62 protein-coding genes and 1 other annotated feature (1 of these 63 running past the window's edge) are annotated in these 57,671 nt (G+C 43.5%); of the genes, 22 read left to right on the top strand and 40 right to left on the bottom strand.

The features are described 5' to 3' along the window. The 3 genes from IEW67_RS06070 to acpS all read right to left on the bottom strand — a co-directional run. Positions 1 to 411, bottom strand: partial view of a LolA family protein gene (locus tag IEW67_RS06070; RefSeq protein WP_188632172.1) — the beginning only. 606 nt of this gene lie to the left of the window's left edge; only the first 411 of its 1,017 coding nucleotides appear in the window; the start codon lies at positions 409 to 411; its stop codon lies beyond the left edge, outside the window. A 67-nt stretch (positions 412 to 478) separates the two neighbouring features. Continuing rightward, complete coding sequence (locus tag IEW67_RS06065) at positions 479 to 2,002, bottom strand: NAD(P)H-hydrate dehydratase (RefSeq protein WP_188632171.1); 1,524 nt, start codon at positions 2,000 to 2,002, stop codon at positions 479 to 481. Between the two features lie 162 nt (positions 2,003 to 2,164). Continuing rightward, positions 2,165 to 2,527 carry a holo-ACP synthase gene (gene acpS / locus IEW67_RS06060; protein WP_188632170.1) on the bottom strand — a complete coding sequence of 121 codons (363 nt, stop codon included), beginning with the start codon at positions 2,525 to 2,527 and terminating at the stop codon, positions 2,165 to 2,167. 190 nt (positions 2,528 to 2,717) lie between these two features. On the opposite strand from acpS, the gene IEW67_RS06055 reads away from it, so the two are divergent. Beyond that, positions 2,718 to 3,476 carry a rhomboid family intramembrane serine protease gene (locus IEW67_RS06055; protein WP_188632169.1) on the top strand — a complete coding sequence of 253 codons (759 nt, stop codon included), beginning with the start codon at positions 2,718 to 2,720 and terminating at the stop codon, positions 3,474 to 3,476. A 29-nt stretch (positions 3,477 to 3,505) separates the two neighbouring features. On the opposite strand, the gene IEW67_RS06050 is transcribed toward IEW67_RS06055, so the two are convergent. The 3 genes from IEW67_RS06050 to cshA all read right to left on the bottom strand — a co-directional run bounded on the left by IEW67_RS06050 (position 3,506) and on the right by cshA (position 7,596). Continuing rightward, complete coding sequence (locus tag IEW67_RS06050) at positions 3,506 to 4,942, bottom strand: PH domain-containing protein (RefSeq protein WP_188632168.1); 1,437 nt, start codon at positions 4,940 to 4,942, stop codon at positions 3,506 to 3,508. Next, positions 4,935 to 5,414, bottom strand: coding sequence for a PH domain-containing protein (locus IEW67_RS06045; RefSeq protein ID WP_188632167.1), 480 nt, complete (start codon positions 5,412 to 5,414; stop codon positions 4,935 to 4,937). The genes IEW67_RS06050 and IEW67_RS06045 overlap by 8 nt, the downstream gene beginning before the upstream one ends. Before the next feature lie 691 nt (positions 5,415 to 6,105). After that, positions 6,106 to 7,596, bottom strand: coding sequence for a degradosome RNA helicase CshA (gene cshA, locus IEW67_RS06040; protein ID WP_188632166.1), 1,491 nt, complete (start codon positions 7,594 to 7,596; stop codon positions 6,106 to 6,108). 694 nt (positions 7,597 to 8,290) lie between these two features. Between cshA and IEW67_RS06035 the strand changes: the two genes are divergently transcribed. Beyond that, positions 8,291 to 9,196: a DMT family transporter gene (locus IEW67_RS06035; RefSeq protein ID WP_188632165.1), complete on the top strand. Its 906-nt coding sequence runs from the start codon at positions 8,291 to 8,293 to the stop codon at positions 9,194 to 9,196. 142 nt (positions 9,197 to 9,338) lie between these two features. Beyond that, a complete protein-coding gene (locus IEW67_RS06030) occupies positions 9,339 to 10,193 on the top strand; it encodes a DegV family protein (protein WP_188632191.1) in 855 nt (284 codons plus the stop codon). A 126-nt stretch (positions 10,194 to 10,319) separates the two neighbouring features. On the opposite strand, the gene IEW67_RS06025 is transcribed toward IEW67_RS06030, so the two are convergent. The 6 genes from IEW67_RS06025 to IEW67_RS06000 form a co-directional block, all read right to left on the bottom strand. After that, positions 10,320 to 11,033, bottom strand: coding sequence for an alpha/beta hydrolase (locus IEW67_RS06025; protein WP_188632164.1), 714 nt, complete (start codon positions 11,031 to 11,033; stop codon positions 10,320 to 10,322). 99 nt (positions 11,034 to 11,132) lie between these two features. Beyond that, positions 11,133 to 11,474, bottom strand: a complete 342-nt coding sequence (locus IEW67_RS06020) for a YppG family protein (RefSeq protein WP_188632163.1) — start codon at positions 11,472 to 11,474, stop codon at positions 11,133 to 11,135. 83 nt (positions 11,475 to 11,557) lie between these two features. After that, positions 11,558 to 11,830 (bottom strand): glutaredoxin family protein, encoded by a 273-nt coding sequence (locus IEW67_RS06015; RefSeq protein WP_188632162.1) that lies wholly within the window; start codon positions 11,828 to 11,830, stop codon positions 11,558 to 11,560. 546 nt (positions 11,831 to 12,376) lie between these two features. Continuing rightward, positions 12,377 to 13,147, bottom strand: a complete 771-nt coding sequence (locus IEW67_RS06010) for a PepSY domain-containing protein (RefSeq protein WP_188632161.1) — start codon at positions 13,145 to 13,147, stop codon at positions 12,377 to 12,379. Positions 13,148 to 13,240: 93 nt separating this feature from the next. Then, a complete protein-coding gene (locus tag IEW67_RS06005; protein WP_268238647.1) occupies positions 13,241 to 14,548 on the bottom strand; it encodes a HAMP domain-containing sensor histidine kinase in 1,308 nt (435 codons plus the stop codon). A gap of 41 nt (positions 14,549 to 14,589) precedes the next feature. After that, positions 14,590 to 15,279 (bottom strand): response regulator transcription factor, encoded by a 690-nt coding sequence (locus tag IEW67_RS06000; protein WP_188632159.1) that lies wholly within the window; start codon positions 15,277 to 15,279, stop codon positions 14,590 to 14,592. Between the two features lie 307 nt (positions 15,280 to 15,586). On the opposite strand from IEW67_RS06000, the gene IEW67_RS05995 reads away from it, so the two are divergent. Then, entirely contained in the window at positions 15,587 to 16,213 is a 627-nt protein-coding gene (locus tag IEW67_RS05995; RefSeq protein WP_188632158.1) for a VOC family protein, read from the top strand. Positions 16,214 to 16,401: 188 nt separating this feature from the next. On the opposite strand, the gene IEW67_RS05990 is transcribed toward IEW67_RS05995, so the two are convergent. The 7 genes from IEW67_RS05990 to IEW67_RS05960 form a co-directional block, all read right to left on the bottom strand. Further along, positions 16,402 to 16,722: a thioredoxin family protein gene (locus IEW67_RS05990; RefSeq protein WP_188632157.1), complete on the bottom strand. Its 321-nt coding sequence runs from the start codon at positions 16,720 to 16,722 to the stop codon at positions 16,402 to 16,404. A gap of 71 nt (positions 16,723 to 16,793) precedes the next feature. After that, positions 16,794 to 17,606, bottom strand: coding sequence for a DUF368 domain-containing protein (locus IEW67_RS05985; RefSeq protein ID WP_188632156.1), 813 nt, complete (start codon positions 17,604 to 17,606; stop codon positions 16,794 to 16,796). 133 nt (positions 17,607 to 17,739) lie between these two features. Beyond that, the gene (locus tag IEW67_RS05980; RefSeq protein WP_188632155.1) at positions 17,740 to 18,915 is read right to left on the bottom strand and encodes a CapA family protein; all 1,176 of its coding nucleotides are present in this window, start codon (positions 18,913 to 18,915) and stop codon (positions 17,740 to 17,742) included. A 251-nt stretch (positions 18,916 to 19,166) separates the two neighbouring features. Continuing rightward, positions 19,167 to 19,826 carry a class F sortase gene (locus IEW67_RS05975; protein ID WP_188632154.1) on the bottom strand — a complete coding sequence of 220 codons (660 nt, stop codon included), beginning with the start codon at positions 19,824 to 19,826 and terminating at the stop codon, positions 19,167 to 19,169. Between the two features lie 27 nt (positions 19,827 to 19,853). After that, positions 19,854 to 21,209, bottom strand: a complete 1,356-nt coding sequence (locus IEW67_RS05970) for a copper amine oxidase (RefSeq protein ID WP_188632190.1) — start codon at positions 21,207 to 21,209, stop codon at positions 19,854 to 19,856. A 143-nt stretch (positions 21,210 to 21,352) separates the two neighbouring features. Continuing rightward, positions 21,353 to 22,120: an anti-sigma factor gene (locus IEW67_RS05965; protein ID WP_188632153.1), complete on the bottom strand. Its 768-nt coding sequence runs from the start codon at positions 22,118 to 22,120 to the stop codon at positions 21,353 to 21,355. Continuing rightward, positions 22,110 to 22,676, bottom strand: coding sequence for an RNA polymerase sigma factor (locus IEW67_RS05960; RefSeq protein ID WP_188632152.1), 567 nt, complete (start codon positions 22,674 to 22,676; stop codon positions 22,110 to 22,112). Before IEW67_RS05960 ends, IEW67_RS05965 begins: the two co-directional genes overlap by 11 nt. Positions 22,677 to 22,853: 177 nt before the next feature. Between IEW67_RS05960 and IEW67_RS05955 the strand changes: the two genes are divergently transcribed. The 3 genes from IEW67_RS05955 to IEW67_RS05945 all read left to right on the top strand — a co-directional run bounded on the left by IEW67_RS05955 (position 22,854) and on the right by IEW67_RS05945 (position 25,239). Next, complete coding sequence (locus IEW67_RS05955; protein WP_188632151.1) at positions 22,854 to 23,012, top strand: YfhE family protein; 159 nt, start codon at positions 22,854 to 22,856, stop codon at positions 23,010 to 23,012. Between the two features lie 363 nt (positions 23,013 to 23,375). Continuing rightward, a complete protein-coding gene (locus tag IEW67_RS05950) occupies positions 23,376 to 24,296 on the top strand; it encodes an ABC transporter ATP-binding protein (RefSeq protein WP_188632150.1) in 921 nt (306 codons plus the stop codon). Next, positions 24,289 to 25,239 carry an ABC transporter permease gene (locus IEW67_RS05945; protein ID WP_188632149.1) on the top strand — a complete coding sequence of 317 codons (951 nt, stop codon included), beginning with the start codon at positions 24,289 to 24,291 and terminating at the stop codon, positions 25,237 to 25,239. Before IEW67_RS05950 ends, IEW67_RS05945 begins: the two co-directional genes overlap by 8 nt. Before the next feature lie 64 nt (positions 25,240 to 25,303). On the opposite strand, the gene arsC is transcribed toward IEW67_RS05945, so the two are convergent. The 8 genes from arsC to IEW67_RS05905 form a co-directional block, all read right to left on the bottom strand. Beyond that, entirely contained in the window at positions 25,304 to 25,723 is a 420-nt protein-coding gene (gene arsC, locus IEW67_RS05940) for an arsenate reductase (thioredoxin) (RefSeq protein ID WP_188632148.1), read from the bottom strand. Between the two features lie 26 nt (positions 25,724 to 25,749). Next, on the bottom strand, positions 25,750 to 27,048 hold the full coding sequence (locus IEW67_RS05935) for an arsenic transporter (RefSeq protein ID WP_188632147.1): 1,299 nt from the start codon (positions 27,046 to 27,048) through the stop codon (positions 25,750 to 25,752). 21 nt (positions 27,049 to 27,069) lie between these two features. Further along, positions 27,070 to 27,411: an ArsR/SmtB family transcription factor gene (locus tag IEW67_RS05930; RefSeq protein WP_188632146.1), complete on the bottom strand. Its 342-nt coding sequence runs from the start codon at positions 27,409 to 27,411 to the stop codon at positions 27,070 to 27,072. A gap of 71 nt (positions 27,412 to 27,482) precedes the next feature. After that, the gene (locus tag IEW67_RS05925) at positions 27,483 to 27,758 is read right to left on the bottom strand and encodes a YkvA family protein (protein WP_188632145.1); all 276 of its coding nucleotides are present in this window, start codon (positions 27,756 to 27,758) and stop codon (positions 27,483 to 27,485) included. Positions 27,759 to 27,886: 128 nt separating this feature from the next. Beyond that, entirely contained in the window at positions 27,887 to 28,519 is a 633-nt protein-coding gene (locus IEW67_RS05920; RefSeq protein ID WP_188632144.1) for a hypothetical protein, read from the bottom strand. A 3-nt stretch (positions 28,520 to 28,522) separates the two neighbouring features. Further along, entirely contained in the window at positions 28,523 to 30,352 is a 1,830-nt protein-coding gene (typA, locus tag IEW67_RS05915) for a translational GTPase TypA (protein ID WP_188632143.1), read from the bottom strand. Positions 30,353 to 30,412: 60 nt separating this feature from the next. Continuing rightward, complete coding sequence (locus IEW67_RS05910; protein WP_188632142.1) at positions 30,413 to 31,732, bottom strand: sensor histidine kinase; 1,320 nt, start codon at positions 31,730 to 31,732, stop codon at positions 30,413 to 30,415. Positions 31,733 to 31,734: 2 nt separating this feature from the next. Next, entirely contained in the window at positions 31,735 to 32,421 is a 687-nt protein-coding gene (locus tag IEW67_RS05905; protein ID WP_188632141.1) for a response regulator transcription factor, read from the bottom strand. Between the two features lie 164 nt (positions 32,422 to 32,585). Between IEW67_RS05905 and IEW67_RS05900 the strand changes: the two genes are divergently transcribed. Then, entirely contained in the window at positions 32,586 to 33,932 is a 1,347-nt protein-coding gene (locus IEW67_RS05900; RefSeq protein ID WP_188632140.1) for a S1C family serine protease, read from the top strand. 216 nt (positions 33,933 to 34,148) lie between these two features. Continuing rightward, complete coding sequence (locus IEW67_RS05895) at positions 34,149 to 34,946, top strand: hypothetical protein (protein ID WP_188632139.1); 798 nt, start codon at positions 34,149 to 34,151, stop codon at positions 34,944 to 34,946. Positions 34,947 to 35,049: 103 nt separating this feature from the next. On the opposite strand, the gene IEW67_RS05890 is transcribed toward IEW67_RS05895, so the two are convergent. From IEW67_RS05890 to IEW67_RS05870, 5 genes are all read right to left on the bottom strand, one after another. Beyond that, positions 35,050 to 35,256: a zinc ribbon domain-containing protein gene (locus tag IEW67_RS05890; protein ID WP_188632138.1), complete on the bottom strand. Its 207-nt coding sequence runs from the start codon at positions 35,254 to 35,256 to the stop codon at positions 35,050 to 35,052. Between the two features lie 86 nt (positions 35,257 to 35,342). Next, positions 35,343 to 36,011 (bottom strand): TraR/DksA C4-type zinc finger protein, encoded by a 669-nt coding sequence (locus IEW67_RS05885; RefSeq protein ID WP_188632137.1) that lies wholly within the window; start codon positions 36,009 to 36,011, stop codon positions 35,343 to 35,345. 69 nt (positions 36,012 to 36,080) lie between these two features. Beyond that, positions 36,081 to 36,527, bottom strand: a complete 447-nt coding sequence (locus IEW67_RS05880; protein WP_188632136.1) for a GNAT family N-acetyltransferase — start codon at positions 36,525 to 36,527, stop codon at positions 36,081 to 36,083. Between the two features lie 30 nt (positions 36,528 to 36,557). Next, positions 36,558 to 36,869: a protein YxiS gene (gene yxiS / locus IEW67_RS05875; protein ID WP_188632135.1), complete on the bottom strand. Its 312-nt coding sequence runs from the start codon at positions 36,867 to 36,869 to the stop codon at positions 36,558 to 36,560. A 391-nt stretch (positions 36,870 to 37,260) separates the two neighbouring features. Continuing rightward, entirely contained in the window at positions 37,261 to 37,461 is a 201-nt protein-coding gene (locus IEW67_RS05870) for a cold shock domain-containing protein (protein ID WP_188632134.1), read from the bottom strand. Positions 37,462 to 37,762: 301 nt separating this feature from the next. Between IEW67_RS05870 and trhO the strand changes: the two genes are divergently transcribed. Together trhO and IEW67_RS05860 are read left to right on the top strand one after the other, a co-directional pair. Then, positions 37,763 to 38,746 (top strand): oxygen-dependent tRNA uridine(34) hydroxylase TrhO, encoded by a 984-nt coding sequence (trhO, locus tag IEW67_RS05865; protein ID WP_188632133.1) that lies wholly within the window; start codon positions 37,763 to 37,765, stop codon positions 38,744 to 38,746. Between the two features lie 183 nt (positions 38,747 to 38,929). Further along, the gene (locus IEW67_RS05860) at positions 38,930 to 39,409 is read left to right on the top strand and encodes a glutathione peroxidase (RefSeq protein ID WP_188632189.1); all 480 of its coding nucleotides are present in this window, start codon (positions 38,930 to 38,932) and stop codon (positions 39,407 to 39,409) included. 111 nt (positions 39,410 to 39,520) lie between these two features. On the opposite strand, the gene proS is transcribed toward IEW67_RS05860, so the two are convergent. Then, positions 39,521 to 40,960 (bottom strand): proline--tRNA ligase, encoded by a 1,440-nt coding sequence (gene proS / locus IEW67_RS05855; protein ID WP_188632132.1) that lies wholly within the window; start codon positions 40,958 to 40,960, stop codon positions 39,521 to 39,523. 56 nt (positions 40,961 to 41,016) lie between these two features. Beyond that, positions 41,017 to 41,238: a binding site (T-box leader), on the bottom strand. Between the two features lie 167 nt (positions 41,239 to 41,405). Here proS and IEW67_RS05850 point away from each other — a divergent pair. After that, a complete protein-coding gene (locus IEW67_RS05850; RefSeq protein ID WP_188632188.1) occupies positions 41,406 to 42,683 on the top strand; it encodes an MFS transporter in 1,278 nt (425 codons plus the stop codon). A 67-nt stretch (positions 42,684 to 42,750) separates the two neighbouring features. Here IEW67_RS05850 and IEW67_RS05845 read toward each other — a convergent pair whose 3' ends face one another. Genes IEW67_RS05845 through IEW67_RS05830 form a run of 4 tightly spaced genes read right to left on the bottom strand, consistent with a single transcriptional unit; the run spans position 42,751 to position 45,329 of the window. After that, positions 42,751 to 43,302 (bottom strand): cysteine hydrolase family protein, encoded by a 552-nt coding sequence (locus IEW67_RS05845; RefSeq protein WP_188632131.1) that lies wholly within the window; start codon positions 43,300 to 43,302, stop codon positions 42,751 to 42,753. 53 nt (positions 43,303 to 43,355) lie between these two features. Then, positions 43,356 to 44,186 carry a bifunctional hydroxymethylpyrimidine kinase/phosphomethylpyrimidine kinase gene (gene thiD, locus IEW67_RS05840; RefSeq protein WP_188632130.1) on the bottom strand — a complete coding sequence of 277 codons (831 nt, stop codon included), beginning with the start codon at positions 44,184 to 44,186 and terminating at the stop codon, positions 43,356 to 43,358. A gap of 21 nt (positions 44,187 to 44,207) precedes the next feature. Further along, on the bottom strand, positions 44,208 to 44,693 hold the full coding sequence (locus IEW67_RS05835) for a DUF456 domain-containing protein (RefSeq protein ID WP_188632129.1): 486 nt from the start codon (positions 44,691 to 44,693) through the stop codon (positions 44,208 to 44,210). A 15-nt stretch (positions 44,694 to 44,708) separates the two neighbouring features. Then, a complete protein-coding gene (locus tag IEW67_RS05830; RefSeq protein WP_188632187.1) occupies positions 44,709 to 45,329 on the bottom strand; it encodes a glycerol-3-phosphate acyltransferase in 621 nt (206 codons plus the stop codon). Positions 45,330 to 45,539: 210 nt separating this feature from the next. Between IEW67_RS05830 and IEW67_RS05825 the strand changes: the two genes are divergently transcribed. From IEW67_RS05825 to ehuA, 6 genes are all read left to right on the top strand, one after another. Beyond that, positions 45,540 to 46,109: a M15 family metallopeptidase gene (locus tag IEW67_RS05825; protein ID WP_188632128.1), complete on the top strand. Its 570-nt coding sequence runs from the start codon at positions 45,540 to 45,542 to the stop codon at positions 46,107 to 46,109. Between the two features lie 105 nt (positions 46,110 to 46,214). Then, positions 46,215 to 47,192, top strand: a complete 978-nt coding sequence (locus IEW67_RS05820) for a ring-cleaving dioxygenase (protein WP_188632127.1) — start codon at positions 46,215 to 46,217, stop codon at positions 47,190 to 47,192. A 581-nt stretch (positions 47,193 to 47,773) separates the two neighbouring features. Next, entirely contained in the window at positions 47,774 to 48,688 is a 915-nt protein-coding gene (gene ehuB / locus IEW67_RS05815) for an ectoine/hydroxyectoine ABC transporter substrate-binding protein EhuB (protein ID WP_188632126.1), read from the top strand. A gap of 113 nt (positions 48,689 to 48,801) precedes the next feature. Beyond that, on the top strand, positions 48,802 to 49,467 hold the full coding sequence (gene ehuC, locus IEW67_RS05810; protein WP_188632125.1) for an ectoine/hydroxyectoine ABC transporter permease subunit EhuC: 666 nt from the start codon (positions 48,802 to 48,804) through the stop codon (positions 49,465 to 49,467). After that, a complete protein-coding gene (ehuD, locus tag IEW67_RS05805; protein WP_188632124.1) occupies positions 49,467 to 50,201 on the top strand; it encodes an ectoine/hydroxyectoine ABC transporter permease subunit EhuD in 735 nt (244 codons plus the stop codon). The genes ehuC and ehuD overlap by 1 nt, the downstream gene beginning before the upstream one ends. Next, entirely contained in the window at positions 50,201 to 50,971 is a 771-nt protein-coding gene (gene ehuA / locus IEW67_RS05800) for an ectoine/hydroxyectoine ABC transporter ATP-binding protein EhuA (RefSeq protein ID WP_308430711.1), read from the top strand. Before ehuD ends, ehuA begins: the two co-directional genes overlap by 1 nt. A 360-nt stretch (positions 50,972 to 51,331) precedes the next feature. On the opposite strand, the gene murB is transcribed toward ehuA, so the two are convergent. Genes murB through IEW67_RS05785 form a run of 3 tightly spaced genes read right to left on the bottom strand, consistent with a single transcriptional unit; the run spans position 51,332 to position 53,506 of the window. Continuing rightward, complete coding sequence (gene murB / locus IEW67_RS05795; RefSeq protein WP_373288494.1) at positions 51,332 to 52,258, bottom strand: UDP-N-acetylmuramate dehydrogenase; 927 nt, start codon at positions 52,256 to 52,258, stop codon at positions 51,332 to 51,334. Positions 52,259 to 52,265: 7 nt separating this feature from the next. Beyond that, positions 52,266 to 53,102, bottom strand: coding sequence for an alpha/beta hydrolase (locus IEW67_RS05790; protein WP_188632122.1), 837 nt, complete (start codon positions 53,100 to 53,102; stop codon positions 52,266 to 52,268). 26 nt (positions 53,103 to 53,128) lie between these two features. Continuing rightward, positions 53,129 to 53,506, bottom strand: coding sequence for a YbaN family protein (locus IEW67_RS05785; protein ID WP_188632121.1), 378 nt, complete (start codon positions 53,504 to 53,506; stop codon positions 53,129 to 53,131). Between the two features lie 284 nt (positions 53,507 to 53,790). Here IEW67_RS05785 and hisZ point away from each other — a divergent pair, with 284 nt between their 5' ends. The 4 genes from hisZ to hisB are packed head-to-tail and all read left to right on the top strand — an operon-like array spanning position 53,791 to position 57,520. Further along, a complete protein-coding gene (hisZ, locus tag IEW67_RS05780; RefSeq protein ID WP_188632120.1) occupies positions 53,791 to 55,026 on the top strand; it encodes an ATP phosphoribosyltransferase regulatory subunit in 1,236 nt (411 codons plus the stop codon). After that, positions 55,027 to 55,653, top strand: a complete 627-nt coding sequence (hisG, locus tag IEW67_RS05775) for an ATP phosphoribosyltransferase (protein ID WP_188632119.1) — start codon at positions 55,027 to 55,029, stop codon at positions 55,651 to 55,653. It abuts the gene before it with no gap. A 6-nt stretch (positions 55,654 to 55,659) separates the two neighbouring features. Further along, positions 55,660 to 56,943 (top strand): histidinol dehydrogenase, encoded by a 1,284-nt coding sequence (gene hisD, locus IEW67_RS05770; RefSeq protein WP_188632118.1) that lies wholly within the window; start codon positions 55,660 to 55,662, stop codon positions 56,941 to 56,943. Continuing rightward, the gene (gene hisB, locus IEW67_RS05765) at positions 56,936 to 57,520 is read left to right on the top strand and encodes an imidazoleglycerol-phosphate dehydratase HisB (protein WP_188632117.1); all 585 of its coding nucleotides are present in this window, start codon (positions 56,936 to 56,938) and stop codon (positions 57,518 to 57,520) included. Before hisD ends, hisB begins: the two co-directional genes overlap by 8 nt. Positions 57,521 to 57,671: the final 151 nt, after the last annotated feature.

Here is a 57,671-nt window from a genome sequence, read left to right as displayed (position 1 = left end):
TTTCGCTTCCTTATCTTTCAGAATGTCGTTTACAAGTGATTGATAAAGGTATGGCTGGCTGCCGTTTTCCGGCCACTCTTTCTGAAATTTGAAGCTTTTATTCAATGCCGGTGACAGAACAAAAACCCCATCTTTATTTTTCAAAATGATTTGACTTCCCTTATCATCCTGGTCATTGCTCAGTTCCACACGGTACAGATCTTTTTTCTTATGCCAGATGTCTATTTTATACTTCTGGCTCTCCTGCCCGGTGTTCATCGTCATTTCAGCTTTGGCTTTATATCCGTTCATGGATTCGAGATTTGACTCCAGTTTTTTCACAACGTCCTCCTGGGATTGCTCACCACAGGCAGAGAGCGCAAAGATTAAGCCAAAGACAATCACAACCCACATTCCAAACATTTTTCTCATGGACATATCTCCCTTGTCACATTCAAACATTTTGCGGGCTGTTTAACTGACAAAGGGAAGGCTATCATCACGATTTTGCAAGAAATGTACGATAGACACCATTGATTCCCTCAATGACATCAGAAGCCATCAGGTCATAGACCGAATGTGTCTCTTCAGTGAGCAGCTCAGCAGCCTTTCCATGTACGAAACAGGCATTACATAGCGCATCGGAAATAGTCTGGGGTTGCATGATCATGGCCAGAGTGATTCCTGAGAGAACATCGCCGCTTCCACCTTTTGCAAGCCCCTGATTACCGACGGTGCTGACGGTTTGTGAGCCTTCAGGTGTCGTGATGATCGTAAACATCCCCTTAAGAATCACGTAAACCTGATATTTTTTAGCAAACATTTTTGTATAGGCAAACGGTGATTGCAGCAGTTCCGGAACTGACATATCCAAAAGCATCGCCATTTCCCCCGGATGCGGTGTCAGAACAACAGGACCCGAGCGTTCTGTGAGGCTTTCCAACAGCCGTTTCAAATGATACAGACCATCCGCATCCACGATCAGGGAACACTGTGACGCAACTGCTTCTTTTATCAGCTTGCCTGCTCCTTCATGACGCCCAATCCCCATGCCTATGGCAACCGCATCAAACTGATCAAAAGGAATGGCTGTCTGACCGTTCAAAAAGCCTTCTGTATCACCCAGCGCCAAATAGGTTGCTTCCTGACAATGTGATGCGACTGTCGGAATCACATTATTGGCTGTAGCAACCGTTATCAGACCGGCGCCTGTTCGTAATGCAGCATTGGCTGTCATCGCAATTGATCCAGGCATCTCCGGATTGCCGCCGATAACCAGTCCGCGCCCATGATTGCCTTTATGGGCGTTACGCCTCCGTTTCGGCATCGTCGCCTGAAAATTTTCAGACGTCCATATCTGCCGTTGTATTTGATTGGCTGTCACGTTCTTCGGAAGCCCAAATGACACCGCCGACCACTCTCCGTAATAAGCTGATGTGGATTCCAAAAACGCACTTATTTTCGGGTATCCGGCAACAATTGTCTTACTGGCTTGTACCGCTTGAAACTCCCCGATACCTTCGTCAGCCGGCAGTCCTGATGGGATATCTGCCGAAATGATATAATCAGCCGACTCATTCATGATAGTGACGATCTCATCAAGCGGTTTGCGGAGCACTCCCCTTGTACCTATCCCCAATATGGCATCGACAATCACGTCCGCTTCCCGTATGATCACCCTGATTTCTGAGGGCTGACGGTTAACACAGATATCCCCGCCGCATCTGACAAATAATTCTTTGTGAAAAAGCGCATCACCTGAAATCTTCTCATCCGGGACAACCTGAACAATGGTTGCCTTGTACCCTTTATTCAGCAATGTTCTGGCAATTACGAACCCATCGCCGCCATTATTTCCACTCCCGGTCAAAATTCGGATACGATCCATTTTTCTGATGCACTCTTCCATTTTGTCTGCCATTGCCCTGCCTGCATTTTCCATTAACATTCTGCCATCAATGCCTATGTCATGAATAGCACCATGATCCATACCGTACATTTCTTCTGCGGTGACAATATACACGCTATTCCCTCCTGCCCGCACTAGAATATATGAGACAACCTTTTCAATTATGCAAATCCACTCGATTAGAAAAACTCGGCATTCGCCTCGCCTTATAGCAAATGCCGAAGCTTTCTTATAAGGTCATCCATCATTTATACTTTCTGACGTTACAAAGAAAATTCACTCTGTCACTTCTATAACAACCTGCGCAGCTGCATAGTCTCTGCTATGCGTAATGGATATGAAGATGTTCCAGTTTTCGCAGCCGGTAACATGCATTACCGGTGCACCATATGTATCTGTTGTCACGTCGATGTTTTTAAAACTCAATTTTCCGATACCCTGTCCGGCTGCCTTTGAAAACGCCTCTTTGGCAGCGAATCTGCCGGCAAGATATTCAATCTGTCTTCGATTATTCTTCAACGCATCATAAATTGCCTTCTCCGATTGTGTCAAAATTCTACCGGCAAATCGCCCGTTTCGTCGCACACTATGCTCTATCCGGTCCAGTTCAATCAAATCAATCCCTATACCCTTTATCATAAAATCGCTTCCCTCTCTGCGGAATATTGTATATCATTATGCTAAAAGCGCGTATTCTAGTAAGATTAAAATGGTCATACTATAGAATGCCATACTATTATAATACTACCCTGGAGCACCTGTTCATAAAACCTGGGTTTTGAAAGCCTTAAGAACAGAAGCATTTTCCGAAAAGGGAAGGAGAACCATCATGTTTATACGGAACGAACGCAGCGTTAAGGAATTTATACAATTATATCCGGCAGTCGCCTGGCTAGTCATTATTCAGTTAGTGCTTTGGCTTCTGACCGGTTTTTTGCAGACTCCGCTCGGAAACTGGATTAGAGAATGGGGGATGGGAGTCAACTTCTATATCAGCCAAGGTGAATACTGGCGGTTGATAACAGCGATCTTTTTCCATGCCGGTCTTATGCATGTTCTGTTTAATTCATTCGCACTTGTTCTATTCGGGCCTGCTCTGGAACAGATGCTCGGTAAAATGAAGTTCATCACCGCTTTCCTTGGAGCAGGTCTTATCGGTAATCTCGCAACGTTTCTGCTTGGCCCGACACTTTACTCACACGTAGGTGCATCGGGAGCCATTTACGGGTTGTTTGGTATTTATGCATTCATGATCGCTTTTCGCAAGCATTTAATCGATCCTTCAAGTACTCAGATTGTCACTATCATTTTAGTGATTGGTCTGATCATGACATTTTTACGATCAGGCATTAATATTTATGCTCATGTATTTGGCTTTATCGGCGGCTTTGCGCTCGCCCCGCTTCTATTGAATAATGTCCGACCGTATTCGCCAAGGCTAGGGCGGCAATACGTTGACGACGGATCCATTCAGTTTGATCCTGATCGCTGGCAAAAAAAACAGCGCAATAAAAAAGTGTTCCAAAGAGGTCTCTGGATTATCCTGGGGATCCTCGTCATACTTGGACTATTCAGCAGAATATTGTAAAGGAATCGGCTATAAAAGCCGATTCCTTTTTAATTTCTCCGAGAGTACCAATCCGATAATTCATCGGTATGTGTTTCCTCAAGATCTTTAATGGTAAAGTGTGTACCCGTCCCCATTGTTCCGACTATTGAGAGTGTCATACTGGCAAGCCTCTGCAAACGCTGCACTTTATGCTGTTTTTTCTCAAATGCCTGAATCCGTTTATGATACAGCATGATGGTATTTCTGCTGAACACACGATGCCTTATTGTCAGCCTTTGGCCCTCTACATTAAAACCGCCATCCCTATGACGGAGCCATCCCAGGAATATGCCACCAACCATTAGCAGAAGAATCGGCACCCAGACAAACGATGGAAGGAAAGTGGCTACTACTGCAACAATCAACAGAAACAATACTGAGGAACGCAAAATATAAAATTTCCGTGCCCGCCTCGGCAATGGTGTCAGCTCATGCTGAATACCTGCATAATCCGGCAGGAAGGTTTCCAGAAACAGTTCCACCTCATCCCGCTTCATAATTGGAAAAAGAATCGATGAAAAATCTTCCCCTTTATCCATGGAACCGCCAGCGATTTCTGCAAACACTGTCACATAGCCGAGCGGCTGTCTGATCACGCTTTCCTGAATACCTACAGCCTGGATCCGTTTTAACGGTATGGTCGATTGCTTTTTTTCCAAAAGACCGCGCGTGATAAACAGCTCATTTTCAGTTTTCGTAATCGTAAATTTGCCATATTTAATCATCGTTCCGGCAATTCCCAATAGCCAAAGAAGTAATAAGATAAATATGGCCATCGCCATTACAATGATGATTCCTAATCCGATGACCCATTCCAGTGTCTCATCATAAAAGGACTCCGGAATAAATTGTTCAAGTTCGGAAAAACCGGCTGCTGCCAGGGCCATAATGACTCCGATACTCCCTGATGTCGTCCCTGCGATAAATAACCGCTTAAAGCTGATTGTAGAGGACGGGTTCAATTCCTCAGCTATTTCTTCAGGGAACTCCCCTTCTGCAGCCTGCCGGGATGCGGATGTTTTTAATTCTGTCCTGAGAGCTTCCCCTTCTGCCAATTTAACCGCACTGAGCGAGGCTTCAGCACTCGTTCCGGACCCTGCCGTTTCAATCTGCACCTTTGTCAATTTAAAAATACGGTGAATGATGCCTGATGTCAGATCGATCGATTGAATACGGTTTTTGGATATGTAACGTTTCTTTCGGATAAAAACGCCATATTCAATCCGCAGTTCATCATCTTCAATCCGGTACGTGTAGCGATACCATGTCAATACACTGGACACGATAAAAATAATCACGAGACCTGCTAAAATCAGACCGAAATACAACAATGATTCATCCCTGAATGTAATAAAACCAAGGATAATGGCAAATAAAAACTCCCTTATCGTTTTAATCAAATTAAAAATAATAGCTGCCGGGTGTAGTCGTTTCGCTTCAAACATCGTCTTCATCCACTCTCGCCAGCGCTGAAATCCTGTCTCTTAACTCTGATGCGTCCTCTTCAAGCAGGGCCGGAATTTCATGCGTGGTGGCAGCAGTCGAAATCTCCACACTTGCCAGGCTATATTTTTTCAGAATCGGTCCCTGCTTTGTATCGACGTGCTGTACACGGATCATCGGTACAAGCGTGCGAGACACAATCAGGATTCCGTGCTGAATATAAATCTCCTGCTCGAACACTTCATAGCGCCATCTCTTCCAGTGCAGCTTAGGTAGAATAAACACAAATAAAACAGTCGTTATCACACTGATTAAAACGGCTCCGGCGGTATACCAATAAGAAAATTCAAATATAAATGTCAATACGAAGAGTGCAATCGTTATTAGCCAGATTACCCCTTCAGCGATTGCAGCCGCTATTTTCCATGCTTTGATGGCATCGGGCGCAATCCGGTTGACCGGTGGCTGTCGCATACTTATCGTTTCCCCCATTTAAAATTAGTTCCTATATCCTATACGGATTTATATTATCAAAGTTCCGACACTTTTAACAGATAATATCTGTTGTTCCAAGCAAGAAAACCAGGATCTTCTCTTGGCGCATCATTAGAAAAACCGATAGTTCGTATTCCTGTCCATGTGCGGGATACCACCTCTCCCAACACGTTTCACAGCTGAACCCTGCCTCGGGAATATCTCCCCAGCCCAGGCTTGCGTTTCCAGGAAGCAAATAACGGAAGGAAGAATCCGCCGAGGCCGGATTTTCTGTACTAAACGGATCCTCGTTCCGCTAAATAGACATAAATCACCCTTTTTAGTGCCATAATGAATCCTCATTCCGCTATTCAGGTAAAAACTCGGCAAAACGGGAACAAAAAGACAAAATAACGGAATGAGGATCCGCTAACATGCTTAAATTGACTTAATTGATGCAAATAGCGGAAGGGAGGATCCGCCAAGCTGGATGATTCAAACCACCTGGCCTGTCCAATAGTGAGGTACGCTAAAATACCATCGTCTTGGGTATTGTGGTAAAATCAAATTTTATTCTTATTTTCTAAGAAAAACGCGGCATTCGCCTCGTCCTTATAGCGAATTCCGAAGTTTTTCTTCTTTCTGACGTTATAAAAAGACCCGGAATATCCCCCGGGTCTTTAATCACCATTTAATTATTCGAATGACGGTTGCGGTGCTTCTGATAATTTCCTTTACGATTTCGTCCGCCTTGTTTGCGCCCGCCTTGTTTGCGCCTTCCCTGATCACGTTTGCCATAAAATTTCTTGTTCTGTGGTCCGCCTTTATTGTTCTTGCCACCACGCTGCTGTGGTTTTTTTACGCTGATTGGCTGAACAGACGAAATCTTGACAGGAGCATTTCGGCGCTCTTTCGTCATCATTTTCAGAGCCGCAGCCACAACTGTCATGGAATCATAATCCTGGAGCAGCTCGCTGGCGGTTTCCTGATAGTCCTGCAAATCCTGCTGGCTGATTTTTTTCCGCAGTTTGTCTGCTGCGGCTTGCTGCTGCCCACGTCTGGCCTCTTGATAAGTCGGGGGTGCCATCCGCTTCATTTTGCTTTTTGTCACTTTTTCAATCACGTTTAAATGTGCGACTTCCCTGGGCGTAATAAACGAAATGGCTTCCCCTGTGCGGCCTGCCCTGCCGGTACGTCCAATCCGGTGTACATAGCTTTCAGGGTCCTGTGGAATATCAAAGTTGTACACGTGGGTCACTCCTGAAATGTCCAGGCCACGTGCAGCCACATCTGTAGCCACCAATACATCAACACGGTTATTTTTAAATTTATTCAAGACGGACATCCGTTTTCCTTGTGTCAGATCTCCGTGAATCCCCTCTGCACGGAACCCGCGTGCCTGGAGTCCGTCGGTGATTTCATCCACACGTTTTTTTGTCCGGCTGAAGACAATGGCAAGTTTTGGTGCATAGAAATCTAGATGATTTGTTAATGTATCAAATTTCTGCTTCTCGGGAATTTCAATAAAATACTGATCGATGTTTTCAACCGTCATTTCTTTCGCTTTCACTTTGATTTCTTTAGGGTTTTTCATCAGATTCGTGGCAATGTCGCGGATTTCTTTTGGCATCGTTGCGGAAAATAACAATGTCTGCCGTTCTTCAGGGATGTTTTTTAAAATATCGCGAATATCTTCAATGAAACCCATGTTCAGCATTTCATCCGCTTCGTCCAGCACAGCTGTCTGGATATTTTCAGTCCGGATTGTTTTACGCCGCATATGGTCAAGCAGTCTTCCGGGTGTTGCAACGACGATGTGCGGTCCATCCTTCAGAGCACGTATCTGGCGTTCCATATGCTGGCCGCCGTAAACGGACATGGAACGTACACCTTTGATTTTACCGAGTCTGTTCAATTCCTCGGCTACCTGTATTGCCAGTTCTCTTGTCGGAGCCACGACCAATCCTTGAATTTTACGCTGCTGGGGATCGATTTTTTCAATCATCGGAATGCCAAATGCAGCGGTCTTGCCCGTTCCTGTCTGTGCCTGTCCGATTGCATCATTTCCTTCAATAGCAAGCGGAATCGTTTCCGCCTGGATTGGTGTTGCTTCTTCAAAGCCCATTTTTTCCAATGCTTTCATAATGGCCTGTGAAATATTTAACTCATTAAATGTTGTCACTTTACAAATCTTCTCCTTCTTTATTTCAATATATCAGTTAACGTATGATAGCTGTAAAAAGAGGCTTTTCCTAGTAATGGAAAAAGGCCTCATCATGAACTCTCATCCAAAATAACAGTTATTTCATATTAACACAGTCACTTGGTGAATATCCACTACTTCCTATAATGATTTTTTATTCGGCAGATGGTAAAATATAAAGAAGCACTTCAATCAAAAGAAGGTTTTTCAACCTAGGAGTCTTAGACAAAAGTGATTTTATTAAAGAAAAATCCGTTAGAGCGTACACCGCTCCGGAAAATTACCTCGTCTTCGCGCACTTTTAGGGCGTGTTCAAAAAGGAGGATAAAAGGACCAAGAAGTTCGAGGCGGCGCAGTTTCGAGCAGCGGAGAAACAAGCCAACGAAGAAATTCGAAGTGTCATGTTTACCGGACTTTTAGAACAACCTCTTTTAGGGCGGATGGTGAGCCTCCTCGTGCTGACACACTGCGGGGTCTCACCGAGGCCTTTCCTCCCGCAGTCTACGTATACCGCTTAAGCGGAGCATTGTTCGTCTTTAGTATTGTATATCTTAGTTATGTCCAAGACTCCTAGCTGCATCGTATAACTGGCAGTTGGCTCCCACCTACGTGGCTCCGCTGCCGGTTATATACGGAAAAAATCATAACAAAAAAGCTAACGAGGAGGTTACCTATGCGAATCCCTCCGTTCAATCCATATATTCCGGTCGTTATCGGTGTCATCTCTGTTTCATCCTCAGCCGTTCTGGTTAAGCTTGCTGATCAAGCACCTTCAGCTATTATTGCAAATTATCGTCTGCTTTTGGCCGTTCTCATTATGGCGCCATACATTTTGGTGAAAAACCGTGACGAGTTCCAATTTATTCAAAAAAAGGACTGGCTGTTCTCAGCACTTGCCGGTATTTTTCTTGCATTTCACTTTATTGTCTGGTTCGAGTCCCTGGATTATACATCTGTGGCAAGCTCCGTGGTTCTCGTGACATTGCAGCCAATATTTGCTTTTCTGGGAACATACTTCTTTTTCCAGGAACGTTTTTCATACGGAGCAATCATCAGTATGATCATTGCCCTATTGGGAAGTGTTATCATCAGTTGGGGCGACTTCCAAATAAGCGGCATCGCTCTGTTCGGCGATATGCTTGCACTATTGGGCGCAGTCATGATCACCGCTTATTTCCTGATGGGACAGCAGGTAAGAAAACGCTTATCGCTGATGTCGTATACTTTCATCGTATATGGAATCAGTTCGGTAACACTTTTATTGTATAATCTGGTCGCTGGCAATTCCTTTTTTGGATATTCCGCCGATCATTGGCTCGTTTTCCTGGCATTGGCTATCTTCCCGACCTTTCTTGGTCACACTTTATTTAATTGGGCATTAAAGTGGTTAAGCACAGCTACCATCTCAATGGGAATTGTGTTTGAACCAGTCGGCGCATCCATCCTGGCCTACCTCATTCTGGGTGAGACGATTACATGGTCACAATGGCTGGGCGGCTCAATCGTCCTTTTCGGTTTGTTCTTGTTCATCATGAGTACAACAAAAAAACGAAAAGTCACCATATCGCAACGGCATTGAGTGTAAGGACTTTACTAACAGAGCAAAGGCATTATGAATAAACAGTGGTTTGGCTTTTTCCTAAAACCTCGCCAATTAAGCACTCCACAGTGTAAAAACTGTTATAATAGACACACATGTCACAATTGAATTGGGTGAAATGATGCATATACAATTAATAACCGACGGAGGAGCGGACATCCCGGAACGTTTGGATGATGCGCTGGACATAATGGTTGTGCCACTCTATTTATACTTCCGGGACGAAGAATTTAAAACCAATTTGACAATGGATTCGGCAGCGTTCCACCGAAGAATGGCCGAAACACATGAAGTGCCGCGATCCTCTGCGCCAAGTCCGAATGACTTTTACGAGGCATACAAGCGAGTAAGCCTCGAGACACCCATTATTATGCTGAGTATCTCTAAAGGTTTGAGTGTCACATATGAAAATGCCGTAATGGCTAAAAATATGTTGCTTAAAGAGGAACCGGATAGACAAATCGAGGTGATCAACTCCAAAACTGCATCCTGCGGGCTTGGCCTTTTACTGCATGAAGCAAAGAAAAAAATAGACGAAAATTATTCGTTTGAAAAGCTCGTTGACCATTTATACAAGCGGGTGGAGCAGACATCTACGCTTTTTGTGTTGAAAACACTGGAAAATCTGATTCTTGGCGGACGGCTTGACCGCGTGAGAGGTACCATTGCCAAAACATTGAACATTAAGCCGTTGATGCGCGCAAGTGATGAAGGGTATATCGAGGTTACTGAAAGAGTCCGCGGTGATAAAAAATCGATTCGGCGATTTGTTGAACAAATCGGTGAGCATACCAAAAACTTCGAGAACAAGATCATTACCATGACACATTACAACGCTGAGGACCGAGCCAAGAAAGTCCTTGCAGATATTCGGGAAAAATATCCCTTCAAGGATGTCCATCTTACAGAGATGGGTCCGTTGATTGCAACATATGCCGGTGAAGGCGGCCTCGTTATTTCGTTTTTTAAAAATTAATCACCGGGAGAAAATCCCTTAGAAAAACTCGGCATTCGCCTCGTCTTATAGCGAATGCCGAAGCTTTTCTTATTAGGTCATCCATCATTTATACTTTCTGACGTTAGAACATAAAAAGGAGGATGCTTATAATGGGACCACATCCTCCTTATTTTCACTTATCAAAAAGTCATAGACCATCTTATTCAATGTAACATTGTCATCACCCAGACAAATCAGATGCCTTGAGCGCTCAAAAAACACCACTTCTTTTCGCTCTGAGGTGATTTCTTTATCCAAATAATAGCCGGTTTTATATGGCACCATCATATCCTGCTGCCCGTGAGCAATCAATACGGGTGATGTTACTTTATTTAAATAACGGCGGGTGAACCGGACCAGTCTGAGAAATTCAATATTTGCCTTAAACGGCACTGTTCCCCATTTACGTTTATAATGCAAATATAAATTATTCTGTTTGAGTTTTCCCTTCAATCCATCAGTAACCACACCTTTAAAGTCTCGTATTATTTGCCTGAATGACAAATATTTACCTGATGGCGCCAGCAATACCAGCTTATCCACATTATATTTGGAAGCCAGGTAGGCTGCTATCATACCGCCCATTGAAAACCCGATAAGATATATTGTATCCGTTTTTGCTTTCAGTTGTTTGAGTGACTCTTCTGCCGCCGTCAGCCACTTCTTATGTGACACATTATCCAATGCTAGTTCGCTGCCATGGCCGGGAAGCGTCGGCACTTTAATGAACCAATCTGTATATTTTTTCAAGTAATCCGTTAATGGTCCGACTTCATATGGGCTGCCGGTATATCCGTGAATGATCAGACATCCAGTCATGTCATATTCTCCTTAAATTTCGGTATATCTTCATTTTTCCTTATCTGCACGTATTCATTCACACCAAAATCATCCGATAATGCCAATCCCGGATAATGATCAAGAATCCCCAGACCTGTTTAATATATCACCTGCTTGCTTAATCATCGGAGAAATCTGCTGGACTGTATCTGCTACTTGTCCGGCCGTTGTCAGTATTTTGTCAAGGTCAAGTTCACCGTTATGGTCCTGGAAATAATACAAAAGGGTTTGCCTTGCTTGATGGGTAGATGCGGCAGCAGAATCGGAGTCAGCCATCGAACTTACAGGCTGCTTCGGTTTGGCATAAACCTCAAATGCCGTTGGATAGTTTGATGCGCTGATTGAATGAGACTTATAAGGGTTAAAATATGGCTGACTGTTGTCCGAAAACGGCCGATGAGGGTAGGAGCTTCTGAACATAATAAACGCCTCTTTCAATGATCTTACGTTATCATATGTGAAAGCATCTTAAGATGTGTCGTATCCTCCCTCCCCGGCCATCACTATCGGTCAAATGACATATACGATTGATATTGATCGGCTATACCCAGTGCTTGTTTAATTTTATTAAGTTGAGTGCCCAATACAACTCTTTCGTCTACAAATGTTGCAGGTGTACCATATATTCCCGCTTCCTGAAGTTCATTCAAGTATTCTTTATATTCGGTTACATTGCACTGTTTGTAGTTGATATCCCATTGACTCAATTGATCCAGTAACTTCTCACACTGTGAACTGTTTTCACTGGTGTACACAATTACTTCATGGTCGCCCATTTATGTGCCCCCTCTTTCTTACTTTACATTGATTTATTTAGCTTTTTCATATATTCCCGCTTTGTAACAAATTAAACACATTTTTACAGTATCATGACATAAAACGCTTCCTCGTATTTTTGCTTATTAAAAAATGAAGAAGCAAACCTTCTGCTTAATCGGTTTGCTTCTTCAAACTATTCACTAAAAGCAGAGACCCCCGTCCCTACTAACCATCATAAAGATATTTAACAATACCCGCTATGATTCACATCACACCTCGGATGATTTTTTAATCATTGGAATATGATTCGGTAAAATTTTTATGTCATCCGGCGTGTTCCCATCAACTCCATCCATATCACAATTTTAAACGAGACAGCTCATAGATGTGAGGAAAGAAGCTTCCAGATTTAGAAAAACTCGGCATTCGCCTCGCCTTATAGCGAATGCCGAAGCTTTTCTTATAAGGTCATCCATCATTTATACTTTCTGACGTTATAAAAAAACGCCCTTCAAGATAGTATTCCATATATCTTGAAGGGGCTATAGGCAGACCTTGTTAGCTTATTTGTTGTCTTCATCGGCATCATCATCGCCGTCATCATCATGATCGTCACTGTCGTCGTTATCATCGTTTTCATCGCTATCGTCATGATCATCGTCGTCATCATGATCGACTTCCTTTACCAGAATGTCACCGGTATAGGCATTGATTTCGATATCAGCTTCTTTCTTTTCGGACCTCATTTCGATTTCATAATACAATCGTCCATCATCTTCATCTAGTTCCAGCTGAGTAATGGTGCCTGAAAAAGAATCTTTTGCAATTTTTTCCGCCTTGGCTTTATCAACTGCGGCCGACTTTTGTGGCTTGTTATTTTTATTATCGTTGTCGCTATTGTTTTGACTTAGTTCCATCCGTTCATTATCGTCCTGATTGGAGTCGTTTTTAGCATCGTCCGCCTGAGCCGTTTTATTCCCGGTGCGATCTCCTTTGTTGTCCTTTTCTTCATTGTTCTCCGCTTTATTTTGATCTTTATCAGCGTTGGCGGTATATTTCTCCTCCAGTTCCATAACGTCGCCCGTATTGCCATCCAGTTTAATCTCGTATTCTTTATTACCATCATGTATTTCCGCTTCGTATACTGACTTTGTGCCTTCTTTATCCAGTTCCAGTTCGGATACATCACCCGGATACTGTGAGTTAATTAAATCTTTGATTTCCTGACGGTCCATTTTGGGTGATGCCTCTGAAGCACTTGACTGAAGCATTCCCAATCCAAGCGCGGAAATACCCAGCATAACAGCTAATACAAAACCAATCTTTCGTTTCATATGAAATACCTCCTCATTTGTTTTCTAATGGTATGATAACCATTGCAAATGAAAGGACACTGTGCATCACATTAAAAAATGATGAGAAAGCCATTAACCTTTCTGAGAAACCGGCAGCTGTATCCTAAAAACAGTCCCTTTGCCAGGTACACTCGAAACGGTGAGTATACCCTCGTGTGCCTCTACTATGGTCCTTGCTATGGATAGTCCCAATCCAGTGCCCCCTGTCTCTCGGCTCCTCGATTTGTCGATCCGATAAAAGCGGTCGAATATTTTTTCCTGTTCTATCTCAGGAATTCCCGGCCCATTGTCATGTACCTTCACTTCAGCATGCCGCACGTCTTGGCTCACAGTGAGTTTGACAGCATCCTGACTATATTTCACCGCATTATCCATTAATATATAGACAACCTGCTGCAGCTGATCGTAACTTCCCTTTACTTGAAGGTTATCCGCAGTTGTACTAAAGAAAATATTCCTGTCATAGGCTTCTTTAAACGTCTCTGCTGTTGACTGGCACAGCTCAACGATATCGAACGGTTCATACACTTCTCTGTCCTTATTTCTGGCCAGCAGCAGCATCTGCTCGACCAACTTTTGCATCCTATCTGCCTGTGACTCAATGGCTTGAGTTGACTCCACCAACAGATCCGGGTTATCGCTTCCGCGGCGCTTCATTAGCTGAGAATAGCTTTTGACAATCGAAATCGGTGTTTTCAGCTCATGAGAAGCATCTGAAACAAACATTTCCTGCCTTTCAAAGTTTTCTCGCAAATGGTCTATCATCCGGTTAAATGTTACTTTCATATCATACAATTCATCTTTTGATTGATCATCCTCATTGATCTTTTTCCAGTTACCGTATGTGGTGTTTTCCTTCATAGCGGCGGTCAGCTCCCGAATCGGCCGTACAATGAACCTGGAGAGAAAAACGCCTGCTACAATGGTTGGAATCAGTATGATCACTGATGCGACAGCCAATACGAAAAGCAGTCTTTCCATTGTTGATGTATGTCCCGTCAGATGCTTATAGACCTGAATCGTAACAACACTGCCATCTTTCCAGATAATTGGTTTGGAGACCATTGCAAAATCCGGCTCATCACTTCTCGAGATCACGGACTTTGATTCCGAGGTCACATACTTCGACGGCAGCGAACCATAATCACCCGCTCTCTTAACCCGAACAATATCGGATCCGTCCTTATCAATAACTCTTATCATACCTTCTTGCGGCAAAAAGGCCTTAAGCATATCGTTTGTCGATATATCCGGGTTTTCCTTCAATGTTTGAACGATTTCATGCGTTTGCGTACTCAAGTCCTCAAATTCCCTGTCCAGAGATATGGTATGAAATAAATAATAAATAGACGTATTAACTAGCAAAATTAATACAAGCATAAATAAGCTGGAAAAAAGCCGGATTTTAACGGAAATTCTCATTAAACATGTTCCTTTATGGTATAACCAACGCCACGCACGGTCTGTATATATGGCTGATCAAACGGCTTGTCGACCTTCTGGCGCAGGTAGCGAACATAAACGTCAACCACATTGGTATCCCCAAAATAATCAAAGCCCCAGACCTGTTCAATTAGTTGATCTCTGCTCAACACGACATTTTTATTTTTCAGCAAGTAGACAAGTAAATCGAATTCCCTTGGAGTCAGGTCAATAAGCTGCTCATTCCGGTGTATTTCCCGGGCATCGACATCCACAACCAGGTCTCCGACACTCAGCTTTTCGTGCTGCCGGGCTCCTTTGTGCGGTTGACGAAGTTGCGCTCTGATTCGCGCCAGCAGTTCCTCAATTTGAAACGGCTTCGTTATATAGTCGTTGGCACCTTGATCCAAGCCGTTCACTTTATCATAAACCTCATCTCGTGCTGTCAGCAGAATGATCGGTGTGGATTCATCAAACCTTCGCACACGGCGCAGTACCTCCATCCCGCTCAATTCCGGCAGCATAATATCAAGCAGCACGAGTTCCCACTCCTGATCTGTCAATAGCTCCAATGCACTTTTCCCGTCATGGACAACGGTTGTCTGGTAGTTTTCATAGTCCAGTTCAAGCTGCAGCACCCGGCTCAATTTTTCTTCATCCTCGACAATCAATATATTCGGTTTCTCCATGTCACACTCACCCGTTTCCATTAGCTTTTGTAGACACTATATCAAACATTCGTGTAAAAGTGGATAATCAGAGTGTTTGACTCGGCTAATTTGTGACAGTTTGAGCCGGAATTTTGTGAACTTGAGCCAGGAATTTGTGAACTTGAGCCGAAAATTTGTGAACTTGAGCCGATTTCGTGACAACTTGAGCCAAAACTGTGAACATTTAAGCCGAATCTGTGACAACTTCAGCCAATTGGTTGCAAACAAGTGTAAATGCTTTCCAGAAATATGTATTTGAAATACGATAGCGGTAGGAGGGATTATTATGCTTGCGATTGATCACATTGTTATCGCCGCCAAAGACCCGGAAAAGGCGGCAAATACTTTTGGAAGGAAACATGATGTTACGGTTATAAAAGGCGGCCGGCATACAAACTGGGGTACATACAACTATCTTGCTTATTTTTGCAATGACTGTTATATCGAATGGATTGGCATTTTTGATGAAACAACTGCAGCCCGGTCAGAGAATCCGTTAATTCATTTGCTTTTCAGAGAGCTTGCGGAGGGAAATGAAGGACCAATACAGCTTGCCTTCAGAACAGACCAGATGGATAAGGATATTAAGAATCTGCAGGAACTCAATATTCCATTTACAGGCCCAATTCCCGGTAGTCGCAACCGTCCGGACGGCAGCCTTCTGGAATGGCAGATGCTTTTTCCGGAAAGAGAGCGGGGGATTTTGCCATTTCTGATTGAATGGGGAAAAGTAACCAATACACCGCAGGATTTGAACCTGATTAATAACAAAACGATTAGCTCGATTTCAGTCCCCGCAACAGACACTCACGCATTCACATCCGTCTATCAATTGCATGTTACCAATCAGACAGCCCAGCTCGAAAATGCAGAGCTGGAGCTTTCAACTGAATTGCGCTTTTCGATAGGCTGACCCGTGCACAAAATTGCCGGCATCGCACCACTGCTTACGACATGGCACGTTCCATCTACAATTATAACAACCGCCGGCATTCACCTTTTAAACATGAGAAAACTGCCGGCCATTGATCAAACGTTTGTTTAATCTACGCAATATCTCACAAAAAATAATCACCCTTGAATCAAGGGTGATCAATAATCTTATGCCAATTGCTGATGAAGAAAATTACTGACCGAATCCGGTGTTTTCGTATCAGCACTGTGCTGATGAGCAATTTTTTCACCATCTTTAAATATTAGGATACTCGGTATGCCCATGACGTCATATTTTGCTGCAATGCCCTCTACCTCGTCACTGTTAATTTCATACCAGGCATAATTGTTAAATTCATCCATAACCTCACCGATAAACATATCCATGCGCTTACAGTCCGGACACCAGTCCGCAAAAAACTTTACAATTACCGGCGCATCAGACTGTATAATCTCATTAAACTGTTTTTCTGTATCAATATGCTTCATATTGGTAACCCCCTCAAAAACATGCTATCTATCATTATATCCAGTTTTCAGCCGTATGTCTTTTAGTTTGTTTACTCATATTCAAGTTTTCCAAGCAGATAAGCTGCAGCCAATCCCATGGCAAACATGACAATACTTGATATGACCAATGAGATATTCCCCGGCCAACCCGGGAACACGACGAAAATTGAACCGATTACCATACCGATAATAACAGCAAAAGTACCAGTATAATAGTTGTTTAAAAAGAAATTAACAAGTTTACTCATGAAAACAATCCCAATCACAATACCTGCACCGGTGATGGCGATAACATCGAGCTGTAAATCACTGATGGCTGTCATAATCGTTGAGAACATACCTAAAATCAAGAGCATTAAGGAACCGCTTATTCCGGGTAAAACCAATGCACTGCTGGCAACGAATCCGGAAAAAAACAGCTGGATATAGGTGGATGCGGTCAAATTTTCAACAACGGGGCCCTCACTGGCCTGAAAGAAGCCCAGTAAGCCAACAATCAGCGCACCGATTAAAAGCAGTATGATATGGTTAATCTGAAACTTATTTTTTGCATCAGCTTTATGGAACAAATAAGGCAGCACACCCAAAATCAGCCCCAAAAAGAAGAAGTTTGTCGGTTCCGGATAATGCTTGAACAGCCATTTAATCACATTACTCAGTAAAAATATAGCCGTTATGATCCCAATGCCCAATGGGATCAAAAAGGTTAATTGTTTTTTCCAATCCTTGGTCATGATTCCGTTGATAGCTGCAATCAGCCGCTCATAGATACCGAGCAGTACAGCGATTGTTCCCCCGCTCACACCGGGGATGACATCACTTGCCCCCATCAGCATACCGCGATAAATATTTTTCCATTCCATTATGCAAAAGCTCCCTTGTCCAGCACTCTAATAAAAATTATAAGACAATCATATCAAATTATGCTTATAAATCACATAAAAGGTTTATCGCCGGTATTATTCACCTTTATAAGAATTCAGGCGGGTCATTACCTCACGGCTGCTCTTCTATAAATTCCAATTCCGGTACCCACTGGGCCATATGCTTTTTGATTTCCTGATAATGTTCGCCGGCATCTGCCCATTCATCATCAGTCAATTGATACATCGGGACTACCTCGTAATCGGTCTCATTCCGAAATTTCACAAACGTCGGAAGTAGTTTTGGAGCTTTCACTTGAACCGTTTCTTCCTTCCCGTTCAATGTTTTCTCGATCGTAAATTTAAAAACGCCCCCTATCCGGCGGTAAAACTCATCCTGTCCGGAGAGGAAGTTACCGAGTGAATAGGCAACAAGCGTCTTGTGACCATTTTTTCCTTCAACCCAGTCAATCGGCTGCAGAACATGTGGATGATGACCTAATACAACGTCCACTCCCTTGTTCGCGGCAAATTGCACAAGGTCTTTTTGCCCCGCAGTCGGCATTCGTTTATATTGCTTACCGTAATGCAGACTTAGTACAACAGCATCTGCTTGCTGTTTGGCTTCCTTAATCCGTGCCGCCATCAGATCTTTATCAATCAAATTCACTACAAAACTCTTCCCATTAGGCACTGGTATTCCATTTGTACCATAGGTATAAGCCAAAAAAGCTACTGAAATACCTTCGTCTGTTTCATACACACGCAGCTTATTGCTATCAGCCTCACTGTTATAAGCCCCCGTATACATCATATCAATCTTTTTCCAATGTTCGATGGCATTCCTAATGGCTTCTTCCCCGCGATCCAATGTATGGTTGTTGGCAAGGGAAACAATATCGACCCCGGTGTTCTTTAGAGCATCCCCAACTGCAAACGGACTATTGAATGCCGGATAAGTCGATAGCCCCAGCGCCTGACCTCCAATCATTGTTTCCTGATTGGCAAAGGTAATGGTTGTATCATTCAGATACGGTTTAACCTTTTTTAACATCGGCATAAAGTTAAATCCGTTATCTGTACGGGCATCTTCGTAGACGCGTTTGTGGATCAGTATATCCCCGATGGCAGAAAGTGTTATGGTTTTATGTCCCGTTTCAGGCTTTCGCGTTTTTATCTCCCCGCCCCGTTCTGCTGTATCGTGATGGCCCGCGTCTTTTGATGTTTTCTGTTCGTTTCCGGTGCATGCCGCCAGCAGCAAACAGATTAACAGCAACAGCAGTGCCCGGATTGTTTGAGTACGTGTCATACATCGTTCCCCTCTCCCCGGCCATTTTGCCTTAATCATAACATGACAATGGGCAAAAAACGATATATATCGACATATATCCGGAGGTTTGTGTCGATGTTCATTCTCTTTCTGCCGCTGTTTGCGCTCGTTGTTCTGATAAAATCCTATTATGGTTCATGTCACCTGAAGCGACTATCTGAACCTCTTTCAGTTTGTAGCGTTAGAAAAAGACGATCCTTATACAAGAATCGCCTCATTCATTATCGTTATTATTCTTTTAGTTCGGTATACACAACGAGCCGATCAAGATGGCTTCCTTTTGAGTGGTCAAAAGTACCCGTGCAGGTAACCAAATTTAACATGCGTCTGGATGTATAGCCAAAAATGTCTTCCACCGGTGCATCATTCATTGGAAAAACTTGCTTATCAACGACTTCGAATACTAATTTATCCCCCTCGTCATTGAAAACTTCCACTTCGTCACCTTTTTTCATATCTTCAAGGTCAAAGAAGACGCCCGGTCCGGTTTTATCATCCACGTGGCCGTCAATGACAGCGCTCCCCCGCTCACCTGGTTTTGATCCGCGGTCAAACCAGCCGGTGAGCCGGAAATTCTCGGGAACGCCCATTTGGCCGTTATCTTTCAAACCTACTTTTTCAACAGCCGAATCAACCCCGATACTGTCAATTTTAATCGTTTCCGGAACAATTCCATACGATGGATCCTTGATGACTGAAGATGACGTTGTCTCTAATTGGTCATTATTCTGATTCCCGTTCTTATTTTCTGCTGAACCATCTGTCTTTTGGGTGACTTCCCCTTGAACTTGAACTTCATCTTTATCCTGCTGACTGAAGGAGCCCGTGCTTTGCGTCTGCCCGCAGCTGACTAACAACATCAGCAGCAATATGCTTATGAACTTCCACATTCCGCACGCCTCCTTCAGAAATTAACATTACTTATCATGATTTGCTGTGGTATATTTGCGGATTGCTGCCAATGCCGCCAGTGCAAAAACACCTGCGCCCAAAATCCATGCCCACATCATGTCATTATTTTGTTCAGCCATAGTACCCATTCCGGTATCAGGCATTTCTGACGGCATATCACTTGCAAACTTATCAGAATTCTGGGCTACGATTCCCGAAGACAACAACTTAGCCGCCCCATACATATGTCCGTATGCATCGCGTGTCTGGCTGAATGCTTCATCATAGGAACCATTTGCATAGCTATCAAATGCACCGATAAGCTGATTGACGTGTGTTTGAAGTCCTTCAGCCATGGCAGAGGCTTCTACATTGCCGCCGGTCGCCTCTTCAATGAAGGCTGAGAAATCTTCTTTATACATTTTCAGATTGTCCATTGCTTCTTGTTTAGCTTTTTCATCTTCTTCTGCAGTCGCATTTACATAGTCGACAAAATAACCGATATGCTCTGACCACATATCTTCAAACTTTTTACCAGCATCTTCCCCATACACCGATGCAATGGCTGCAGACAGATCTTCCGTGTTACCGCTTAACGCTTTGGTTGATGCTTCAAAATCCGCCGTTCCTTCAATCCCATTCTGCATAGCAATGGCCGCAATACCAGCATGTTCTGATAATAGTTTTCCTAAATCTGCACGCAAATCTCCGGCAGGCGTGACGGCCATGGTGTTATTAAACTGATCCGGCATTTGATCAACGACAGCTGATGATAAACCTTTTGCTACCATATGCATATGGCCAATTGCCTCACGCTCATGCTTATAAGCCTGCTGGTAATCCTCTGCTGCATAACTGTCAAATGCGCCGATTAGTTGATCCACATGCATTTGCAGACTATCTGCCAATGATCCGGCCTCAAGACGTTTATCTGTTGCAGTCTCCAGAAACTGGGAAAAGTCTTCACGATATTGTGATAAATTATCCAAAGCTGTCTGCTTTGCTTCTTTATTTCCTTCAGCTGTTGCATTCACATAATCAACAAAATAACCGATATGTGCACTCCACATGTCCTTAAACGATTGACCTGCTTCATCACCATAAACTGAGGCGATCGCTTTGCTTAAGTCCTTTGTGTTCGACTTTAGTGCGTCAACGGATGCCTGAAAATCTTCTGATCCATCTGCCCCATTACGCATCGCTTCAATTGCCAGGAATGCGTGCTCACTCAGTAAATGACCCAAGTCAGCTCTCAAATCAACTGCGGCTGTATCAACAGAAGGATTACTGTCTGATGCTTCAGCACTCACCGGGACCCCTGCAGCTGAAAATATGAGCGCCGCACTCAATGGCGCTGCGACTAAAGTTCTTTTCCAATTCATCATGAATCCTCTCCTTTAATAGATTTTTATTTTGTTTCTATCAAGCTAACGGAGCAAATTCATAATTGGATCACTCTTTTTCCGAAAAAGTTGAGAAAAAATCCGGAATGCACTGTCATGGGAGCATTCCGGATTTATATGTTTTATAGTGATGAACTCAGCAGTATTTCTCCCTGTGGTGTCTGGCTGTTTGCATCGGGCTCTTTGGTAATGGCAATCGTGTCGAAGTTGTGGTCTCCCTCGTAATTCATAACGTACGATACACCGCCATCCCCATCTTCATTTGGAACAAAAGTACCGGCGCGATAGGGTTGTTCATCTTCCAGAACCCATACTTGATACGTTTCTTCGCCTTCCAGTTCCGATAGTCCTGCTGCCTGGACGACCAGATTCGTTTTATTATTTTGACCAATCATCATAGCGGTGGCCCTTGCATCCACACCTTCAGAAGGTTGCAACGTCCTCACTGTTTCGAGCGTGTCCAGTGAAGCATCTTCCTCCGGCTCAGGCGCTGGTTCAGTTGCTTGCTCATTATTCGTTACATAAATCACTGCTGCACCGTTCCCGACCAAGGAAAGTGTCAATACAGCCGCGACTAATGGTTTATACCATCCTTTTCGTTTTTTGAAGGGCTCATTCTGAACGTCCGAAACCGAAACATTAGATTCCTCATAACTGACTTCATCCACTGTTTCCTCAATAACATTCGATAAGATACGTTCTTTCATGCCGCTTGGCGGATCAACAGCCTCACTGCTGTATGGCAGATCTTCAGTCAGTTGTTCAAGTTCTGCCAATTCATTCCGGCAGTCTTCACATTCTGATAAATGCGCTTCAAACTCCGCCTTCTGCTCTTCAGTCAGCTGGTTATTAAAATAGTCAAGCAATCGATCACATTGATTAACCGTCATCCTGAACCCCCCTTTCCTGCTTTGATGCCAATATTTCTTTTAAATGCTTTAAAGCCAACCGGACTCTTCCTTTAACGGTTCCTAATGGTATATTGCATGTTTTAGATATATTGGTCTGTGACATACTTTTAAAGTAAAATAGTTCAATCATTTCCTGTTGCTCTTCCGTCAATTGTTTGACTGCTTTTCGAACCTCTTCACCACGCTCCTGCCACTCAACGGTTTCCTCGGGAGTCGGTTCCTGCGTGTGAAGGGAATCCCGTTCTTCCAGTTCATAAGTCGGCTCTTTCTTTTTGCGCAATAAATCTATACACGCATGTCTCGTTACCGTTAATAACCAGGAAGAGAACTTACCTTTTTCTTCATCAAAATGTCGCTGCTTTGACCAGATCTTGGTGAAGACATCCTGGACAGCCTCTTCTGCAAGAAATTTGTTATTGGTCATCCGGTACGAAAAAGAAAACAGCAATTTCTCATAGCGATCGTATAACTGTTCCAATGCATCTTCATCTTTACTCTGGATACGATAAAACAATTCTGCATCTTGTTCTCGCATAGCATACTCCTTCTCATCCTATTGACGTATATTTATCAGAATACCACAGTGTTTTTTGGAATGAAAAAGGTTTATACAGCAAACGAATCTAATCGCATTTTGGATCACCATGTTTAACACTGATATTGGCTGGGAAAAGTTTGATTAGATTCAATTTTAATAGAAAGGACATCTACTATGCGAAAAACGCAATACCAACCCACCAAAGGAAGGCAATTCTCAGATGCGCAGGAAGTGCATTATACCAAAGCTTTCAAGCGGGCAGACATAGCCGGCGGATTTAGGGGACCAAACGTCAGAGATGCTAAACGTGATAATCCTGAATTAAAAGAATAAGATACATTGCCAAACGTACTCTGTTCAAATCAAATGGACAGAGTATTTTTTATAACGTCAGAAAGTATAAATTACGGATGACCTTATAAGAAAAGCTTCGGCATTCGCTATAAGACGAGGCGAATGCCGAGTTTTTCTAATAACATGAGATAATATAAATTACGGATGACCTTATATGATTGTTTCGTTTCATCAAATGGTATTGTAATTTTTCACCTATTGTGTGAAGATAATATGCGGATGAAACCTTTCAGAGCTTCTTACAGATTACTATAGGGTGTTATCATGGAATGCTTTCTATTCGCTTGTATCAAAAGAGTAGCATGCAGACAATTGTGCTGAAATAATTGGGGGACTTTTATAATGTCAGAAACAGCCATGGAATTAGTCAATGTCCAAAAGACAATTGGCAATAAAGAGATTATTAGAGGATTATCATTCGAAATTTACAAGGGAGAGGTATTCGGATTTATCGGTCCCAATGGTGCCGGGAAAACAACAACCATTCGTATGATGGTCGGATTGATGGGCCTCTCAGATGGCGATGTGCAAATACTGGGTAACAGCATCCATTCCGATTATAAAGCGGCCATCCAGGAAGTCGGAGCGATTGTGGAAAACCCGGAAATGTACCCGTTCATGACCGGGAAACAGAATTTAATGCATTACGCCCGAATGATGCCCGGAGTCACGAAGGAGCGTATCCGGGAAGTTATTGCGCTTGTCGGACTGGAAAAGCCAATCAATGACAAAGCCGGAAAGTATTCACTTGGAATGCGGCAGCGACTGGGCATTGCACAGGCGTTGCTTCATGAGCCGTCTGTCCTTATTCTCGACGAACCGACCAATGGCCTGGATCCGGCCGGTATTCGTGAAATCCGCCGCTACATACGGAAATTAGCCGAAGAAGAGAATGTTGCTGTGATCATTTCCAGCCATTTGCTTTCAGAAATCGAGCAGATGTGTGATCGTATCGGTCTGATCAAAAACGGCGAAATGATTGCAATCCAGGATGTAGATGCAACTACCGCTGAGACAACGACTGTTGGTGTTGAAATAGAAGCAGCGCCGGTCAATCAGGCGGCTGAAGTCCTGAATAAAGAATATGGTATCAACGCGACAATTAACAACGAGCGATTATCACTGCATGTGGAACGCGAGACAATACCAAAAGTCGTTCAGACACTCGTCGGTTACAATGTACAGATATATCAGGTAACCATGGTGAAATCAACACTGGAGGATAAATTCTTTGATTTGATTGGGGAGAATACGATTGAATAATTTTTTTCAGCTGCTGATTAATGAACAAATAAAACTATACATACGCAAATCAACATGGACCATGTATATTCTCATAGCGGCTCTTGTTATAGGGTTGGCCTTTATTTCCAACTATGCTGCCGATCAGACGGAAAAATATCAGGATGACAACTGGCGGCAGACACTGCAGGATGAAAATAAGGAAACAAAAGAGGACATGGAACAAGAAAACATGACGCAAAACTTTCATTCATCCCGGATCGAGAAAAATAACTTCTATCTTGAAAACGACATTCAGCCGCGCAATTATGATACATGGCAGTTCGTCATGGAAAACAAATTTTTGCTTTCGCTTGTAAGCCTGTTGACAATCATTGTTGCTGCAGGAATTGTTGCAAATGAATTCAAATGGGGGACCATCAAGCTATTGCTGATTCGCCCAATTACCCGGACCAAAATTTTGGCATCCAAATATGTATCCGTACTATTGTTTGCATTGTTCACGCTTTTATTTGTATTGATATTTTCATGGGTTGTTGGGGCTTTATTTTTCGGTGTCAGCGGTATGGATCCCCATATTGTCCTCCGTCAAAGCGAAGGCTATGCACATGTTTCCATTATCGAACAGATCATTAAAGGCTATGGACTGCAGCTTGTGACATTAGTCATGATGGCAACATTTGCTTTCATGATTTCGACCATCTTCCGGCAAAGTTCATTGGCTATCGGGATCGCCATTTTCCTTATGCTTTCCGGTAATGCGATTGTTGGTTTTTTCTCTAATTATAACTGGGCAAAATATATCCTGTTTGCTAATACGGACATGAATCAATATATCAATGGGTCGCCAATGTTTGAGGGTATGAGTCTAGGATTTTCCATTACCGTTCTGGTGGTTTATTACGTCATTTTCCTTACCGTATCATGGGTCTTCTTCACCAAACGGGATGTTGCAGGACACTGAATATATACAAAATGAATAGTAATAGTAACAGGGCCTGGGTATCTATGAAGACACCCGGCCTGTTTCAGTTTTCTTTCGGAAGTCGGATAATACGCCGCTCGATTTCATTGCGGACCCGCTGAAACACTTCCCAGCGTTCAGATTTTGTCCCCTCAGCTTTGGCAGGATCATCGAACCCCCAATGGACCTTCTTTATCTGTGGTGGTGTCCTCGGGCAACTATCCCGCGCATCACCACATAATGTTACGACCAAATCAGCGTTATGAAGAATCTCCGGGTCAATTGTACATGATTCCTGATTTGAAATGTCAACCTTAGCTTCTTTCATGGCTTTGACTGCGAGCGGGTTTAAACCGTGCGCCTCGATGCCGGCACTTCGCACATCCCAGTTGGCACTAAGATGTTTCTTCCCGAATCCTTCTGCCATCTGGCTTCGGCATGAGTTTCCCGTACAGAGAAAATATAGTATTGGCTTTTCAGACATACGCTCACCTCTTCTAGATTTATGTATTACAATAGCAGTAGTGTTACATATAATCCGAAAAGCGTGATAAATAACGTTGGCACAGTGAGAACAATACCCACTTTAAAATAATAGCCCCATGAGATTTTGACACCTTTCGTTTTAAGTACATGCAACCACAACAATGTCGCCAACGAACCAATCGGCGTGATTTTCGGTCCCAGGTCACTGCCAATCACGTTAGCATAAATCAGCCCCTCTTTTACGACGCCGACAGCATTCGTGTCTGCAATCGCGAGTGCATCAATCATAACAGTCGGCATGTTATTCATAATTGAAGACAGTGCAGCGGCTATAAAGCCCATCGCCATCGTAGCTGTAAATAACCCCTGACTGGCCGCTGCATTCAAGGCATCAGCCAGTAAATCAGTCAATCCCACATTACGCAGTCCGTAAACAACGATGTACATGCCAAGTGAGAAGAAGACGATGTCCCACGGCGCACCCTTGATGACTTTCCCGGTTTCTACTGCGCTACTTTGGCGTCCGAGCAATAGAAAGATGATCGCTATCGTTCCGGCTATAATCGAAACGGGTATTTCGAAAAACTCACTTGTAAAATAACCAACCAGCAAGATACCGAGAACGGGCCATGACAAGTGGAACATTTTTTCATCTTTAATCGCATCCCTGGGTTTTTGCAGTTGCTTAACATCATAACTGCCCGGTATATCTTTTCTAAAAAAGAAATACAGCACCAGTATGCTTGCAATCAATGAAAACAGGTTCGGAACGACCATGCGTGTTGCATATTCCAGAAAACCGATGTCAAAAAAATCCGCCGAGACAATATTGACCAGATTACTGATAACAAACGGCAGTGACGTTGTGTCAGCAATAAACCCACTTGCCATAATGAATGGCAATATAAAGGTATCTCTGAAATTCAAAGCCCGGACCATTGCCAGCACGATGGGCGTCAGAATCAGGGCTGCTCCATCATTGGCAAACAGAGCAGCCACAACCGCACCCAAAACCGAAATATATATAAACATTTTCACGCCGCTTCCACCTGCAACGCGTGCCATATGTAATGCTGCCCATTCGAAAAAGCCAATTTCATCGAGTACGAGGGAAATCATGATAATCGCCACAAATGCCAGAGTTGCATTCCACACAATATCGGTCACTGCAATGACATCATCAAACGTGACGACACCCATAAGCAAAGCAATCAAGGCAGCAAAACAGGCCGTATAGCCGATCCCCAAATTTTTAGGCTGCCAGATAATAAGCACTAATGTCGTCAGAAAAATAATGATTGCTAAAATGGTCTGTAAATCCACTACTGTTCCCCCTGTGATAACTTAACATTGATTTTGATTCTTTGAATTATCCATTTTTTGTTTGAATGTTTCCTGAACTGAAATGGACTCAAGGATATGCTCCACTAATGAGAAAAACTCACTTTTACGGTTTAGACGATAATATACCCACTGCCCACGCCTGTCTTCAACTATTACTTTCGCATCACGCAATTTACGCAGGTGCTGACTAACCGCCGGCTGTGACATATCTAATACATCCACCATTTCACAAACACAGCATTCTCTTTGATATAGCATCAGAGCAATTGACAAACGTGTCCTATCACCAAACAGTTTCAGAACCGGAACAGCCTCTCTTGCAGATACACCTGTTCTCTCCATAAAATACCCACCCACATTCATACATAATTAAGTGCTTATATAAGCATAAACAATAGAAATAGTATATGCAATCATTTTAAATGGTGTTTTTCCTTCAATGATTGCGGTGCAACTTTCACCATCAACTGCAAAATGAAGGTTGCAACGGTGATATCGTCAATTATCCCAAATATATAAAGGAAATCCGGAATCAAGTCAAATGGGAGTGCAATATAGCCTATAATCAGGACAACATATAAAAATTTTGTTGTTCTCTTTACTTGCGTCGACCGGAAGAAGTCCGTAATAAATGGGATTGATTTGTGAAATTTGAATAAGAAGCCAAGCCGTTTTAAAAATTTCATCATACATTGATACCTGCCTCTATCGAAATACAGTTATTATGCTCATGCTCACTTACATTAAAAGAAGACTTCCCGTTCAGACTGTAGTAGGGAAGCCTTCGATATTAAGGAATCGGGGGAGTATTAACCCTTCAACCGCCTGGCAAAATCGACAAACTTGAATTTATCCGGCCGATGCCGGGACTCAGTATAGCTGATCTCCGCTCTTTTCTGCCGATATTCTCGGCCTTCTGCCGATATTCTCGGCCTTCTGCTGATACCAGCGCTCTTCTGCCGATATTCTCGGCCTTCTGCTGATATAAGCGCTCTTCTGCCGATATTCTCGGCCTTCTGCTGATACCAGCGCTCTTCTGCCGATATTTTCGGCCTTCTGCTGATATAAGCGCTCTTCTGCCGATATTCTCGGCCTTCTGCTGATACCAGCGCTCTTCTGCCGATATTTTCGGCCTTCTGCTGATATCAGCGCTCTTCTGCCGATATTCTCGGCCTTCTGCTGATATAAGCGCTCTTCTGCCGATATTCTCGGCCTTCTGCTGATATAAGCGCTCTTCTGCCGATATTCTCGGCCTTCTGCTGATACCAGCGCTCTTCTGCCGATATTTTCGGCCTTCTGCTGATATAAGCGCTTTTCTGCCGATATTTTCGGCCTTCTGCTGATATAAGCGCTTTTCTGCCGATATTTTCGGCCTTCTGCTGATATACAGAAAATCGCAGCAAAAAATCCGGCAATAGCCTCCCACTGCCACTGCCATTGCCGGTTCCATTCGTCAGCCTAATTTTGCTTTTTTAGCTTCCTTTTCACGTTCACTGTGATTCAATATCTTTTTGCGGAGCCTGACGGTTTCCGGTGTCACTTCACAGTACTCATCATTGTTCAAATATTGAAGTGCTTCTTCAAGAGACATATCGCGTGTTTTTCTGATTGTTGCGGTCTGATCTTTCGTTGCTGATCGAACGTTTGTCAAGTGTTTTTCTTTGGTGATATTAACTGTCAGATCATTTTCGCGGTTGTGCTCGCCAACAATCATGCCAGCATAAATTTCCGTTCCCGGCTCAACAAAAATCATGCCACGGTCTTCAAGCTGCATAATGCCGTATGTTGACGCCTTGCCATTTTCCAAAGCAACAAGTACACCTTCACGGCGACCGCCAACCTGACCCTTTATGATCGGCTCATAGGAATCAAACGTATGGTTCAGGATGCCATACCCCCGTGTCAATGACATGAACTCCGTTGCATACCCGATCATGCCACGTGAGGGCACCTTAAATTCGATACGCACCTGGCCGTTGCCTTGATTGACCATATCAAGCATTTCACCTTTGCGTTCGCCCAGTGATTCCATAACGGGACCGGTGTAATCTTCCGGAACATCAACCTGTACATGTTCAACCGGTTCACATTTGACGCCATCGATTTCTCTAATGATGACCTGGGGTTTTGACAATTGCAATTCGAAGCCTTCGCGGCGCATGTTTTCAATTAAAATGGACAGGTGCAGTTCACCGCGTCCTGAAACAGTCCAAGCATCAGGTGAATCGGTTGGCTCGACACGCAAGCTGACATCTGTTTCGAGCTGTTTCATTAAGCGTTCTTCAATTTGTCTCGATGTGATATAACTGCCTTCACGTCCGGCAAATGGACTGTTATTGGTCAAAAATGTCATTTGCAGTGTCGGCTCGTCTATTCGGAGCCAAGGCAAACCTTCAGGATGATTCTGCGAGCATATCGTCTCGCCGACGTTGATATCATCCATGCCTGCAATCGCCACGATGTCACCGGCCTTTGCCTCCTGAATCTCCACGCGCTTAAGACCTATAAATCCAAATAATTTGCTGATACGGAACGATTTTTGCGATCCGTCTTTTTTCAGAACGACAACCTGCTGTCCGACACTGATCCGTCCGCGGACAACACGCCCGACACCAATCCGTCCGAGATAATCATTGTAATCCAGAAGCGTAATTTGGAATTGCAACGGATTCTCTGATGTATCCGGGGGGGCCGGAATATGATCCATGATTGTTGTGAACACCGGATCCATTGTCTCCGCCTGTTCATCAGGCTCTTCACCTGAAGTTCCATTCAATGCAGACGCATAGACAACCGGAAATTCGAGCTGCGCGTCATCTGCGCCAAGTTCAATAAATAAATCAAGAACCTCATCAATTACATCATTCGGACGAGCATTGGGCCGGTCGATTTTATTCAACACAACGATTGGTGTCAACTTTTGATCTAGAGCTTTTTTCAAAACAAACCGTGTCTGCGGCATACAGCCTTCATAGGCGTCAACCACCAGCAGGACACCATCGACCATTTTCATAATACGCTCGACCTCACCACCGAAGTCGGCATGACCCGGTGTGTCAAGAATATTAATGGCTGTGTCATTATATTTAATTGCCGTATTTTTCGATAAAATCGTAATACCGCGCTCACGCTCAATATCATTCGTGTCCATGGCACGGTCATCCACCTGTTCATGTTCGCGAAATGTACCCGAATACTTCAGCATCTGATCAACAAGTGTTGTCTTGCCATGGTCAACATGGGCGATAATGGCGATGTTGCGGACATCTTCTCTTAATTGCATAAACGTACGCTCCTCTATTCTTTAAGGATGACTCAAACTATACTATTGTAACATAAACATTCATTCTTGAAAAACAATCTCAAATTTAGCACCGCCGAGGCTGGAATCACTCACCATAATCTTTCCGCCGGACTGCTCAACTATTGCTCTAGCAATCGCCAATCCAAGCCCCGTCTCTCCAGTTTTACCTTTAACAAATCGGTGGAATATATGCGGGATAATGTCCTCCGGTACACCATTCCCGTCATCCTCAATTGCAATTGTCTTATTTTCGACTGTGATCGCAACACAAGATTTGGCATGCCGGACCGCGTTAATGGTTAGATTTAATAAAGCACGCAGCAGCTTGTCCTGGTCAACGAAAAAGAAACTGTCACTATCCACGGTATGGCTCAGCTCAAGTCCCTTTTCTTGGGCGAGCGGGAAAGTCCGGTCCAAAACCTGGTTAATCAGCTCAGAAGCTTCAATCTGCTCCGGCCGGTATTCCGTCTGTTCACTGTCCAACTTAGCCAGCAGTATCATTTCGTTAATGATTGTTTTCAGACGATTAACTTCTGTCACCATCATCTCCAGACCCTTTTCCTTATCAGTCTCCTCGAACACATTATCACGGATTCCCTCTGCATAACCTTGAATTGTCATAAGTGGTGTTTTCAGTTCATGACTGGCATTCTGGAAAAATGTCTGTTGTGATTTCATATACCGGTTAAGCTCTGTCGCCATATCATACACACTTTGCTCAACTTCTTTAATTTCACCCGTTGCCTTCACACGCTCGATTTGATCGAATTGCCGTTTCTCAATTTTCTTCAGCTGTTTTTTCAATTTAGTCAGCGGGGTTACTAACTTGTTGGTCAGCAGATAACTGATCGGAACGGCTGCCAGAATGCCAACAAAGAAGACGAGCAGCATTCGTCTAAAAAAATCCTGTTGTACCGTCTGTAAATCAGTCAACGGGGTTAGTAAAATCATTTCCAGATCCGTTTGTTCCGGATAAATTAGAATACGCGAAGTGACAAATTTGCTGTTTCCCGCTTCCCATAAATCCTCCCGTGTCTTCGCAAAATAATTCTGGTCTAAAAATCCCTGGACATACTGCTGCGGCATCGTCGACATCAACACTTGATCTTGATTGCGGTCATACAGAAACAGCTGGAGGTCCTGGTCCTTCAAGAAACCGCCGATATTCTGATTGTTCCCCTGTGATCGATATTGTTCGTTCAGCACGTCAACAAGCAGTTCACCCTTTTGCTGCAATTCCATTCTTTCATTGTCTATTAGCATTCCTAGTATCATCGAATAGATGACATATCCTGTGACAGCAAGGATAACCAGCAAGAGGGAGATGAAGGCTAAATTTAATTGGGATTGAAGTTTCATGGTTATTCCTCTTCTTCGCGCAGCCGATAGCCATATCCCCATACCGTCTCCAATGGTATATCGGGCAATTTTTTGCGAATCCGTTTAACGAGATCGTCAACAGCACGGTCACTTCCGAAATAATCTTCGCCCCAAATTTTAATGAGGAGTTCCTCCCGGGAGAATGCTCTGTTTACATTTTTGGCAAGAAGTAGCAGCATATCAAATTCTTTGGTTGTAATATCCTCCTCCTGCCCGTGCCAAAAAATGCGCCGATCATTTTCGTGAATGAACAGAGCCCCTGCTTTAATCTTGTCCGGCAATGAATGATCATCCTGTAGTGATGGCTGGCTTCGCTTGAGCACACGCTTAACACGGGCTATCAGTTCCCGGGGGCTGAAGGGTTTGGTTAAATAATCATCGCCACCCAATTCAAGCCCTAGAATCTTGTCCACTTCATCGTCTTTGGCGGAAATAATAATAATCGGCACATCGCTTTCCTGCCGGATTTTTTTGCAAAACTCGTAACCATCCATTCCGGGCAGCATAATATCGAGAATCCACAAGTCCGGCGGCTGACTCTCCCATAGGTCCCATGCCTCTTCAGCAGTTTCCATCACGGTTATATCAAACCCCTCTTTTTTCAAATATGCCGAGACAATATTTTGGATATTCGCATCATCTTCCACGACACCAACATAATTCGTCATAAACGTTTCCTCCATCAATGTATTGTTATGATTTACTAAGTTCTAAAACGGGAAAACCGTTAGTACACATTACACATTTTTGCCATATTCATACCAAAATGCTACCAAACGATATGGCTATAATGGAACATGTAATCATCATAACGCAAAGAGGTGAGATATTCATGGATTACAATAATAATCATAATGATCATCCATACAACCATGGCGATATGGATGATGAAAATCAAACGTATAACAAACAGGAAACAACCGGAAATCCAGAATCGGAAGCAACCGGTGGCATTGCCCAAACGGCGAGACAGAATACGAAAGTCAGCCAGACCGAAAAGTCGAAGCCGAAAAAGTCCGGCAATGTGCTGAGCGGTATCGCCGGCGGCTTAATATCAGCCATCATCGTTGTTCTGCTATTTACAACGAATATTATACCAAGCAATGACACTAGCACCAGCCCGGACTCGGGCGATGCGTCAAGCGGGAATGATGCATCAACTGGAACACCTGAAGTAACAGAAACGCTTGCTTCAGGTAATGCTGATGTCGCCTCAACCATGGATGAGGCATCCAAAGCGGTTGTTGGTGTCACGCGCATGAAGCAGCAAAGCATTTGGGAACAAAGTAAGGAATCCGGAAGTGGATCAGGAATTGTTTATAAAAAAGAGAACGGCAATGCTTATGTGGTCACAAACCACCATGTTGTCAATGGTGCCCAGGAAGTCGAAGTGGTTCTCAACGATAAGGAACACATTAAAGCAGAAGTTTTAGGCTCAGATAAATTAAGTGACTTGGCTGTCCTGAAAGTTGACGGTTCCAAAGTGGATACCGTTGCCAATCTTGGGTCTTCCAAAGACTTGAAAGTTGGTGAAACGGTCATTGCAATCGGGAACCCACTCGGAATGGAATTTGCCAATACCCTCACAAAGGGAATAGTCAGCGGCCTGGATCGCTCCGTTAGCATGGATACCAACGGTGATAAACAACCCGATTGGATCACCGAGGTTATTCAGACCGACGCTGCCATCAACCCCGGAAATAGCGGCGGTGCCTTGGTCAACTCAGATGGCAAGGTGGTTGGCATAAACTCGATGAAAATCGCACAGACCGCGGTTGAAGGCATTGGATTTGCAATACCGATTGATACGGCAAAGCCGATTATTGAGCAGCTTGAAACAGATGGCAAAGTTGCCCGTCCATTCATCGGAATCAGTACAGCATCCATCAAGCAGGTTCCACGGCAATACCGTGATCAAGTGCAACTTCCCGAGGATGTCAAAGGTGGCATGGTTGTTGCACAGGTCGAAACAGGATCACCTGCGGATAACGCAAATCTGCAACAATTTGATGTCATCACAAAAATCAACGGCAATGACATCACATCACTGATAGACTTACGCAAATATCTCTACAAAGAAGCGGAGATCGGAGAAAAAGTCGAGCTTGAAATTTATCGGAATGGAGAAAAGCAAAACGTATCCCTTGAATTGGTAGAGCGAAGTTCGCAGCAACAGTAAAGGAATACTGCAGGAGAACTCTCCCCCATAAATTATAGTTTGTGACGTTATAACAAAAAACCTGCGCTATCATTAGCTGCAGGTTTTTTATGTGATGTACGTGTCACCTGTTTGAGACCATTGTAAGGCTAAAGGAAAAATAATAAAAGACCACCCTTTCAGATTTTGACAAAAGCCATTATACTTTAATTAAGTAATGGAAAAGGAAGTGATATTATGCAATGTTCTTTATGTGGCCAATATTCGGAAGAGGGCGAATTCTGCACGAATTGCGGTGCTCAGCTGGTTCCGGATCAAATAAACACAGATTTAGAAGTTCCGGGTCAGAAGGACAATGATGATGCAACGAATGAGAATGTTGGACAAGAAAGTGAAACGCCAAATTCATCCAATGAGTTTGTGGAAAAACTAAAACATGATGCCATCAATTTCGGGCATTTTTTCATGACACTTGTGAAAAATCCAAATGAAGCGAAGAAAGCGAATGATTCGGACATTGTTTCGGCTATTATAACTTTTGTGTTATTTTCATTATTGTTGTCATTAAGTTACCACTTTGTACTCAACGCCATTCCGGTAGGTTTTTTCGGTAATGCTTCATTATTTGACAGCTTTATCCTACCATTTATAACGTTTATATTACTGCAGATCCTGATTGCGGGTCTAACGTTTGCCGGTACGAAACTATCCATTCAAGCCGCCACCTTTCGAAGTACCATAGCCAAATACGGCGCTTATTTAATCCCCTTTCTCCTTTTATATGCTGCTGGTCTGATTTTGTTTTTCATCGGACTGTCAGCCCTTGCCGGAATTCTTTTCCTGATAAGTATTCTGGGACTATTATTGTTGGTTCCGACGTTCATCTTACTGGAACAACCGTCGGAAGGGTCTGACCGTATTTATATACTGTTGGGACTATATATTATCGTCATCCTTGCATTTGCCCTGTTCTCCCAGTCGTTTATAAATTCAATTATCGGGAACATGATGGATACAATGTTTCGCGGGTTTTGACCTAGCCGAAAAACCGGGCCTTGATCACCTGTGATCAAGGCCCGGTTTTATGTGAAACGATCCTATTCTCCGGCAGTGCCATGCTATTACTTATGGCGAATCCTTAACCAAAAAAGAAGTCGAATATGTTGCTACCGGCAGAACTTTTCTTATTGTAAAATTCCGAGTATCCGCAGTTTTTACACGAAATAACAATAAATTGATTATTTTGGACATCAAACATTTTGGAGAGGCCTGTCCCAGTCATGCCTACCTCTTTCTGTTCAGCATCCGTGCTGCCGCATTTGATACATCCACGGTTATCTTCCATTAATTATCATCTCCTTATGGGACTTTACGAAAATAAGGAGCACATGGTTTCATTTTGCATCTGAATCATTGCTGCAGCAGCAAAAATCATTCCTCTTCATACTTATTGTGATTCGGTGTCACACCTGTGAAGTTACCCTCTTGGTCAGCCGCCAAAAAACTTTCCTCATCCGTAACACTTCCGATATTTTCATCACTGTTCGGATACATCTCATCGTAATTGTCACGATCGCCATAAAAATCGGATGCTGTTTCCGACGTGCCATACCGGCTCACTTCCTGCCAGGTATCCTCTGCATCATAACCCGTTTGCTCTTCAGCAGTTATCTCATCAGGATTTATATTGGGGCTAAAAACACCCTCTTCAACCGGCCGGTCAACCTTGGCACGATTATCCGAATTCTCCGCGTGCTCAAAACAACGATCGGCTGTCGGAACCGCCTCAAGCCGCTCAAGCGGTATGTCCCTCCCACATTCGCTGCAGATGCCATACGTTCCATCCGCAATCGCATGCAGAGCCGCATTGATATCCTGCAGTTCTTTTTCCGCATGTTCATTCAACGCGAGATCCTTCCCGCGCTCAAACATTTCTGTTCCCGTATCGCCAGGGTGATTATCATAATTAGATAACTCACCCGTCGATTGCTGTGTCATTTCAAGCGAAGCCCCAAAATGATCCTGCACTTGACTGATCAGATCATCTTGCCGCTGGAGCAATGCGCTTTTACATTGTCTAAGCTGTTCATCTGAAATCATAGCCGTCAGCCTCCATTTCTAAAAATGAATCGCTAACCATACTATGTACTGATATGAATGAATGATACTTTATTGTTGCTTCCATATCATGTCAATATGCGGAATACCGTCTTCAAGATAGGATTCGGATGCTTGCCTGAACCCAAACTTCGAATAAAATGTCTTTAAATGTTCCTGAGCTGCGATTTTTATCTCCGTCTCATGCCACTGGGTGCAAATATACTCAATAGCTTTTTGCATAATATCACAGCCATATCCGCGGTCACGACATTTCTCTGCAACTGCAACCCTGCCGATCGAAGGTTCTTCAAATGTCGTATTCCTCGGCATCATCCGCACATTGGCGACAAGATCATGACCGATTTTTAAAAAATAATGAACAGCCTGCTGATCATAATCATCCAGCTCAGGATACGGACATTCCTGCTCCACGACGAAAATATCAACGCGTAGTTTCAAAATTGCATATAAGTCCTCATTTGTCAGTTCCTGAAAAGGCTTAATGTACCATTCCATCTGTCACATCTTCCCCCTTGTTTTTAAGATTCAATCGTCATTTGTTCGTTTATTATTGTCGATTCGCTCTTGGACAATTAATGCCAGGTCATGATTGCCGAACAACTGAAGAATATTTAAGACCGTCTGATCAGGAATGGCCTCTGATTCCTGTTTGGAAACCGTTAATTCCAGTGCATCCTTTAACGCCTGATTATTCAGTTGACCCGGATACGCCTGTTCATATAACGCTTCCGGGTCCAAATCGTTATTAATGCACCACTGTGCATAAACAAGAATCATCATTTTTTCATCCTGCTGGTAGCTTTCGATAACCTTTTGTTCAAAGTCATTTTTATCCATATCCTATTCACACCTTTCGCAACATGAGCAGAAAAACGGTAGTGTCTGCCGGCGTTCGAATGCCAAACTTTATAATAGAGGTTGTTCAAAAAGTCCGGTAAACATGATACTTCGAATTTCTTCGTTGGCTTGTTTCTCCGCTCCTTGGAAAAGAAAAACACTTTTCCTGCGTGCGAAGCGGATTCAGGACAGCATTACTTGTGCTCATGTATTTAAAAGCATACATTCCGTTGCTCGAAACTGCGCCGCCTCGAACTTCTTGATCCTTTTTATCCTCCTTATTGAACACGCACTAATAGCATCCTTTGACCCTTTATATATATCAAATCCGTTACGAAAATAAAAAAGGTTTACCCCACAAATGAGATAAACCTTTTCATATTACAATCGATTATACGGCTGTAACGTTAGCTGCTTGTGGCCCACGGTTGCCTTCAACGATTTCGAATTCAACGTTTTGACCATCTTCAAGTGTCTTGAAGCCTTCTTGGTTGATAGCTGAGAAGTGAACGAATACATCGTCTCCCTCTTCACGCTCAATGAAACCAAAGCCTTTTTCAGCGTTGAACCATTTTACTGTACCAGTCATCATAATAACGACCTCCTTATGCAAATATGTGCAAAGTAATTGAACCATAAATACTTTTACACCACTTGTTTAAAGAGATCGTAAAGTATTACTTATTTCAATTTCATTTGCTTATTGTTCACTTTACTACTTTCAGCTGAAAAATGCAAGTATTTTTCTTGAAAAAGTTAACGTTTATTTGCTTAAGCAGAAACCTTGCCTGGTAAAACACATAAAAACATGGTAAAATATTTTTCTGCAAGATTATAAGTAAGTTACCCACTGCATTTGTATCTTGCAAATATGAATGGTAGGTGGTATTGACATGGAGGATAAACGGGAGTATCAAGTGTTGCTCTATTATAAATTCGTCCCGATTGAAGATCCAGTGACCTTTTCAGAAGAGCATTTGGCATTCTGTCAGGAACTTGGACTCAAGGGACGGATTCTTGTAGCACATGAAGGACTGAACGGAACGGTATCCGGTACAGTCGAACAGACCGAAAAATATATGATGGCCATGCATCAGGATTCACGATTTGCTGACATGACTTTCAAAATTGATAAGCACGATGGACACGCTTTTAAAAAAATGCACGTGCGTCACCGTTCGGAAATCGTCAGCCTGAAGCTTAATGAAGAAGAAGATGTCAGTCCGTTGGAAAAGACTGCGAAATTCCTCTCGCCAAAGGAGTTTTATGAGGCGATGCAGGATGAGGAAACAGTGATTCTGGACGCTCGGAATGATTATGAATACGACCTCGGACACTTTCGCGGAGCAATCCGTCCGGACATTGAAACATTCCGGGAACTGCCTGACTGGATCCGCGAAAATAAAGATCAGCTGCAGGATAAAAAGGTACTAACTTATTGCACCGGCGGCATCCGCTGTGAAAAATTCTCCGGTTGGCTAATGGATGAAGGAATACAAGACGTCAATCAGCTTGAAGGCGGAATTGTCACGTATGGTAAAGACCAAGAGATACAGGGTGAACTCTGGGACGGAAAATGTTACGTATTTGACGAACGCATCTCGGTCCCCATCAATCAAAACGCACATGTGGTCGTTGGAAAAGATTATTTTGACGGAACACCCTGCGAGCGCTATATTAACTGTGCCAATCCGTCATGTAATAAACAAATCATCTGCTCCGAAGAAAATGAGCATAAGTACATGCGCGGCTGCACCCATGAATGCCGGATAAGCCGGGACAATCTGTATGTCCGGGAACACAATTTATCCCAGGAAGAAATCGATCGCAAACTTACAGTAATTGAGAAAGAGAAGCGCACAACACAGAAAGCCTGATAATTAATAGGAAGGGATCGGCAGTTTAGCCGGTTCCTTTTTATGTGAAAGCGGCTCTGCCCTGCTTTTAAATGTGAACTTTAGCATGTATGGATTACTGTCCTGTCTTGCATGCAAGGTGATTTAATTTTTTGACAATAATTGGGCACCTTGTTATTCTTTACAAAAAAGGGGGCGATTTTAATTAGTGTTTATGATTTCTCCGCAAAGACAATAGATGGAGAAGAAAAATCGCTGAATGAATATGAGGGAGACGTACTGTTGATTGTCAATACTGCCAGTGAATGTGGATTTACACCACAATTTGATGGCTTGCAAAAACTTTATGATACATATAAAGATGATGGGCTGACAGTACTCGGATTTCCGTGTAACCAATTCAACAGTCAAGATCCGGGTTTAGATGGTGAAATAGCCCGCTTTTGCCGAAGAAATTACGGTGTCACATTCCCTATGTTCAGTAAGATTGATGTCAAAGGTGAAAATGCTCATCCCTTATTTGTGTATCTCACCCAACAAGCAAAAGGTGTGGTTACCAGACAGATAAAATGGAACTTCACCAAATTCCTAATTGATCGAAATGGAAACGTCATTAACCGCTATGCACCACAAACAAAACCGGAAAATATCGAACAGGATATTGAAAAGGCACTTCAAAATTGAAAGGGTTGTCCCGCTATATGTCGGGACAGCTCATTTCTTTCTCGGGAACATGGTTGCTCGCTCGGGAACAAAAAATCGGGCGGCTGTGAGCAGCGCCCGATTTTTTTCAATTTAATATGCTCGCGCCCAATAGACCATTTCTTTCGCTTTCCTTCCGCAGTACACACAGGAATCCGAAACCTTTTCCTGCTCAAATGGGATACAACGTGATGTGGCGGATGTTTCTTCCTTAATTTTTTCCTCACATGCTTCATCACCGCACCACATAGCCTTGATAAATCCTGGCGTTTCGTCCAATGCCTGCTTAAACTGATCCATATCCACTGCAGTTGTCATTGTTTCTTCAAGATGCGCCAGAGCCCCGTCATACAAGTTCTGCTGCACTTCCTCAAGCAGAGCCGGCAGCCGCTCTTCTAGTTCACTCAGTTGTACAAACTCTTTATTGCCGGTATCGCGGCGGACCAGTACAACCTGCTCATTCTCAATATCTTTCGGTCCCAATTCAATACGAATAGGGATGCCTTTCATTTCATACTCATTAAATTTCCAGCCAGGCTTCTTATCACTGCCATCAATATCAATCCAAACAAGATTTTGCAGGCGGTCACGAAGATCATACGCTTTATCCAGAACACCTTCTTTGTGCTGAGCGACCGGGACAATCATTGCCTGTGTCGGTGCAATGCGCGGTGGAATGATCAGACCACGGTTGTCGCCATGCACCATGATAAGTGCGCCCATAATACGGGTGGACATGCCCCATGATGTCTGATGAACCGGCTTTTGCTCGCCATTTTCATCGAGATAAGTAATGTCAAATGCTTCCGCAAATCCTGTTCCCAAGTAGTGCGATGTCCCGGACTGAAGCGCCTTACCGTCATGCATCAGACTTTCAACGGTCAGCGTATAATGAGCACCGGCAAACTTTTCACTTTCGGTCTTTTTCCCACGGAGAACCGGCACAGCCAAGTAATTTTCACAAACATCAGCGTAAATTTCCAGCATCTGATTTGTCTCCGCTTCAGCATCTTCACGTGTCGCATGAGACGTGTGCCCTTCTTGCCACAGAAATTCCAACGAACGCAGGAACGGCCGGGTTGTTTTTTCCCAGCGGACAACATTGCTCCACTGATTATACAGCTTCGGCAGGTCGCGATAAGAATGAATATTTTTGGCATAATACTCACCGAATAAGACTTCGGATGTCGGCCGGACACAGATCCGCTCCGCTAGCTCTTCATCGCCGCCGTGAGTCACCCAGGCAACTTCCGGCGCAAATCCTTCAATATGATCTTTTTCTTTTTGCAGCATGCTTTCTGGAATAAACAACGGAAAATACACATTCGAATGACCGGTCTCTTTAAACTTCTTGTCCAATTCATCACGGATATTTTCCCAAATGGCGAAACCGTATGGCCTAATGATCATCGTTCCGCGCACTGTCCCGTAATCAACCAACTCCGCCTGCTTCACAACATCCGTATACCATTGAGCGAAATCATCTTCCATTGCAGTGATTTTTTCAACAAATTGCTTATTGTTTTTACCCAAATAAGACACTCCTTCAAAAAATATCAAGACCTTTATTAAAAAATCCTCCGTCCTGAAAAAGGGACCGAGGCCGTGGTGGTACCACCCTTGTTTGCAGTATTCAACCATTCTGCACACTTAAAATCATAACGGTTTAAAACCGCGCACATCTTTCGGCAAAAACCTTTCAATGGCGAACTCAGAGGCAGGTTCAAGTTGATGTCTTTGGAAATTTCCACCGACCATTTCCTCTCTGTCAAAGACCTGCAAACGATACTAATCCTCATCAGCGTTTCATCTATTGTATTTTTTAATATATACGGATGTGCCGTTAAAGTCAAGCCCAAGCCGTAAACTCAGTCCGAAGACCGACGAAAATAACAACTGCTGTCTGATTTTTCGGACTGGATTATTCTATAAAATAAAGTTAGACTTTTAAAAGGTACATGGGATGGGGGACGTTATGATGGGAATATGGAAAAACCATAATTTTTTAGTTCTGTTTCTGGGAAGAATTGTTACAAATATCGGTGACAGCATTTATTACGTAGCGGCCATGTGGCTCGTATATAATCTGGGAGGAAGCGCATTTTATTCAGGCTTGGCTGGTTTCTTGACTCTGCTTCCGTCTGCCCTTCAGTTTGTCGCCGGGCCATTTGTGGATCGCTGGCCGATCAAGCGCACACTGATTACGACACAAATCATGCAAGCCGTTCTGATTCTAACAATTCCGGTTGCCTATTATTTTGATGTGTTGACCGTTCAGCTGGTATTAATCGTAATGCCCATTGTAGCCTTTATTGAGCAGTTTGCCTATCCGTCACAGACAAAAGCCTTACCCGCCATTTTGACTCAAAAAGAACTGATAAAAGGAAATTCATACTTTTCATTTGCCTACCAGGGAATTGATCTGGTCTTCAACGCTGTATCGGGTATTCTGGTTGCATTTATGGGCGCGGTTACGCTTTATCTTGCTGATTCGGTGACGTTTGCTGTTGCAGCGATACTATTTAGTCTATTGAAAATGAAGCATATCGAGGATCACCCGCAAAGCCGGGAAAAAGGGTTCAAAACTATCATGACACATTATTTTGCTGAGCTGAAAGAGGGGTTCTCCATCGTTTTCACTTCACTCATGGCTACCTTTCTGATTGGTTCGATTATGGCAAATTTTGCAATTGGGGCGGCTTTGGCGATTCTTCCGGCTTTTGGTGAGGACCATGGCGGAGCGCACGTTTATGGTTTTTACCTGGCTGCCATGTCAACCGGCGGATTAATCGGAGCTTTACTTGCCAATTGGATGGGAAAATTCCGTCTGGGCCATTTTTCTATCGCAGCATTTTTAATCGGGACCGTCTGCTGGGTATTGGCAGCAACCCTTCCTTGGACATACACAGGCATTGTATTGTACGGAATTGCTTGGGTGCCAATCGGCGGTACAAACGTTATCTTTGGTGCAGTCATGCAAACGGTGATCCCCAACAACATGCTCGGAAGAATCAGCTCTGTCCAACGGAGTATGACAGTCGTCGCTATGCCAATCGGATCGCTTGCGGGCGGTTATTTAGCGGCTATATTCGGCAGCACATTAATTTTTGCTGTGTCAGGATTAGGGCTGGCGTTCGTATCAACGGTCTGGATCCTTCATCCAAAACTGCGCAAATTGCCGAAAGCTGATGACATGACGCCAAAATTGCTCCATTTGCCTTTTCCGGATGAGGAACGAACGTCACAACAAGAATGACTGCCGGTATTCGGATTTATCAACCGGAAAAGCCAGAGCCGGGATCGACCCGGCTTTTCCTCAGCAATTATATCACCGTTGCCCCGAGTGTATTTTTAAAATGGCCAAGCGCCCAGTCATGTCCGGTTGCATTAAAACTAGCGACCGCATCCTGATGCACAACAATATTGAACCCTTTGTTATACGCATCAACAGCGGTATGCAGTACACAAATATCAGTGCAAACACCGACGAGATGAATTTCCTCAATCTCACGTTCACGCAATTTAATCTCCAAATCCGTTCCAGCAAAAGCGCTGTAGCGGGTTTTGTCAAAATAATAAACATTGCTCTTATTCTTATGTTCCGCATAGACCGACGCTAACGTTCCATACAGTTCCTGACCATCTGTTCCAATGATATTGTGCGGCGGAAATAGCTCTGATTCAGGGTGAAATTTGTCTCCTTCCTCATGTGCATCAATCGCAAAAACAACAAAGTCATCCGCAGCCATAAAACTTTTCGTGATGGACACGACGTTTTCTTCGATAGCCTGTCCCGGTTTGCCGCATGTCAGATTGCCTTCATCCGCTACGAAATCAACCGTATAATCCACATTGATCAACGCCCGTTTCCCCATCTATCCCACTCCCATTTGAAATTTTGCCGGATCTCCGGCTAGTGACACATCAACTAAAGCTTTTCCACTTTGATGGTATGTGCTTCACCGTTCATACGCATTGCAGCGTGGTACGTCGGGCCAACCTTATCAGTATAAGTAAAGCCATACTCAATCGCCGTTGTCACAAAACTTTTTGCCAGACGAACCGCTTCAGGCATCGAATACCCTTTAGTCATATAAGCCGTAATGGCTGCCGAGTACGTACAACCTGCCCCACTCGTATTTTCCGTATCAATCCGTGGTGCTTCGAATGCCGTCAGAGTCTCGCCGTCATATAGCACATCAATTGCTTCGCCCTTCAATCTGCCACCTTTCACCAAAACGTATTGTGGCCCCAGCTCATACAAATCAACAGCAGCTTGCTCCATATCTTTAACCGTCTGCACGTTACGTCCGTCCAAAAGATACGATGCTTCAGGCGCGTTCGGTGTCAAAACGTCAGCCAATGGAACCAATTTTTCCTTCAAAACATCAATAGCATCATCCGCCAGCAGTTTCGAATCAAGTTTGCCAACCATGACCGGATCGACCACCACTGTCTTCTTATCTGAATCGGCAATCAGATCCGCTGTTTTTTCAATAATATCTTTAGAAAACAGCATGCCGGTTTTAAGTGCATCAACGCCAACCTGATTCATTGCTGTAGTATATTGTGCTTCAATCGCTTCAATTGTCTGAACATGCACATTTTTATCTGTCTTAGGGTGACGGGCAACAATCGCCGTCACCACGCTCATCCCATAGACATCCAATTCCTGAAACGTCTTCAAATCTGCTTGAATGCCAGCACTTCCCCCGGCTGCAGACCCAGCTATTGTAATAACACGTGATGGTAATTTCATAATGCAAAACCCTTTCTGCTATTAAAATATAATCATAACAAAGAACCACATAACCATCGCTAATTGGATGACAACTTTGGCAACTGCTCCGCCCAGAAATCCGATTAATGAGCCCATGGACGCACGGAAAGCCTCCTGAACCGTTCTTTCCTGCATCAACTCAATCAGAAACACCGACACAAACGGAATAATCAAGATGCCGAATGGTGGTAAAACGAATGATCCAATAATCACGGCAATGGCAGCACCGCGTTCGCCCCATTTGCTGCCGCCGTATTTTTTAACAAAATAGCTGTTGGCAATAATGTCTGAAACAATCAGTATAACAGTCAATACAACCATTGCGCCCCAGAAAAACCAGGTTAACTCACCCGAATTGATGACGAAATGATAAAGCAGGAAACCAACCCAAAGTACCAACGGGGATGGAATAATCGGAAAAATAACACCTGCAAAACTTGCGATAAATAGTGCCAAAATGATGATCCATACGATGATGTCTACCATTGCTGTCCCTCGCTTCTACGACTCTTTTCGAAACATGCTTGATAGCCGTGTTTCTTTCTTATGAATAATACGTTTATAATTTTCCATATGTTTCACAATACTCATAATCGATAATAGCACAACAACCACCGTTGGTTCGATTCCAAAGAACAGAAACGTTGTTATCAAAAATGAGAAATACATAAAAAGGACGCCGATGACCAGATAGTCAGTTGCCAGTGCAAACAAAAGTAGAATGGCAATTCCGATCACCGCTATATTCCAATCGATTGCAAGCAGCACACCGACCAATGATGCCGTCCCTTTACCGCCGCTGAATTTCATCGTGACCGGATGATTATGCCCGACAATAATAAAGAATGCATTCATATATACCAATAATGTCTGCTCCGGTTCTGTAATACCCCAGTCCCCCAGCAAATATAACACAAGCAGTACCGATAGTGTCGCTTTAAAAATATCTATAAGTGCAACAAGAATACCATATTTCCAACCCAATAAAATCGTTGTGTTGGAGGCCCCTGAGTTTTTTACTCCTGTATTCCTGATATCAATTTTCTTATATTTGGCGACAACCTGTGAACCATGAATGCAGCCAAACAGATAACCAATCAGGCTGACAATCAGCACATACACCATATAGCTCCCCCCTTTTTAGTTTATATTATACGCAGCAACGGGTAACTTCAAGACATCATTTCAGGAAGGATGCTTTTTGCCAATTTGTATTATTCATAGCGACAGATAGCCGTTCTGCTGCAAAAATCGGCAGTATCATACAAGCTCAACTGTTTCCTATCATGTTATAATTTAAATGGAAATATCATCTCAAGGAGATTGCGACATTTGATACGCTACCGTAAAGATATAGCAGCATGGATTTTTATTATTCTATTCCTAATTATACTGTTCTACCTCTACAACCAAACAAATTCGGACAGATATATTGATAAGGGCAGCGGGGCACTTCTCTCCGAAAGCCTTGATCCGGTCGTTGCCGAAAAGACGGATAAACTTATTGAACAGGCCGCCGGCAATCAGATTGATGTTGTTATTACCGAGTCAGTAAGAAGCCATGAAGCACAGGATGCTTTATATGAACAAGGCCGCTCTGAAGACGGGAAGGTCGTTACCTATGCACAAGGTGGGGAATCCTATCACAATTACGGGCTTGCGGTCGATTATGCTTTACGTAAGCAAAATGGCACCATTACGTGGGATATGCAGTATGATGGCAACAACAATGGCAAGTCAGATTGGCTTGAAGTTGCTGATATGGCCAAAGGACTTGGGTTCGAGTGGGGTGGAGACTGGCAAAACTTTAAAGACTATTCCCATTTGCAAATGGACTTTGGCTTGAGCATCGAACAGCTTAAGCGCGGTCTCCGTCCCAAACATAAAAAATCTGAGCAGTGAGGCAATATCCTGTACAAACAGTTAAGATCGCTATACAATATATTTATACTGAATTAAATCATTTTTAATTAAGTATAAATACATCTGTGTTAAGGAGACTTGACTATGGAACTGAAAGGCATCCACCACGTATCCGCCATCACAGCAAATGCAGCTAATAACTATCATTTTTATACCAGGATTTTAGGCATGCGATTGGTCAAAAAAACGATCAACCAGGACGATCCTTCCGTCTACCATTTATTCTACGCAGACGAAATTGGCAATCCCGGCACTGATTTGACATTCTTTGAAATTCCTCGTGCAGGCACAACAAACCAAGGCCACAGCAGTATTTCCGGTACATCCCTCCGTGTGCCAAATGACGATGCACTGGGATACTGGCAAAGGCGTTTGACTGAACATGGTGTTATCCATGACGGAATCATGGAACAGGATGGCCGCCAAATCATTAATTTTCGTGACCCCGAAAATCAACGATTGACGCTTATTTCCGATGAATCAAACACAGGGCTAAGAGGCGGCAAAGTATGGGAGCACAGTCCAGTCCCCGCTGACAAAGGCATCATTGGTCTTGGACCGGTCAGACTGACAGTACAGGATCCGGCTCCGACAACCAGCGTATTGACCGATATTTTGACTTTTCGGGAAGCCCGCAGCTATCCAGCGCTTGTCAGTGGGCAGGAAGCTATTCGGGTCTTCTCAACCGGTGAAGGCGGAACTGGTGCAGAAATACATCTGGAGATACGCAATGATCTGCCACAGGAGCGGCCCGGTCGGGGAAGTGTTCATCATGTTGCCTTCCGGGTTGAGAACGAAGATGAATTGACCAAATGGAAGGATCGAATTCAGGCAGAACGCCTCCCTAATTCCGGCCTCGTGGACCGTTTCTATTTTAAATCCCTTTATTTTCGTGAACCAAATGGGATTCTGTTTGAGCTGGCAACAGACGGACCAGGGTTTTCGACGGATGAAAACGTTGATCGGCTCGGCGAATCATTGGCATTGCCACCATTATTTGAAGACAGACGTGACGAAATTGAAGCTAACTTGAATCCGCTCGATACAAAAAGACCGCGCTGATTTGCGCGGTCTTTTTGTATAACGGATTCTTCCCAATAACCTGCACGAAAAACAGCCACCTAATCTAAGAACGCTACCCCAATCAAAACAAGCAAAATGGATTAAACATGACATATTTACTGCTATTGGCTCATAGTTATCTACAATTATTCAGTTTCCATTTATCGGCCAATTCATAACTGAATTTTCTATCATAACGGAAAATTTTGAGCATACACAAGTAATACAATCTATATTAAAGCATATCATAGCATATATTAGTTCATAGTTAACATTGACGGAATTTGGATGTATATTTCAAATCATCAAAAAATATAAAGTTTGAACAGATTGTGAAATCCTTATACTATTATAGTATGATTTTTTTTAGAACTTTCCCCCACCTGCTGAATGTTCAATATCTAGTAAAAAAGTAGTGCTTTCTATCATTCTTTACTTAGAAATTGGACACGAACACTTAGCGCCTTGCCCCCACACAGGCGGACAACTTTATACAGAGAATTAAAAGTAAACGGGCTGAACGCTATACTTACCGGCGTCAATCCGATTTACACAAAACATAACGGGAGGTCATTTAGGAGATGAAAAAACTATTACTAGCTTCCATTTTCGGTATTTTCGTGCTTGTACTCGCGGCTTGCGGCGGCGGATCTGATGATGCCAGCGGCAGTGGCAGCGGGGATGGCGGAAATGGCGATTCAGACGGCGATTCAGCGCTTGAAAAAATTAAAGATTCAGGAACCGTTCAGATTGGATATGCGGACGAAAGGCCATATGGTTATAAGGAAGACGGCGAAATAAAAGGTGCATCACCCGATATCACTGCGGCCGTATTTGCAGAACTGGGCGTGGACAATGTTGAGGGTCAAATACTCAATTACGACCAGTTGATCCCTGGTTTAAACGCAGGTAAATTTGATGTTATCACATCAGGTATGGCGATTAACCCTAGCCGCTGTGAAAATGCGGACTTTGGCGAGCCGGAAATGACGTATGGGGAAGGTCTTGTTGTCCCGGAAGGTAACCCGAAGGATATTCACAGTTATAAAGATATAGCTGAGTCGGGTGCTTCTGTAGCCATTATGTCCGGTGCAACAGAAATTGAATATGTGAAAAAAGAGGGTGTGAAAGATAGCCAGATACAGAAAGTTGCAGACATTCCTGCATCGTTCTCAGCTGTTGAGTCCGGCCGTGCTGATGCTACAACCGGCACTGAAATGACCGTTAAAATGGCACTGGAATCAGCTGATAGTAACAAGCTTGAATTTGTAGACGACTTTGAGCAGCCGGATCTCGATGGTGTTCCAAGCTATGGTGCTGCTGCTTTTCATCCAGATAACGACAAATTGCGTGAAGCATATAATGAAGAACTGCAAAAGTTGATTGACGATGGAACAGTAGCTGAAATTCTGGAAGAGAACGGATTTGATCCTGAGAACAACGCACCACCGGAAGATACCACGACCGAAGAAATCTGCAGCGGTGAAAAATATTAAGCCAGGCTTAAGAATATACTTAAATATCCCTGCAATGACTCCATAGGGTCCGGCTCCCTCATCCAGGGGGTCCGACCCTATTATTTTTGAATACAAACGTATCTGAAGGAGTGATGATTATTAACGCAATTGCTGAGATATTCCCAACATTAATGCAAGGATTACGTATTACCATCGAAGTACTGCTCGGGTCCATCATTCTCGGCTATCTGATGGCTTTTGTCGCCGGACTTTGCCGATTGTCCAAAAATCCGATTATCAAATACATTACGATCTTTTATGTCGAAGTATTCCGCGGAACCTCTTTAATTGTGCAGCTATTCTGGCTTTTTTATGCCCTGCCGATTTTATTTGGAATTAGTTTGGGAAGTGACTACCTTGCAGGTGTCCTTGCAATTGCTTTAAACTACGGGGCCTACATGTCAGAAATTGTACGCGGATCGATTCTCTCTGTAGCAAAAGGACAAACAGAAGCTGCAACAGCTCTTAATATGTCCCGATTTCAGCGAATGCGTCTGGTTATTTTCCCTCAGGCTGTCCGCATGATGTTGCCCGAATTTGGCAATTACCTTATCCAGATGCTTAAAGCGACATCACTTGTCTCATTGATTGGTATGACCGATATCTTATATTACGGTGATATCCTGCGCGGCAACAACTTGTCCCAGGCACCAACTGTCTATTTCCTGATACTCGTATTCTATTTCATAATGGCGCTGCCACTCATCTGGCTGACCAGAAAAATGGAAACAGCATCAAAGAAAGGAGTGGCTAGTTAATGAATAGTGGAAATTGGCAATGGAATACATTTTTTGAAGCCTTCCCGGTTGTTGTGGAAGGGCTTGGAATTACATTAGGGTTGACTGTTGCCACTTATTTATTCGCACTCATATTCGGCTTTGTCTGGACATTACTGAGCGCCATCCGAATAACACCAATAAGGTGGCTGTTCAGATGGATTATGGAATTTATCCGCTCAACACCACCGCTTGTACAGCTGTTTTTCATTTTCTATGCATGGCCAATGGTACCGATTGTCGGATTTGCCCTGGATCCGTTCACAAGTGCCATTGTGGGCTTAGGTATTCATTTCAGTACGTATATCGGTGAGGTCTATCGTTCCGGAATTGAGGCTGTTGAAAAAGGACAATGGGAAGCAGCAAAAGCACTCAATTTTTCGACCGGGCAAAAGTGGTCTAAAATTATACTACCGCAGGCGATCCCGCCAACCATACCAATGCTTGGAAATTATTTAATCATTATGTTCAAGGAAATTCCACTGGCTTCAACAATTGGGGTTGCGGGAATATTGAACCTGGCAAACTCATATGGCTCTGCAAATTTCAGGTATTTGGAGCCGTTAACGATTGTGGCCCTCTTGTTCCTTTTATTAAGTTATCCGTCTGCCATATTGATCAACAAGCTGGAACGCAGAATGAACCGGCGTTTTGATAAAAAGGAAAAAAGCGGAAGTAAACCTCTTAAAGAAGAAAAGGAAGGAGCTGCATCGTAATGACAGAACCAATTGTACAATATCAGGATGTGCATAAATCCTTTGGTGATACCGAAGTGCTGACAGGCATTAACCTGGATATTGAACCTGCTGAAAAAGTGGCTGTCATCGGACCCAGCGGATCGGGAAAAACAACCATCATCCGCATGCTGATGACACTGGAAGAACCAACATCAGGTGACATCATTGTTGATGGCAAAAATCTATGGCATATGGAGAAAAACGGCGAGCTTGTCCCTGCTAACGAAAAACATCTGAGACAGGTACGCGGGAATATTGGAATGGTCTTTCAGCATTTTAACTTGTTTCCGCACATGACCATTCTTGATAACTGTATGTCAGCACCAATACATGTGCAGAAAGTAGATAAACAAGAGGCAAAGCAGCGATCCATTGAAATGCTGGAAAAAGTGGGGCTCGGCGATAAGCTTGATAGTTACCCGAACCAATTATCGGGCGGACAGAAGCAGCGTGTTGCGATGGCCCGTGCCCTGGTCATGCGTCCAAAAGTTATGTTGTTTGACGAAGTGACATCAGCACTCGACCCCGAACTGGTAGGAGAAGTACTGGAGGTTATCCGGGACATCGCCAATGAAGGCGAAATGGCAATGGTTCTTGTCACTCACGAAATGGAATTTGCTCGAGATATTGCTGACCGCGTCCTCTTTCTGGATAACGGCGTCATTGCTGAGGAGGGACCACCGGCTGAAGTATTGGAAAACTCCACAAACGACAGGTTGCAAAGCTTCCTGCACCGCTTCAGAACATAAAAAGTCCGGGGCAGAACTGAAGCGTTGCCCTAACGTGCACTACTGCCCGAAGTGGAAATCAATCCTGTCAATACGTCGCAGTTATGAATTGTTTGTCTAAAAACAACCATTTTTGAGCGAACAACTTAGAAAAACTCGGTATTCGCCTCGTCTTATAGCGAATGCCGAAGCGTTTCTTATAAGGTCATCCATCATTTATACTTTCTGACGTTATAAAAAATCCGAACTGATTCGAAATCTAACTGACGAATTTTGAATCACAGTTCGGATTTTTTCTAGATTCAATTCTGTTGTCCCTATCTCTTTTTATGTGTCAATCTGTTAAGTTGAGTTCAACCCAGCTCATATTAATAATATTTATCAGGCCGGATCTTCCCCAATAATCTTCACTTCGCGTTCAAGGTTTACGCCGAATTTCGCTTTCACAGTATCCTGGACGAAATGGATCAAGTTGATATACTCAGTCGCTGATGCATCATCCAAGTTAACAATAAAACCGGCATGCTTTAACGACACTTGTGCACCACCGATTTGTTTTCCCTGTAGCTTACTGTCCTGAATAAGCTTACCTGCAAAGTAACCCGGTGGACGCTTAAATACACTTCCGCACGAGGGATATTCAAGCGGTTGCTTGGACTCCCGCTTGAACGTCAGATCATCCATTATTGCTTTAATGTCGTCATATCTGCCCTCTTTCATGGAAAACCTTGCTTCCAGTACAATATACCCTTTATCTGGTATATTGCTCGAACGATATTTCAAGTCAAGTTCATCAGCCGGTAAATGAAGCAGGTTACCTGAGGCATCCACGACGATTGCACTCTCCAGCACATCTTTAATTTCACCGCCATATGCGCCGGCATTCATGAACAGTGCGCCTCCGACCGATCCGGGGATGCCGCACGCAAATTCAAGCCCTGTTAATGTATGGACCAAAGCCTTGTGCGAAGCCGTAATAATTCTGGCACCGCTTTGGGCCACAAGTTTTGTTCCCTCCACCTCTATTTTCGACAAGCGCCCTAAGTTCAAAACAATACCCCGGATCCCACCGTCTTTCACAATCATATTAGACCCATTTCCAAGCAAAGTGAACGGGATACCTTCTTTTTTAGATAGTTTCACGATCTCTTGTACCTCTACATATGTTTCAGGCGTTACATAGAAGTCAGCTCTTCCGCCAAGACGTGTATAGGTATGATTATCCAAATATTCGTCTGCCATTACATTCTCAGGGGATGTTATTTGTTTCAATTGTTCATACGTATGGTGACTTTTTATCACAAACATCAATCCTTTATTGTTCAATCTGTCCATTCTTCTTTGGATTTAAAAAGGAATAAACCATTTTATCAACCCGGGTATCTTCATGCAACTCGCTATGACCCAATGTATAATCATGAATCATCACATAATCCAATTGAGGTTCTAAGACAATATTTTTTATTGTGCCAACACTTTGCGGAACGGCTACGGAATCACCTGTACTTCCAATACTCAGCACTTTTAATTGTTCTGGTATAACATCTTTATTCAAATGAAGCTTTTTTAGTGCTTCGGAATCAGGCTTCAGATCTTCAGCAGCAGGATCCTGGTGGATACGAAAGTAGTCTTCATTATATATCCCATCAAAAGGGACGCCGATGGTAACTAATTTATTTACTTTTGGATATACCCTTTCATTTTGGTATGTCTCAATAAAATCCATCGTGACAAGGCCACCCATTGAATGCCCCACCAAATTAACCGTGTTGAACTGGAATGTTTCCTTCATATGTTCCAGCAGTTTTGCAAGCCAAGCTGATGTATCTTGGATGCTGGCTCGATTATTTTCGAAAATAACGTGGACGAGTATCGGGGCAGTTACGTTTTCCTTCCCGTAAACGTTTACGTCCAGATTGCCTGACGACGAAACACTGTATACCAATGCCCGCTGACCCCATCCGTATTTATCTTCAAAGCGGTTCAGCATATTTCCGAATGAATTTTTGGTCCCTTTATAGCCATGTACAAATACGGTTGCATTGTTGATCTGACCTTCTGACTTTGTCTTTCCCGGAACATACAGCCAGCTAATAGTACAGATAATCAAAGAAAGTAACACAATTATACTGATAACATGTTTCTTTTGCATACACAAATCTACCCCACTTGATTCTACTACCCGTTTTGCAGTGTTTTCTGTTTGAGAATAAACCACGTGAAATAGGCGCCGATGCCCGCCAATAATAATTTTATCGGCAGAAGCGGCACGACAAAAAGAATTGTAAAGCTCATGGCCAGCCATAGAGTCGACACGCCAATTACCTTTGCTCGTAATGGAATCCCATTGCCATCACGATAATTCTGGATATAGGACCCAAAATACTTGTTCGTAATCAACCAGTTATATAACTTTTCCGAGCTTCTGACATAACAGGCAGCTGCCAACAACAAGAAAGGTGTTGTTGGTAAAAGCGGGAGAACAATCCCCAGCACACCCAGCACCAATGAGATGGTCCCGGCTATCATTAGCAATACCATTTTTAACTGTTTCATATGGAACACCAGCTGTAAAGTTTTATAACAAAGCATATCTCTGTTTATTATAGCATTTACTTGGCTGTTATGCCTTAATGTTTATGGAATTTGTTTGACATTTTAGAGTGCGTACGCTCAATGAACAAGACAACTTTTGTAAAAATGGTTGTGCAGAATCCCTTCTTTCATAATAACTCCATTTTTTCGGTTGACATTTGCTCCATTGTTGGCTAAAATATCAGTTAACTTTAATTAGATAAATCGATAAAGTAATAAAGCGGATACTTGATTGGAGTTTTTGTATGCAACCGTATTTAACAGGTAATGGGCATAGCTTGAGTCAAACTGATTATCAGCTGCAGAGCAATCTGGTGACAGCAATAAAGAAACGTTTCCGCACTTACGGCTATTTGGAAACCGGGACGAGTACATTCCAAAATTATGATATGTACACATCCATGATCGGAACAGTCCGCAAACATAATATGATTAAAACGATCGATCCTTCAGGCGATGTGCTTGTTTTACGCCCTGATATGACTATACCTATTGCACGACAAATGGCAAATGAAAAAACACCTTACCGCAGACTCTTTTATGTGCAGAGTGTTTTCCGGCAGCTTAAGGACGAGACGAGCCCCAAGGAGTTTACCCAGGCCGGCGTAGAATGTTTTGGTGAAAATACGCCTGAAAATGATGCCGAGACAATCGCTCTGTCCGTTCATATATTGCAGGATTTGCAGTTTAATCAATTCAAAATTGAAATTGGCCATGCCGGTTTTTTTAAAGATTTGATTAATGAACTGCCATTATCACCGGGAGAGCTGGAAAAGCTGCAGGAGCTGATTCAGTCAAAAAATCTGGTGGAAATTCGCCCGTTTTTGGAAAGCCTATCTGTGGAAGAACCAATCATTAAAGCAATTGAATCAATCCCTTTATTATATGGAGATCCGCTAATCGTCATTGAGAAAGCTTCAACCATTACGATGAATAGCAAAATGAAGCAGACAATTGCGTACCTGAAAAAGGTTTATGCTCTACTGGAGGATTATGGCATTGAAAACGCCATTGTTTTCGATCTTGGTTTGATTAACCACATGGACTACTACTCCGGGGTTATTTTTCAAGGATATATCACTGGCTACAGTAAGCCCGTCCTGATGGGCGGAAGATATAATGGTCTCGCTGAACAATTCGGTGCTGACATCCCGGCTATCGGATTCGGCTGTATTATTGATCATTTGCTGAACGCTAAAAAAGAAACAACTCCAATCGAACAATTAGATGAGACAATTGAACTGGTAATCTACTACGATATAAGCAGAAGCACTGTTGCACTTTCGGCTGCCAATCGGCTTCGGAATGCAGGTTATCAGGTGCTGACACAGAATGCTGATAACAAAAGAGACATTCCGGCGACATTCACTGTACGATTCACAGACGATCAGTTCCTGCTTGTCGACCGGCGAAATCACATGACATTTCAGAGCATCGATGATTTGGAAAACTTGCTGGAAACAGAAATGAGGGATAATTGAGTGGAGATGATTACGTTAGCTCTGGCAAAAGGACGAACAGCAGATGATTCGATTAAACTTCTGGAAAAGGCGGGTGTTTATTTCGATGACTTAAGCCATAAATCCAGAAAACTGGTTTTCTATGATAATACCCATCAGGTCAAATTAATTTTCGTGAAGGCTGTTGATGTCCCAACCTATGTCGAAAATGGTGCAGCAGATATCGGTATTGCCGGAAAAGACAATATCATGGAAGCCCAAGCAGATATTTATGAAATACTCGATCTGAAACTTGGCCAATGCAAATTTGCCGTTGCCGGTTTCAGTCATGAACAGCAGACCAATGGCAATGTGCTGACAGTAGCCTCCAAATACCCGGTAGTCGCAAAAACCCATTTCCGCAAAAAAAATATACCGGTTGAAACTATTAAATTGAATGGATCGGTCGAGCTTGCACCCATCATCGGATTAGCAGATGTGATTGTAGATATTGTGGAAACGGGAAATACCATCAAAGAAAACGGTCTGACAATTCTTGAAGAACTTGATTCGGTCAGCACCAGATTAATCGTCAATAAAGCAAGTTTCACCACAAAATCCGAAAGCGTGCATGCATTTATCAATACGCTACAAACTGGTTTGGAGTGACACGGAATGAAGCTTACAACAGCCGACCAATTTTTAAAAGAACGGCAAAACCCGACAGAAGAGACCGACAACAGCCAGCTGGACCAAACCGTATTAAATATCATTTCCAAGGTGAAGCAAACGGGAGACAAAGCTTTACTGGATATGACCGAAAAATTCGATGGCGTCAGAATGGATGACATATCTGTTTCTGAGGCGGAATTTGCAGAGGCACAGGAAGCCGTCAGTGATGAATTTACAGTGGCCATACAAACAGCCCGTAAAAATATCACGGCATTTCATACTAACCAACAGGAACAATCTTGGTTTATCAATCAGACCGGCGGCATTACACTTGGACAGAAAGTGACACCTATCGAACGGGTCGGAGTTTATATACCAGGTGGAAAAGCTGCCTACCCTTCTTCCGTCCTGATGACTATCATTCCAGCAAAACTAGCAGGTGTGAATGAGATCATTATGACCACACCGCCTGACAGCGATGGCAAAATCAGTCCGTATGTGCTTGCAGCCGCTGAAGAAGCCGGTGTTGATAAAGTGTATAAAGCCGGCGGAGCACAGGCAATTGCAGCACTGGCTTATGGCACTGAAACGATTGGCAAAGTCTTTAAAATTGTCGGACCCGGGAACGCTTATGTTGCCCGTGCCAAAAAGTGGGTCTTTGGCGATGTGGCAATTGATATGATTGCGGGACCAAGCGAAATTTGCATCATTGCAGATGAAACGGCTCAAGCCCGATTCGTGGCGGCAGACTTACTATCCCAAGCAGAACATGACGAGCAAGCACGCCCTTTGCTCATAACAACATGCAGACACATAGCTCAAGCTGTAAAAGCCGAACTATCCCGGCAAACAGAACGATTGGAACGCAAATCCGTCATTCAGCAGTCACTCGCCCAAAACGGACGCATCATACTGGCTGATACGCTTCATGAAGCTCTTGATGTTGCCAACCAAATAGCCCCGGAACATTTGCAGCTGATGATCCGGCAGCCATTCGAAAATCTTGCTAATATTACAAATGCCGGAGCGATTTTCCTGGGCGATTATTCACCTGAACCGCTTGGTGACTATGCCGCCGGACCGAATCACACCTTACCGACCAGTGGTACAGCGGCCTTTTCCTCACCACTTGGTATCTATGATTTTGTCAAAAAATCAAGTGTGATCCATTATTCGGAATCAGCACTCCATGCGATTTCACAGGATATTATAGCCATTGCCAATACAGAAGGACTCACAGCTCATGCTAATTCAATCCAAATCAGAAAGGATGAGGACGATGCGTAGCGCCACAACCAACCGTAAAACAGCTGAAACAGCCATATCAGCAGAACTTGAACTGGACGGCAAAGGGATGTCACAAGTTAAGACAGGGATTGGTTTTTTCGATCACATGCTGACACTGATGGCCAAACACGGGCTATTTGACCTGATGCTTAACTGTAACGGTGATCTTGAAGTTGACCAGCATCATTCCGTTGAAGATACAGGGATTGTTTTAGGGCAGGCTTTCAAGAAGGCACTTGGCGATAAAGCAGGCATCACCCGTTATGCAACCATTACCACTCCAATGGATGAGGCTCTCTCGTTCATTTCTGTCGATATTAGTGGACGCCCCTATCTCGTGTACCACGTTGACGGTCTAAAAGATAAGATCGGTTCATTTGATACCGAGCTAGCTAAAGAGTTTTTCCAGGCATTCGCCATTCATGCCGGCATGACAATCCATATTAATCTGGCGTATGGGGAAAATAGCCACCATATCATCGAGTCGATTTTCAAAGGATTTGGTCGTGCACTCGATCAGGCTGTATCCCTGAATGACAGAATCGATGGGATCCCATCGACAAAAGGATCACTATAGTAACACTAGGGATCTGACATCAGGTTGGCCTTCTCGCACGAGTTGGTGGCCTTCTCGCACGAGTTGGTGGCCTTCTCGCACGAGTTGGTGGCCTTCTCGCACGAGTTGGTGGCCTTCTCGCACGAGTTGGTGGCCTTCTCGCACGAGTTGG

The sequence above is a fragment of the Lentibacillus kapialis genome (genome assembly GCF_014646635.1).
Taxonomy (GTDB): domain Bacteria; phylum Bacillota; class Bacilli; order Bacillales; family Amphibacillaceae; genus Lentibacillus; species Lentibacillus kapialis.
This window is presented reverse-complemented; position numbering and strand designations above follow the sequence as displayed.

Bases quoted from the DNA above. Each gene is read 5' to 3' on its own strand.
- IEW67_RS05785 (WP_188632121.1), bottom strand. From the start codon at position 53,506: ATGAAACAGTTAAAAATGGTATTGCTAATGATAGCCGGGACCATCTCA.
- ehuA (WP_308430711.1), top strand. From the start codon at position 50,201: ATGACAGAACCAATTGTACAATATCAGGATGTGCATAAATCCTTTGGT.
- IEW67_RS05885 (WP_188632137.1), bottom strand. From the start codon at position 36,011: ATGATTTCAGATGAACAGCTTAGACAATGTAAAAGCGCATTGCTCCAG.
- IEW67_RS05900 (WP_188632140.1), top strand. From the start codon at position 32,586: ATGGATTACAATAATAATCATAATGATCATCCATACAACCATGGCGAT.
- IEW67_RS06020 (WP_188632163.1), bottom strand. From the start codon at position 11,474: ATGTTCAGAAGCTCCTACCCTCATCGGCCGTTTTCGGACAACAGTCAG.
- IEW67_RS06055 (WP_188632169.1), top strand. From the start codon at position 2,718: ATGTTTATACGGAACGAACGCAGCGTTAAGGAATTTATACAATTATAT.
- acpS (WP_188632170.1), bottom strand. From the start codon at position 2,527: ATGATAAAGGGTATAGGGATTGATTTGATTGAACTGGACCGGATAGAG.
- IEW67_RS05835 (WP_188632129.1), bottom strand. From the start codon at position 44,693: ATGGTAGACATCATCGTATGGATCATCATTTTGGCACTATTTATCGCA.
- IEW67_RS05955 (WP_188632151.1), top strand. From the start codon at position 22,854: ATGCGAAAAACGCAATACCAACCCACCAAAGGAAGGCAATTCTCAGAT.
- IEW67_RS06030 (WP_188632191.1), top strand. From the start codon at position 9,339: ATGCATATACAATTAATAACCGACGGAGGAGCGGACATCCCGGAACGT.
- IEW67_RS05790 (WP_188632122.1), bottom strand. From the start codon at position 53,102: ATGCAAAAGAAACATGTTATCAGTATAATTGTGTTACTTTCTTTGATT.
- IEW67_RS05930 (WP_188632146.1), bottom strand. From the start codon at position 27,411: ATGGAGAGAACAGGTGTATCTGCAAGAGAGGCTGTTCCGGTTCTGAAA.
- ehuD (WP_188632124.1), top strand. From the start codon at position 49,467: ATGAATAGTGGAAATTGGCAATGGAATACATTTTTTGAAGCCTTCCCG.
- IEW67_RS05845 (WP_188632131.1), bottom strand. From the start codon at position 43,302: ATGGGGAAACGGGCGTTGATCAATGTGGATTATACGGTTGATTTCGTA.
- yxiS (WP_188632135.1), bottom strand. From the start codon at position 36,869: ATGGATAAAAATGACTTTGAACAAAAGGTTATCGAAAGCTACCAGCAG.
- IEW67_RS06005 (WP_268238647.1), bottom strand. From the start codon at position 14,548: ATGCTTGTATTAATTTTGCTAGTTAATACGTCTATTTATTATTTATTT.
- IEW67_RS05925 (WP_188632145.1), bottom strand. From the start codon at position 27,758: ATGATGAAATTTTTAAAACGGCTTGGCTTCTTATTCAAATTTCACAAA.
- IEW67_RS05890 (WP_188632138.1), bottom strand. From the start codon at position 35,256: ATGGAAGATAACCGTGGATGTATCAAATGCGGCAGCACGGATGCTGAA.
- IEW67_RS05965 (WP_188632153.1), bottom strand. From the start codon at position 22,120: ATGACGGTTAATCAATGTGATCGATTGCTTGACTATTTTAATAACCAG.
- IEW67_RS05850 (WP_188632188.1), top strand. From the start codon at position 41,406: ATGGGAATATGGAAAAACCATAATTTTTTAGTTCTGTTTCTGGGAAGA.
- IEW67_RS06000 (WP_188632159.1), bottom strand. From the start codon at position 15,279: ATGGAGAAACCGAATATATTGATTGTCGAGGATGAAGAAAAATTGAGC.
- arsC (WP_188632148.1), bottom strand. From the start codon at position 25,723: ATGTCTGAAAAGCCAATACTATATTTTCTCTGTACGGGAAACTCATGC.
- ehuC (WP_188632125.1), top strand. From the start codon at position 48,802: ATGATTATTAACGCAATTGCTGAGATATTCCCAACATTAATGCAAGGA.
- IEW67_RS05980 (WP_188632155.1), bottom strand. From the start codon at position 18,915: ATGACACGTACTCAAACAATCCGGGCACTGCTGTTGCTGTTAATCTGT.
- trhO (WP_188632133.1), top strand. From the start codon at position 37,763: ATGGAGGATAAACGGGAGTATCAAGTGTTGCTCTATTATAAATTCGTC.
- IEW67_RS05960 (WP_188632152.1), bottom strand. From the start codon at position 22,676: ATGCGAGAACAAGATGCAGAATTGTTTTATCGTATCCAGAGTAAAGAT.
- hisB (WP_188632117.1), top strand. From the start codon at position 56,936: ATGCGTAGCGCCACAACCAACCGTAAAACAGCTGAAACAGCCATATCA.
- IEW67_RS05820 (WP_188632127.1), top strand. From the start codon at position 46,215: ATGGAACTGAAAGGCATCCACCACGTATCCGCCATCACAGCAAATGCA.
- hisZ (WP_188632120.1), top strand. From the start codon at position 53,791: ATGCAACCGTATTTAACAGGTAATGGGCATAGCTTGAGTCAAACTGAT.
- IEW67_RS05950 (WP_188632150.1), top strand. From the start codon at position 23,376: ATGTCAGAAACAGCCATGGAATTAGTCAATGTCCAAAAGACAATTGGC.
- IEW67_RS05880 (WP_188632136.1), bottom strand. From the start codon at position 36,527: ATGGAATGGTACATTAAGCCTTTTCAGGAACTGACAAATGAGGACTTA.
- hisD (WP_188632118.1), top strand. From the start codon at position 55,660: ATGAAGCTTACAACAGCCGACCAATTTTTAAAAGAACGGCAAAACCCG.
- ehuB (WP_188632126.1), top strand. From the start codon at position 47,774: ATGAAAAAACTATTACTAGCTTCCATTTTCGGTATTTTCGTGCTTGTA.
- IEW67_RS05985 (WP_188632156.1), bottom strand. From the start codon at position 17,606: ATGGAATGGAAAAATATTTATCGCGGTATGCTGATGGGGGCAAGTGAT.
- IEW67_RS06045 (WP_188632167.1), bottom strand. From the start codon at position 5,414: ATGCGACAGCCACCGGTCAACCGGATTGCGCCCGATGCCATCAAAGCA.
- IEW67_RS05895 (WP_188632139.1), top strand. From the start codon at position 34,149: ATGCAATGTTCTTTATGTGGCCAATATTCGGAAGAGGGCGAATTCTGC.
- IEW67_RS06015 (WP_188632162.1), bottom strand. From the start codon at position 11,830: ATGGGCGACCATGAAGTAATTGTGTACACCAGTGAAAACAGTTCACAG.
- IEW67_RS06025 (WP_188632164.1), bottom strand. From the start codon at position 11,033: ATGACTGGATGTCTGATCATTCACGGATATACCGGCAGCCCATATGAA.
- thiD (WP_188632130.1), bottom strand. From the start codon at position 44,186: ATGAAATTACCATCACGTGTTATTACAATAGCTGGGTCTGCAGCCGGG.
- IEW67_RS05970 (WP_188632190.1), bottom strand. From the start codon at position 21,209: ATGAATTGGAAAAGAACTTTAGTCGCAGCGCCATTGAGTGCGGCGCTC.
- IEW67_RS06010 (WP_188632161.1), bottom strand. From the start codon at position 13,147: ATGAAACGAAAGATTGGTTTTGTATTAGCTGTTATGCTGGGTATTTCC.
- IEW67_RS05975 (WP_188632154.1), bottom strand. From the start codon at position 19,826: ATGTGGAAGTTCATAAGCATATTGCTGCTGATGTTGTTAGTCAGCTGC.
- typA (WP_188632143.1), bottom strand. From the start codon at position 30,352: ATGCAATTAAGAGAAGATGTCCGCAACATCGCCATTATCGCCCATGTT.
- IEW67_RS05990 (WP_188632157.1), bottom strand. From the start codon at position 16,722: ATGAAGCATATTGATACAGAAAAACAGTTTAATGAGATTATACAGTCT.
- IEW67_RS05920 (WP_188632144.1), bottom strand. From the start codon at position 28,519: ATGGAACCGGCAATGGCAGTGGCAGTGGGAGGCTATTGCCGGATTTTT.
- IEW67_RS06050 (WP_188632168.1), bottom strand. From the start codon at position 4,942: ATGTTTGAAGCGAAACGACTACACCCGGCAGCTATTATTTTTAATTTG.
- IEW67_RS05995 (WP_188632158.1), top strand. From the start codon at position 15,587: ATGCTTGCGATTGATCACATTGTTATCGCCGCCAAAGACCCGGAAAAG.
- IEW67_RS05870 (WP_188632134.1), bottom strand. From the start codon at position 37,461: ATGATGACTGGTACAGTAAAATGGTTCAACGCTGAAAAAGGCTTTGGT.
- murB (WP_373288494.1), bottom strand. From the start codon at position 52,258: ATGTTTGTGATAAAAAGTCACCATACGTATGAACAATTGAAACAAATA.
- IEW67_RS05905 (WP_188632141.1), bottom strand. From the start codon at position 32,421: ATGACGAATTATGTTGGTGTCGTGGAAGATGATGCGAATATCCAAAAT.
- IEW67_RS06035 (WP_188632165.1), top strand. From the start codon at position 8,291: ATGCGAATCCCTCCGTTCAATCCATATATTCCGGTCGTTATCGGTGTC.
- IEW67_RS05910 (WP_188632142.1), bottom strand. From the start codon at position 31,732: ATGAAACTTCAATCCCAATTAAATTTAGCCTTCATCTCCCTCTTGCTG.